The following is a 56,841-nucleotide window of genomic DNA, read 5'->3' on the forward strand; positions in this document are numbered from 1 at the left end:
CCGAGGTGTCGTTGACATCGACGCGCATGTCGAAGCGGGCCATTGGCGCCTTCAGTGCTCTTGTGATCGTTGCGGAGCCGGCCTTCTCGGGCAGCGTGACGGCGATGCGCATGAAGAAGCGGTTGGTCTGGCGATCCCAGAACTGGCTCGATTCGGCGATGTTGGCGCCGATGCTGGCAAGTTCGGTTGTCACTGCGGCGACGATGCCAGGCTGATCGGCGCAGGCGAGGGTAATGACGAAATGCGGTTCTGACATTGAAATCTCCGGAAGGGCGGAATGGATGGCGCTCGCTCAAGCGTAGTCGCAACATTCCGGCAATGGGGTCAAGACTGCGCCGCGAATTCGTCGCAAATCGCGCATTCTGCGTCTCGCCTGCCAGGTGCAGCCGAGTGCCGGTCCGATACGGATCGGCATTCGGCTGCAATCCGCTCGCGGCCCTTGCCGGATGATTCGACACGGCCTATCTGCTCGTGGGTGATTTCCAGAATTCCTTCCGGGCTCCCCATGACAGATGACGCAACTCAGGCCTCCGGCCGGCACGAACACCATGAGCGTCGCTGGGTGGCCATGGCCATCCTGCTGCTGGCGGGTTTCATGAACCTGATCGACGTCACCATCGTCAACGTCGCTTTGCCCAGCATGCAGAGCGGGCTCGCAGCCACCAGCAGCGGCATCGAATGGGTGGTGGCCGCCTATATCTGCGCCTTTGCCATCGGCCTGCTGCCCTTCGGACGCCTTGGCGACATGCTCGGCCGCCGCAATGTGTTTCTGGCCGGCATTGCCTGCTTCTCCATTGCTTCGGCGCTGTGCGGCATGGCGCCGACCATCGAGACACTGGTTCCCGCCCGCGTCCTGCAGGGCGTCTCCGGCGCGATGATGACGCCGCAGACGCTGGCTATCGCCCAGGTGATATTCCCCATCCATGAACGCGCAATGGCGTTTTCGCTCTTTGGCCTCACGGCGGGCCTGGCGTCGGTGGCGGGGCCGCTGGTCGGCGGCCTGCTGATCGAGGCCGACCTCTTCGGGCTCGGCTGGCGCCCGATCTTCCTGGTCAATGTCCCCGTCGGCATCTTCGCCATCATTGCCGGCCTGCGCTTCATCCCGTCGATGGCCGGCAACCGGGCCATCGGAATCGACAGGGTCGGCATCGCCATCGCCGCGGCGACGCTGCTGCTGGTCATCTTCCCGCTCGTCGAGGGCCGCAACTTCGACTGGCCGCTCTGGTGCTTTCTGCTGATGCTGCTGAGCGTGCCCATGGCCTACGGCTTCGTGCGCTGGCAGGGCCGTCAGGCGCGCCGCGGGCGGCCGCAACTGCTGCCGGTGTCGCTTCTGTCCAATCGTCAGTTTCTCGGCGGCACGGTCCTTGTGGCATTGTTCTTTTCGGGCGTCCCCGGCTTTTTCATGGTCCTGGCGGTTTTCCTGCAGTCGGGCTTCGGGCTCGACCCGCTGCATTCCGGGCTGACCACCATGCCGTTTCCGGCGGGCGTGCTGCTGGCCTCGCTGGTCTCGGGCCGGCTGGGCGCACGGTTTCCCCGGCAGCGGATTTTCCTCGGGTCGCTCATGTTGGTGATCGGGTTGCTGTGGCTCAAAGCCCTGGCGGCGACGATCGGAAACGCGTTTCATTCCACCGACTTCCTACCGCCGCTGGCGCTGGCCGGCCTGGGACTGGGAACCGCCGTGTCGCCACTGTTCCAGTCGGTGCTCTCCAGCGTCCAGGGCCGGGATGCCGGCTCGGCGTCCGGCGGGGTACAGTCCTTCCAGCAGGTGGGGGCGGCGCTCGGCGTGGCGGTGATGGGACAGATCTTCTTCAGCCGGCTGCCGCAGGGGGCGGGCGATCCGCATCCGGCCTTCGTCCAGGCCCTGGAGGCGGCGATGATCTACGGGTGCATCACGTTTGCGCTGGTGGGCGTCTTCGGGCTTCTGATCAAGCCTCCCCGCCATTCGGGCGAGCCGTCCGGCGGTCCTGCATTCGAGGCGAGTTAGAGGGTCTTGGCATGCCGTCGATGACCGCCTCGGCTGTTGCACGTTTCGCATCCGTTTGAGGGATGCGGCGCGGTCAGATCCCGGAAGCGCTCAGATTTGGGAAGCTGGCACGCGCTCCAGACACTCGTCCGGAATATAGGGCCAGGTGGCGCGCTTGCAGGAGACGGACTGGCTGGCCGGCATGAGGATGCGGCGGACCGAGGACTGCGGTTGCATCGACGGTGTCGCCGTCGCGGCCGTCTGGATCAGGACCGGGCTTGTGTGGGAATCTGCCGCAGCCACCGCGAAAGCGGCCATTCCGGACAGGGCGAGGATGAGTGTGGCGAGCTTTTTCATGTCCGTATAACCCTCGTGTCGGACAAGGGTTCCGTCGAATGTGGCGGGCCTGATTTAATTTTGCCATGTTTTGGACGTTTGTGCGCGGCTCGCGCAGAATTTGCCGCTTTATGATTTGGCCCACCTGGACTATATGGCAGGCAGGATCCGGTCTCCGACCGATCAATGGCGTGCGCTGATGCCGCCCCACCACGAGTCGCCACGCCGACCAATTCGATTGAAAGACACCGATGACGCTGAACCCCAGCATTGAACCAGCGCTTGCCCAGGCGCTTGAAAAACGCGGTTATGAATCGCTGACGCCTGTTCAGGAGTCCGTGCTCAACCCGGAACTGCGCGATGCGGACCTTCTGGTTTCTGCCCAGACCGGCTCGGGCAAGACCGTCGCTTTCGGCATGGCCATGGCGGCAACGCTGCTCGGCGGGGAGCCGGCCTTCGGCCGCCCCGGCGCCTCGCTGGCGCTGGTCATCGCGCCGACGCGCGAACTGGCCATGCAGGTCGAACGCGAACTGACCTGGCTCTATGGCGAAGCGGGCGCCCGCATCGCAACCTGTGTCGGCGGCATGAACATGATGACCGAGCGGCGCACGCTCGAGCGCGGCGTCCATGTCGTGGTCGGCACGCCCGGCCGTCTGCGCGACCACATCGAGCGCGGCTATCTCGATCTCTCGGCCATCCGCGCCGTGGTGCTCGACGAAGCCGACGAGATGCTCGACCTCGGTTTCCGTGACGACCTCGAATTCATTCTCGACGCCAGCCCCGATGCGCGCCGCACGCTGATGTTCTCGGCCACGGTTCCCTCGGGCATTGCCAACCTCGCCAAGCGCTATCAGCGCGACGCCGTCCGCGTCACCACCGCCGGCGACAGGAAGCAGCATCTCGACATCGAATACCGAGCGCTCTCGGTGGCGCCGAACGATCGCGAGAACGCGGTTATCAATGTTCTGCGCTACTACGACGCCAAGAACGCGCTGGTGTTCTGCGGCACCCGCGCCACGGTCAATCACCTCGTGGCACGTTTTTCGAACCGCGGTTTCTCGGTCGTGGCGCTGTCGGGCGAACTGAGCCAGAACGAGCGCACCCATGCGCTGCAGGCATTGCGCGATGGCCGCGCCCAGGTCTGCGTGGCGACCGACGTGGCGGCCCGCGGCCTCGACCTGCCGGATCTCGAGCTGGTCATCCATGCCGACCTGCCGAAAAATCCCGAGAGCCTGCTGCACCGGTCCGGCCGCACCGGGCGCGCCGGGCGCAAGGGCGTCTCGGCGCTGATCGTGCCCTACGCCGCCCGTCGTCGTACCGAGCGTCTGTTCTCGGACGCCCGCATCGAGGCCACCTGGGCGCGGCCGCCCTCCGCCGAGGAAATCGTCGCGCGCGATGACGAGCGGCTTCTCGCCGACTCGACCTTGACCGAAGCGGTGCACGAGGACGAAGCCCTGATGGTGGCGGCGCTGCTCGAACAGCATGGCGCCGACAAGGTCGCGGCAGCCTTCGTGCGCATGCACCGCGCCAAGCGCACTGCGCCCGAGGAACTCATCGACAACGGACCGGTCGCTGCCCCCGGCGGCACCTATCCCGAGCGCTCGGCGCCGCGCGATCACCAGGCCCTGCAGGACGGTGTCTGGTTCTCGCTGTCGCTCGGCCGCAAGCAGCAGGCCGAGCCGCGCTGGCTGCTGCCGATGCTCTGCCGGGCCGGCCACGTGACCAAGAACGACATCGGCTCGATCCGCATCCACGACACCGAGACCCATGTCGAGATCGCGGGTGCGGCCGTCGCGCGTTTCCTTGCGGCCGTCGGACCGACCAAGAAGATCGAAAAGACGATCACCGTCACCCAGCTTGTCGGCGCGCCCGCGATTCCCGAGCGCGGCTCGAAGGACTCAAGCCCCCGCCCGCTCCGCGCTCCGCGCGCGGCGATGAGCGAGGACGGCAAGATCGACTATGCCAAGAAGCGGCCTTTCACCGGCAAGGCGCGGCGCGACGACGACCGTGCCCCGACCGACGGTCCCTATGCCGACCGCAAGCCCGGCGCCGAGGGTGATGCGCCGAAGGGCAAGGCCGGGGCCTGGCCCTATGACGACGTGCCGCCGGCGCGCGCTGACGCCTACAAGCCCTATCCGAAGACGGACGGCCCGGCCGGCGACAAGAAGCCCTACAAGGCCAAGCCGTTCAAGGGCAAGGGCGACAATGCCGGCAAGCCGCCCTTCAAGGGCAAGGGCGACAAGCCCTATGCCAAGTCAGGCAGCGGCAAGCCCTACGCCGGCTCGAAGAAGCCCTGAGGGCTTTCCTCACGCAATGAATTGAAGGGGGCGCGTCTCGGCCCCCTTCTCGTTCGCTTGCCATGGCCGCAGGACTGCTGCGGTGGTGGGGAGTTCCTCCTCGGTAATCAAGGGACCCTTCACCGGTCCGCCTGAACCGTGCCTTGCCGCCAGCCTGCGCGGCCCCGTCGAGGCATGGCCGGTGATTCTGCCGCTGGCTGTATGCGTGATCCTTCGTCAATCAGCGGCGAGAGATCGGCCTAGACCCGAAATCCGGCCTGGAGGGCTCGCTGCGCAGCTCGGTGCATGAGGTGGAGGCTCAACTCGGGACGGTGAACTCTCCGGCACTCGAGATCAGCATGCTGACTCTCCGCCGTCACGAGAAGGATTTCATTCTTCGCGGCGATCCGAAATATGTCGAGAAGCATGCCGCGGAGATCACGAATTTTGCAAAGCTTCTTGGCGCCGATGCCGGCCTTTCCTCTGCTGACAAGGCGACCCTGGCAACCACCATTGCGAGCTACGACAACGATTTCAAAGGCTATTCGGCTGGGGCCCTCAAGGCGGTTGGATTGGAAACCGAGCTTCAGGCCCTGTGCACCGGCATGGCGCCGCTGGTCGACGAACTCCAGGACTACGCGGTCTCGCTGCGCAAGGCCGCCATCGCCAAGGGCGTGGAAGTCCGGAATTCGACATTCCTGACCGCGCTGGTCGTCGTCGCCGGCTTGAGTGTGCTGGTCGGCGCCATCAGCTGGCTGCTCGGTCGTTCACTCTCCAAGCCTTTGATCGGTATGAAGCAATACATGCAGAACCTGACAAACGGCGATTACTCGCGGGAGGTGCCTTATGCCGAGCGTGGTGACGAAATCGGCGAGATGGCGCGGTCGGTGGCCCACTTCCGCCAGACGGCCATAGAGCGCAATGCGTCGCGCGAGCAGGTCGAACGCGCCCGGGGAGAAAAGGAGCAGATGGATGCAGCGACCGCTGCTGGACGCGCCCGGGACGAAGCGGAGCGCGCCCATGTGATTGAAAATCTCACCATCGGCCTCGAACGGCTGTCGGCCGGCGACCTGACCTACCGCATCCGCGATGCCTTTGCGCCGGAATATGAAAAGCTCCGAACCGAATTCAATTCCTCCATCCACGCGCTCGGCGCCACTCTGGGCGAGATTTCCGCGGGATGACGGTGCAGCTTTCGGCCACGGAGATCGGTTCGGCGTCCCAGGACCTGTCGCGCCGCACGGAGCAGCAGGCGGCTTCGCTCGAGGAGACCGCCGCCGCCCTCGACGAGATCACCTCGACGGTGAAAAGCTCGACGCAGCGCGCCGACGAGGCCAGTGTCATGGTCGCCAATGCCAAGAGCGGCGCCGAGAAGTCCGGCACCGTGGTGCGCAATGCCATCACCGCGATGGAAAAGATCGAGGACTCCTCGCGCAAGATCAGCCAGATTATCTCGGTCATCGATGACATCGCCTTCCAGACCAATCTGCTGGCGCTCAATGCCGGCGTCGAGGCAGCGCGCGCCGGCGAGGCGGGCCGCGGCTTTGCAGTTGTTGCCCAGGAAGTGCGCGAGCTTGCCGGCCGCTCGGCCAATGCCGCCAAGGAGATCAAGGCGCTGATCGAGACCTCGTCGAGCCAGGTCGGCAGCGGCGTGGCGCTGGTCAACGAGACCGGCAAGTCACTGGGCGAAATCGAGGTGGAGGTGAGCCGGATCAACGATCACATCCAGTCGATCGTCACCGCATCGCGCGAACAGTCCAATGCGCTGGCCGAGATCAACTCGGCGGTCAACCAGATGGACCAGATGACCCAGCAGAACGCCGCCATGGTGGAAGAGACCAATGCGGCGACACAGACGCTGACCGGCGAGGCGGTCAACCTCGAGACACTGGTGAGCCGGTTCAGGATCGGTCCGGATTCTGCGTCCGGCGCCGCGAGGCCCGCTCCGGTTCAGCGGCGGCCTGTCCCGGCAGCGCTGACGCGGGCTCCGGCCCCGGCCACTCAGGCTTCCAGGCCTGCGGCATCGCCAGCCCGCGCCCTGGGTCAGAAGATTGCCAACGCCTTCGGCGCCACGCCGGCGGCTGCGCAACAGGGCGGCTGGGACGAGTTCTGAGCCGCGTCTGATCCGCGACCGGCCCCGCGGCATCTTTCCGTTGTCGTCTCGCGGAGGTGGCGTCCCGGCCTGTCCAGATGCGGCAGCCTCAGGCCGATCGGGTGGCGTGGGTGAGCTCGCGATGCAGCCTTTGCTCTTCCTCCACCGACGGTTTGGCGAAGCGGGCGAGCGCCAGATAGACCACGGGGCGGGGAGAGTCTGACCTCCGGTTCGCCCGGATCGCCCTCCCGGATCACGACCAGCCCGCCGGGCGGAATGCATTCGGCCTTCGCCAGATTCGACTCCACTTGGGCGCCCGGCAGGACAGCCGACAATCGACGTCACCGCCGCGAGGACGGCTTCACGTTCTGGGGACAATGACGCCATCTGGTGGGCCTTCTTGCGAAAAGGGTTCCGTGCTATTTTCTTACCAAATCTCGATCGATCAAAGGTGGCCGAGCCCATGTCCGACACAGCAACGCTTTCATCAAAGTTCCAGATTTCGATCCCCAAGGCCGTGCGCACCGAGCAGCACTGGAAGGCTGGCCAGGAATTCGTCTTCATCCCCAAGGGAAAGGGTGTCCTGCTGATGCCAGTGCCGAGCCTCGAAGACCTGAAAGGGCTGGCAAGGGGTGCGGACCCGTCGAATTACAGGGACCGTAAGGACCGCTATTGATGCTGGCCATCGATTCTTCGGCATGGATCGAATGGCTCATTGGCGGTCCGCTGACAGAGGAGCTCGCCCAGAGAATTCCAGTGAGGAGCAAATTGCTGGTGCCGACGATCGTGCAGCACGAGGTCACGAAATGGCTTCTGCGGGAGAAGGGCGAGGAAGCTGCCGACGAGTTTGTCGCTTTCACGGAAAAATGCGTCGTCGCCGTTCTGGATACCGCGACGGCGATCGATGCTGCCCACCTGTCCCGCCAGCACAAGCTGGCAACCGCCGATGCCGTGATCTACGCCACAGCGTTGCGACACGGTGCCGGGCTTCTGACTTGTGACGCGCATTTCGATGGTTTGCCGGGCGTCACATTCCTTGCGAAGATCGACACCTGATCAAGATTGCGGCCAGTGCCGTGCGATCAGCGAGGGCACGCGCGCGGCTTGCCGCCTGGCGGCGCTCTCGACATCGAGGGGTTTTTTCAGGGCGACCTGCGGAACCAGAATGAACACGATGACGCTGGCCTGTCCGGTCCTGCGGCGATTGCCGCCATCAGACGCCGGCTTTGAAGAACAGGCAGCGGAAGTCGATCGCCTTGACCGCGGAGTCGTGCCTGATCTCGAATTCGACGCCATCGACCTCGAGACCGACGCGCTGAGCGGGGAACGGCCCGGTCTGGCCGTCGAGACGGCAGTATTCGATCGTGTCGGTGGTTGGGGGACCGGCCGCCGGCCCTGCAGCGTCCCACACCCGCCGTGTTGAAGAGGCGTGGCTCCTCGATTGCGTCGAAGGCGTTGGCGTAGGGGTTGACCTGAGACGCCCGGTCAGGCGTCGGCTGGGCGAAGATCTTGCGGTCCTGATCACACGCATTCGCGGCGCGCCAGCGCTCGCAAGCTTGCCATCAACAAGCCGCCGGATCATCTCCGGCGGCTTGCTGTTGTCGTCTCGCGGATGTGGCGTCCCCGTCTGTCCGGATGCGGCAGCCTCAGGCCGATCGGGTGGCGTGGGTGAGCTCGCGGTGCAGCCGCTGCTCCTCCTCGACCGATGGCTTGGCGAAGCGGGCCAGCGCCAGATAGGCAACCGGAGTGACGAAGAGGGTCGCCGCGGTGGCCAGACCCAGGCCGCCGACAATCACCCAGCCGAGCGCTGTGCGCGCCTCGGCGCCGGCGCCGAAGGAAAATGCCAGCGGCAGCGCGCCGAGAACGGTCGACACCATGGTCATCATCACCGGCCTGAGCCGGATGATCGATGCCTGCTCGATCGCCTCGCGCACCGACAGGCCCTGATTGCGCAGCTGATTGGCGAACTCGACGATCAGGATGCCGTTCTTCGCCATCACCCCGACCAGCAGCACCAGCCCGATCTGGCTGTAGACATTGAGCGATCCGCCGGTGAACAGGATCGCAAACACCGCGCAGGCCAGGCCGATCGGCACGGTGGCCATGATGATGAAGGCGCTGACAAAGCTCTCGAACTGCGCCGCCAGCACCAGAAGCACCACGATGATGGCGACGCCGAAAATGGTGAGCATGCTGGACGAGGACTGGTCGAGCGTTGCGGCTTCGGCCAGCGGAATGACGCGCGACCCGGTCGGCAGCAGCGGCTCGGCGATCCGCTGCACCTCTGTGAAGGCGTCGCCCAGCGCCAGCGCGGGTGTGAGCCCCGCGGTGATCGACACCGCCCGCAACTGCTGCTCGCGGCTGAGCTGCGGCGCCACGGCCTTTTCTGTCAGCGTCGCGATCGTCGACATCGGCACCATGCGGCCGTCGCTGGTCTTGAGATAGATGCTCTCGAGATCGGTTGGATCGTTGATCGGCGATGTGGTCGAGATCAGTTTGACCGGATAGGAGCGATCGTCGATGAACACCTGAGCCACCTCGCTGCCGTCGAGCAGCGCCTGCATGGCTTGCGACAGGCCGTTGATGTCGATGCCCAGATCGGTTGCCTTGGCTCGGTTGATCTCCACGGAGAGCTGCGGTTGAGTGGCCGAATAGGACAACCGCACCTGGGTGAAACGGTCGTCGGCCTCCAGCAGCGTGACGACCTTCTGGGCCGCGTCGCCGAGTTCGTCGTAGTTGCTGCCCACGAGCGCGAACTGCAATCCGTTGCCGGCGCCTCGGATCCCGAGGCTATTGGGCTGGATGGCGAAGGCGCGCACGCCTGGAATCGTGGCCGCGGCCTTGTTGATGTCCTCGACGATGTCGTTCTGCGAGCGTGTCCTTTCGTCCCAGGGCGCCAGGGTGAGCACCATGAACCCGGAATTGGCGCTGCCGCCGCTGCCGGCGATGGCGAACATATTGGCCACCTCGCCGCTGTCGCGCAACGGCTGAAGGATCTGCTCCAGGTCGCGCATCCGCGCCGACGTGTAGTCGAGGCTCACCCCCTGCGGGGTCGATATCCGCATCAGCGCCAGCGAGCGGTCCTCGCGGGGCGTCAGTTCCTGCGGGATCCGCGGCAGCACCGCGAAGGCCGCCGCGCAGACCATGGCGGCGATCAGGATCACCACGACCGGTGCATCGAGCGATATGTGCAGCAGCTTGCGGTAGGCCACAGTCAGGGCGCCGCCGAAGCGGCGGATGGGGCCGGGATGTGTCTCGGTCTCGGTTTCGGGATTGGGGCGGATGAAGCGCGACGCCAGCATCGGGCACAGCGACAGGGCGACGATGCTCGACAGCAGCACAGAGAAGGCCAGCACGAAGCCGAACTCGCGAAACAGGCTTCCGGCCTGCCCGGGCAGGAACGACAGCGGCACGAACACCGCCGCCAGCGTGGCGGTGGTGGCGATGACGGCGAAGAACACCTCCCGGGTGCCAATGACGGCGGCGGCGCGGATGCCGAGGCCCTCGTTGCGCTTGCGGACGATGTTCTCCAGCACCACGATCGCGTCGTCGACGACCATGCCGGTGGCCAGCACCAGCGCCAGCAGGGTCAGGATGTTGATCGAGAAGCCGAGCAGATAGATGGCCGCGAAGGTGCCGATCAGCGCGACCGGCAGCGTGATGGCCGGAATGATCGTCGCCCGCCAGTCGAGAAGGAAGAGGTAGATGACGCCGATCACCACGGCGGTCGCGATCAGCAGCGAGCGGACGACTTCCTCGATGGCGCCGCGCACAAAGGTCGCGTCGTCGCTGGTGATGCGGATGTCGGCGCCCGGCGGCAGGATGGCGCGGATGGCCTCGGTCGCCTTGGCCACATCGGCGGAAATATCGAGCGTGTTGGAGTTTGCCTGCCGAATGATGCCGATGCCGATGCCGGTCTTGCCATTGGCGCGCAGGGAACTGGCGCCCGGATCTGCGCCCAGCGTCACGGTTGCCACGTCGCGGAACCGCACCCGGTCGTTGATGTAGAGGTTCTCGAAATCCTCGGGCGAACTGACATTCGCGGTGGCGCGGACGACGATGTCCTGCGTGTTCGCGGTGAGCGAGCCGGCGGGCACGTCGAAGGCCACATTGGCCAGCGCTGTGCTGAGATTGCCGACTGTCAGCCCCAGGGCGGCAAGCCGTGCCTGATTGATGTCGATCCGGAAGATCTTGTCGCGGTCGCCATAGACCTGCACATCGGCCACCCCTGGCACGGCCGCGAGGCGGTCGACAATCTCGTCCTCGACCAGGATGGTCATGTCCTGCACCGACAATGTGTCCGACGTCACCGCCAGCCGCATCACCGCGTCGGCGTTGGCGTCGGCCTTGACCACCTGCGGGTCTTCGGCGCCATCGGGCATGTCCCGGGCGACCCGGCCGAGCGCGTCGCGGATATCGGCCGCGGCGCCGGACAGATCGACATTATCACCAAACTCGGCCGTGACTCGGCTTCGCCCGAAGCTGGACGTGGAGGAGATGGAACTCACGCCGGCCACCCGCGCCACCGCGCCCTCGACGATGGCCGTCAATTCGCGGTCGATGGTCTCGGGTGCGGCGCCTGTATAGGTGGTGGTGATCGAGATCACCGGTCGGTCGACGTCGGGAAGCTCGCGCACCTCGCCGCCGAGAATGCCGGCGATGCCTGCCACCATGATCAGCAGGCTGAGCACCAGGGCCAGCACCGGGCGGCGCACATAGAGCGCGCTGGAACTGCCCTGGATCAGCGCCAGGTCCTCGATTTCGTCTGTCTTGCCGTTGTCGATCTCGCTCACGATCCGCTCTTCCGGTTCTGTCCGGTGGCCAGTGGCGCCGCCGCCGCGCCGGTCTGACCTTCGATGGGGGATTCGGCCGCGACATAGGCGCTGCCGGTCTTGCCAACGGCGCTGGTCGCAATGGGCGAGGCCGGCGGCGGGGTTTCGCTCTGGATCTCGACCAGGCCCCCCGAGCGCACGTTCTGCACCCCTTCGGTCACGATCACATCGCCGTTGGCGATATCGCCGTTGACCAGTACCAGATCCGCGTTGCGCTGCACGATGACGATCGGCACGCGCTCCGCCTTGGAATCGACCACCCGCCATACATAGGAGCCCGCGGAATCCCACTGCACGGCCAGGGGGTCGACGGAGGGGAACGATTGGCCGGAAAACCGCATGTCGACTTCGAACGACATGCCCGCGCGCAGCCGGTCCTCGGTGTTTTCGATGCGAGCCTGCACCTTGAGCGTGCGGCTGGCTTCGTCGAGGCGGTTGTCCACCGCGCTGATGGCGCCGATGAAGGTGTCACCGGGTCTGGCCACGGCGCTGGCGGTGATCGGCGAGTCGAGTTGGACCGAGCCCACCAGACGTTCGGGCACATGGAATTCGATCAGGATCTGGTCTCGATCGTCGATGACTGCCAGCACGGTCTGGTTGGTGACGTAATCGCCCAGGGAAACGCCAAGAATGCCGATGGTGCCGGAAATGGGCGCCAGAACCGTGCGTTGCGAGAGATCCAGTTCCGCCTGTCGCAATGCCAGCCGGGCGGTATCGAGATCGCTGCGCGCCTGGTCGGCCTCTACCGAGGAAATGGTGCGCTGGGCCAGCAGATTGTCGGTGCGGCTGACCTTCTGCTCGGCATTTGCGACGGTGATGCGGGCCCGGTCGACGGCAATGTTCTGACTTTCGGAGTCGAGCCGCGCCAGCACGGAGCCTTCATCGACATGGGCTCCCGAGATGATCGGCAGGTCGGCGATCTGGCCCGATACCTGCGGTCGTACCGAGACTGTCCGCACCGGTGCGCCGGTGCCGATGGCCGAAAACCGGTCATTGACGATGCCGGTGGTTGCCCGTTCGACGATCACAAGCGCACTGCGAGCCGCGGCGCGCCCGCCACCTGCGCCCCCGGCCGGTGCGGCGGCTTCGCTGCCGGTCTGTCGCGCGGGCTGGCCCTGGCCGGAGGCGGTGTCGGCCGCCAGCATTCCGGGGACCGGAATGCCCCAACCCTGCAACGTCTTTTCCGCCCCGGGATCAAGCATCACCCAGGACACCGCCGCGGCCCCGACAAGGATGATGGACAAGAGGAGCTGCTTCCAGAATTTCATGAGGTTCCGCCGAGAGTATGTGCTGGTGGTGCAAGCCGCCAGGCGCATTCAGGACACCCCGCGACCGCGCGCAGGCCAGCCTGTCGCGATTGAATTGTCCTTCAGACACCCGAACTTGTCGAGTTTTACCTGTTCATTGCGTCAGGGCAAGCCGTAGGGACGCAATGTGTCCGATTGATGAATATCGCGCGTTTGATGATTGCGCGGGCCGGCGCCAGCCGGATGGGACGGGAGAGCCGCCTCCGGCACCGGTCGAAATCACCGGGTTCATGCCGGCACCCGGTCGGGCGACCGGCCCGCATCGGTGAGAAATGGCAGAAACGCTTCTGCAATTGTTAACCTGTGCAAGTCTTAATGATCAACAAGGGCGGCCCCTATTCAGGGGCTCGCATGACGCGCGCCCGTCTGCTGGTCGGAGCTTTGGCTCGGGCGGCATGTTCAGCAACGGGATCCGCGATCGGTCGAGTGTCCGATCGTCCGCCGGCGCATCAGTCTAAACCACACCAAGGAAGCGGTCTCTCGGGCACTGCGGACCTTGCCACAGATCATCAGGGTGAGAAAATGCAAGATCTCCAGAATTCCGCCAATTCCGCGTCGGCCACCGACCTGGAAATCATCTCGTTCTATCTCGGAGACCAGATTTTCAGCGTCAACATCATGTCGGTTCGCGAAATCCGCGGCTGGGCGCCGGTCACGCCGCTTGCGCATTCACCGAAGCATGTGCTCGGGGTCATCAACCTGCGCGGCACCGTCATTCCGGTGATCGACATGGCGCTGCGCCTGGGCCTCGACGCCATCGTGCCGACCGAACGAAGCGCGATCATCGTCGCCGAGATCCGCGACCAGCTGGTCGGCCTGCTGGTGGAAAACGTCTCCGACATGATCACGGTATCGACCAACCAGATGCAGGCGGTACCGGAGGTCGGTGCCACTGCGGTGCAACTGATGACCACCGCCATCATCGCGCTTGAGAAACAGATGATCTCGCATCTCGATCTTGACATCGTGCTGCACGAGATCACCGATCTGGCTGCCTGACCCTATCTGGGCGCAAAGACCGAAATCATGGCCACGTCCGGCATCCGGGCGTGGCCGTTCACAATCCGGGCTTGTAGTCGTCGATGACCTTGCCTCGGAACAGGGGCAGGACGTTCAGTTCCTGCAGCAGCTGGTCGTCGCTGACGCCGTCCTCCTGCAGCGTTGTCCACACCCGGAAGCCGGTCAACTGGTAGGCGCCGAAGGACGTGATCATTGCCACGTCGGAGGCATCCGTCCCGCGCACCATCAGGATGCGTCCGATCCGCGGCTTGTTGTAGCGGGCGTCGACGGTGTGCCACTGACCGCCGAGATACACCTCGAACCAGGCGCAGAAATCATCAAAGCCGGTGTCGGGCACGCCGATGTCCCCGAGATAGCCGCTGCAGTAGCGGGCAGGGATGTTCATCGCCCGGCACAGGCTGACGCCGAGATGGGCGAAATCCCTGCAAACGCCGGTTTTCTCGCCCAGCACGTCGACGGCGGTCTTGTCGGGCCGACCGAACTTGTAGCCGAAGGTGACGTGGTTGTGGACGAAGGTCGAGATGGCCTGCACCCGGGGCCAGCCTTCAGGAACCTGGGCGAACTGCTGCCAGGCGAAATTCGAAAGACTGTCGGAATCGCAGTAGCGGCTGGCGGTGAGGAAATTCAGCGTCTCAGAGGGCAGGTCCTCGATGCGGTGCTGGACGGCGTAGGTCGCCGGCTGGTCGGGGATGCCGTCCACTTCGGCCACGCAGTCGGACCAGAACGTCGTCGAGCCGTAGGGCGCCACGGTGCGCGTGATGCGGTTGCCGAACTGGTCGTTGTACTCGCTGGTCGGATTGGACGAGGATGAGCGGACGTAATCCGAACCGATGAGGCGCCCGGCAAACGACGGATGCACCGACAGCGCCAGCAGCATCGGCACGGGTTCCGGGCAGTTGACCGTGATTTCGAAACCAAAGCGGATCTTCATTGCAGTTTCCTTTGTCTCGCGGCTTCGGATCGAAATGGTCGGTCGGCCTGGCCTGTGCCGCAGCCGGAGCGTCATTGCGCCGTGGCGCAATCATCCCCAATGTTCTGGTCGGCAACAGGTTCCGTCCGGACTGTCGAATACGCAGGGTATACATGAATTCCACCCTTTGCGCATATTTCCGTTGCCGCGCAAGCCATTCCGCACTCCTCCCGTTCTGGCCGAAGCGCTCGGCCGTACAGAGCGTGCCGATGCGGCGAGATTTGCGGCTTCATGCCCGTTTTTTGGGCGCGGAGCGTCCGATGGCGATCGCCCCGCTGTCCTTGGCACGACAGGAATCTTTTCCGTTTTTCAATTAACTGTCGCTAATCGGACGCATTCAGCGTAACATGCGGTCAACACTTGCCGAAAAGAATCGTAGTCGTTTCTTTGTGGCGTGCTTGCGCGAAACGAATTGACGCAATTCGTCTTTCCGGTGCGAGCGCAATTTAATAGCAAGATTTGATTGCCGCGCCGGCCATGGCGCGGCGTTTCGCTCGCCGTCCCGTGACTGCCGTCATCGGATGGCTTCGATCCATCTGCCTCGTGCCAGAACAGGAAGGCCAGACCATGAACAGTCCGATGAAGCGCCGTGTCGCGCGTATCTTTTCAGCCCGCGTGGAGCCCGTTTGATGTCCAGTGGTATCGCATTTGCCGTCGGCGACATGGTTCGCCTGATCAGCCGCGTGGGGCTCTCTCCCAAGACACCCGACGTGTTCGAGGTTCTCTTCAAGATGCCGCCGCGTGACGGCAAGATCCAGTACCGGATCCGCAACGAGGAGCATGGCCATGAACGCGTTGAAAAACATGACAATCTGGTAGCTCTCGACGACAAGACCGAGCCAGGCACGCCCAACACGAAAACCGACCGGAGATACCACCATGGCTAAAGGCCAGATGCGCAGCAGCAAGGAAACACGCAAGCCCAAGAAGGACAAGGACAAGGCCAAGGCCGGTCCGGCCGCGGGTTCCGCCGTCAAGGAACTGCAGACCAATCCCTTCGCCGCCAAGGGCAAGAAGTAGTCGTACCGGCCTGACGGCCGCCGCATGCGCTTCACCCCATATTCCGCACCGGGCAAGACTGTCCGGTGCGGCAGCATTCCGAATTTGACGGAGACAGCCCATGCCAGACAGCCAGCAGACACAGACAGCGGCTGAATTCGCTCCGTTGGTCTCCGCCGAGCCCCGGTCGCCCGCGACGGGCTGCTCCATGTCCAATCGTCCCGCTGCGATGGGCTGGGCCATCTGATGGGTCTTCAGTTTCCCAACCGCTCGCGCAGTCTGGACAACGATGGTCTGGCAATCCGGTTTTCGGGCTATGACGGCATGTTCGAGATCCGCTTCTCGATGGATCTCGTCACGCTCGAAAGACTGACCGGCGCGCCGGCCGCGGCGGACGATGCCAGCCTCACCGCCTTTGACGGCATCCGTACCAAGGTGGAAACAGTGGCCATCAAGACCTACCAGCGCAGCCGCAAGTCATCCTACCGGCTGGCGGCCTCGGATTTCGGCTACTGAAGCCGGGTCGGCGCTGCGGCCCAGCCGCGGCGCGACTCAGGCCCTCAGGGCGGCGGCGCTCACCGGTCTTGCGGGTGTCATCCGCGCGATTCGGTCGACCAACAGTTCCGGCATCAGCGTGACGAACTGGAGCCGCAGGGTGTAATTGCCCTGCTCCTTGATGACGGCGCCGATCGTGGTGCCGGTCCAGGGCAGGAAGATCTGCACATGTTCAGCGATGCGGGGGAAGCCCGCGGGCGCGTCGCTGCCGGCATCGAGCACGTCGTCACGCCAGGGAAATGCGCCCGAGGTGATCAGGCAACCCTGTTCCGAAATATTGACGACGAGACCGCCTGCCGAAAATTGTCCCTGGGTGTCCCGGGTGGACATGGCGACAACCGCGGGGCAATTGGCGTCGCGCCGGAAATAATGCCGACGGTCTTCCTGGCGGCCGATCCGGGTGAGGTTATGCAGCTTCTTGTGTTGCACTGCTGTGCTCCGGTTGCTGGTCCTGCCCCGAGTGTCGCGGCCCCGCCCTAAGGAAGGGTTGCCGTCGCGTGCCGGGTAATCGCCCCCGAATGGCAGTTTCCCCTAACCCGCGCTGAAGAACTCGCTATAGTGGGACTGCAATGTGGACAGCGCCGTTTGCACCATGCATCCTGCAGTGCACAGATATTCCTCGGGCAAGTCCGGAAACATTCATGTCAATTCTCGCCAGCATCCACCACCTGACCCATTACAAATATGATCGTCCGGTGTCGCTCGGACCGCAGGTCATACGGCTGCGGCCGGCGCCGCACAGCCGCACCCGGGTGGTGTCGCATTCTTTGAAGGTCACGCCGGACAACCATTTCGTCAACTACCAGCAGGATCCCTACGGCAACTGGCTGGCGCGCTATGTCTTTCCCGACCCGGTGACCGAGTTCAAGATCGAGGTGGATCTGGTCGCCGACATGACGGTCTACAATCCGTTCGACTTCTTCGTCGAGGATGCGGCGGAGTTCTGGCCGTTCGACTATGACGCAGACATCAGCCCGGACCTGGTGATCTACCGCACGCCGGAGCCGGCCGGCCCGAGGCTGCAGGCGTTTCTCGACACGATTCCGCGCGACCGGACGCGCAGCGTCGACTTCGCCGTCGGCCTCAACACGCGGCTTGCCAACGAGATCGGCTACGTCATCCGCATGGAGCCCGGCGTGCAGACGCCGGAGGAAACCTTTGACACCGGCTGCGGCTCCTGCCGCGACACCAGCTGGCTGCTGGTGCAGGTGCTGCGCCATCTCGGCTTCGCCGCGCGCTTCGTCTCCGGTTATCTGATCCAGCTCAAGCCCGATCTCGTCGCCATCGACGGCCCGCCCGGCACCGACCACGATTTCACCGATCTGCATGCCTGGACCGAGGTCTACATCCCCGGCGCCGGCTGGATCGGCCTTGACCCGACCTCCGGCCTTCTCACCGGCGAAAGCCACATCCCGCTGGCGGCGACGCCGCATTACCGCACCGCCGCGCCGATTTCCGGCCTGGCGAGCTTTGCCGAGGTCGAATTCGGCTTCGAGATGAATGTCACCCGCGTCGCCGAACATCCCCGCATCACCAAACCGTTCAGCGACGAATCCTGGAGTGCGCTCGATGCGTTGGGGCAGGCGGTCGACAAGCGCCTCGCCGAGGGCGACGTGCGGCTGACCATGGGCGGCGAGCCGACCTTCGTCTCCATCGACGATTTCGAAAGCGAGGAATGGAACACCGCCGCCGTCGGCCCGCAGAAGCGCATTCTCGCCGATCAGCTGATTCGCCGGCTCCGGGATCGCTTCGCGCCGGGCGGCTTCCTGCACTACGGCCAGGGTAAATGGTATCCGGGCGAGACGCTGCCGCGCTGGACCTTTTCGCTCTACTGGCGCCGCGACCAGAAGCCGATCTGGCAGGACGTGAGCCTGATTGCCCACGAGGGCATGGACACCGGCAAGGCCACGCCGGAAACGGCCGAGGCACTGTTGTCGGCCATTGCCGGCCAATTGGGGGTCGAGACCGAAAACGTGCTGCCTGCTTTCGAGGATCCGGGCGAGTGGCTGCTCAAGGAAGGCAATCTGCCAGACAATGTGACGCCGGAGAATTCCAAGCTCACCGATCCGGAGGAACGCCACCGCATCGCCACGGTGTTTGCCCGCGGCCTGACCAAACCATCGGGCTTCGTCCTGCCGGTTCAGCGCTGGCAGTCGAAAGCCTCCGGCCACGGCTGGCGGTCGGAGAAGTGGAAGACGCGGCGCGGCCATGTCTTCCTGGTGCCCGGAGACAGCCCGGTCGGCTACCGGCTGCCGCTCGGCGCGCTGCCCTATGTGCCGCCTGCGCAGTATCCCTACACTCACCCCGCCGATCCGACCTCGCTGCCGCGCGACTTCGCCGACGCGCCCGCAACAGAAGCCGCGGCCGGGAAGATGCCGGTCGAGGATGTCGCGCACGATCAGACGGTGGCGCATTTCACAGCGTCGGAGCCGGTCCAGGATCGGGTCGAACAGACATTGGGCGAGCTCGGCGGTGCCGTGCGCACGGCGATCTCTGTCGAGCCCCGCGACGGCCGGCTCTGCGTGTTCATGCCGCCGGTCGAGCGCATCGAGGATTATCTGGAACTGATCGCCGCCGCCGAGAAATCCGCGGCCGGGCTCGGCCTGCAGGTGCATATCGAGGGCTACGCTCCGCCGCATGATCCGCGCATGAACGTCATCCGCGTCGCGCCGGATCCGGGGGTCATCGAGGTCAATGTGCATCCCGCCGCCGGCTGGGCGGACTGCGTCGCCATCACCCAGGGGGTCTATGAGGAGGCGCGCCAGTGCCGTCTTGGCGCCGAGAAGTTTATGATCGACGGCCGCCACACCGGCACCGGCGGCGGCAACCATGTCGTGGTCGGAGGCGCCACGCCGATGGACAGCCCGTTCCTGCGCCGGCCTGACCTGCTGGCGAGCCTCATCCTGCACTGGCAGCGCCATCCGAGCCTGTCCTACCTGTTCTCCGGGCTGTTCATCGGCCCGACCAGCCAGGCTCCGCGCGTCGATGAAGGCCGCCATGACAGCCTCTACGAACTCGAGATGGCACTGGCGCAGATCCCGGCCCCGGACGCCGGCACGCCGCCGCTGCCGTGGCTGGTCGATCGGCTCCTGCGCAACCTGCTCGTGGATGTCACCGGCAACACGCATCGGGCGGAGATCTGCATCGACAAGCTCTACTCGCCCGACGGCCCCACCGGCCGGCTTGGCCTGGTCGAGTTCCGCAGCTTCGAGATGCCGCCGGATTCGCGCATGAGCCTCGCCCAGCAACTGCTCATCCGCGCCATCATTGCCCGCATGTGGGAGAGGCCGCTCAAGGGTCGCTTCACGCGCTGGGGCACGACGCTCAACGACCGCTTCATGATGCCGCATTTCATCTGGGAGGATTTCCTCACAGTGCTCGACGACCTGTCCGAGCACGGTTTCCCGATGCGCCCGGAATGGTTCGAGGCGCAGGCCGAGTTCCGCTTTCCGTTCTGCGGCGAGGTCGAGTACGAGGGCGTCAAGCTGGAACTGCGGCAGGCGCTGGAGCCCTGGCACGTGCTGGGCGAGACCGGTGCCATCGGCGGCACGGTGCGCTACACGGACTCCTCGGTCGAAAGGCTTCAGGTCAAGCTGTCGGGGGCCGATGCGACGCGCTACATCGTCACCTGCAACGGTCGGCGCATGCCGATGATCGCCACATCGACCAGCGGCGTTTCGGTTTCCGGTGTGCGCTACAAGGCCTGGCAGCCGGCCATGGCCCTGCATCCGGTGCTGCCGGTTGACGCGCCTTTGACCTTCGACATCTACGACACATGGTCGAACCGCTCGCTTGGCGGCTGCGTCTATCATGTCGCCCATCCCGGCGGCCGCAGCTACGATACCTTCCCGATCAACGGCAACGAAGCCGAGGCCCGCCGTCTGGCGCGGTTCGAGGCTCGCGGCCACACGCCGGGGAGCTTCGTGCCGCCGCCGGAACAGCCGCACCCGGAGTTCCCGATGACCCTCGACCTGCGCCGCGCGCCGGGCATCTGACAATGCCCGGCAAAGCCAATCGCAAGCGGGCCGGATCGCATGCCTTTCTCCAGGGATACGTCCCGAGCGAAGGCGTGCCCGACGAGCTGTTTGACTTTGGCGGCGAGATGCGGCCCGGCTGGTCCGGGCTGATCGAACATCTCGCCTCGCAAAAGGCCGACCAGCTCGAACGGAGCTTTGCCCGCGGACGCCAGTATCTGCGCGACGCGGGCGTCTTCTTCCGCCAGTACGGCGCCGGCGATCAGGGCGTGCGTGACTGGCCGCTCAGTCCGGTGCCGGTGGTTCTGACGGACATGGAATGGGCCGAAATCTCCGCCGGGCTGATCCAGCGCGCCGATCTCCTGGAGGCGGTCGCCGCCGATATCTACGGCGACAACAGTTTGGTCGCCCAGGGCCGGATCCCTGCCGGCCTGGTGGCCGGAAACCCGGAATGGCTGCGCCCGATGGTCGGCGTCAGGCCCGCATCGGGCCATTTCCTGCATTTTGTGGCCTTTGAGATCGGGCGGCGTCCGGATGGCCGATGGTGGGTGCTGGGCGACCGGACGCAGGCCCCGTCGGGAGCCGGCTATGCGCTCGAAAACCGCGTGGCCTCCATGCGCAGCTTTTCGGGATATTATCGCAACGCCAATGTCGTGCGGCTGGCCAGCTTCTTTCGCGCCTTCCGCGACGGGCTCAACGCGCTCAAGCAGGATCCCTCCGGCCGGGTCGGCATCCTTTCGCCGGGTCCGATGACCGACACCTATTACGAGCATGCCTATATCGCACGCTATCTCGGCATGATGCTTCTCGAGGGGGAAGACCTCACGGTGGAAAGCGGCAGGCTGATGGTCCGCACGGTGTCCGGTCTCCAGCCGGTGAGCGTGCTGTGGCGGCGGCTGGATTCGGTGTGGGTCGACCCGCTGGAACTGGATGAGAGTTCGCGCCTGGGCACGCCGGGCCTGCTGACGGCGGTCCGCAACGGCAATGTCACCATGATCAATGCACTTGGCACCGGGGTGCTGGAAAGCCGCGCCTTCCTCGCCTTCCTGCCGCGGCTGAGTGAAGTGCTGCTGGGCGCTCCGCTCAGGATGCCCAATGTTGCGACCTGGTGGTGCGGTGGCGCCGATGAGCGCGCCCATGTGGCCGGGCACGCCGACCGGATGATGATCGGTCCGGCCAATTCGATCCGCCTGCCGCTCGAGCCCGGCGAAGACACCGCGCTGGGCGGCGCGGCGGCGCAGCGCAAGGGACGCGATGTCGCCGCCTGGCTGGAGGCCGAGGGCGACAGGCTCATCGGCCAGGACCAGGTGACGCTGTCGACCACGCCGGCCTGGTTCGAGGGCCGGCTGGTGCCGCGCCCCATGAGCATCCGCGTGTTCCTGGCGCGCACGGAAGACGGCTGGCAGGTGATGCCCGGCGGCTACGCCCGGCTTGCCGCCGAACAGGACCCGTCGGCAGTGTCGATCCGCCAGGGCGGGTCGGTTGCCGATGTCTGGGTGGTCTCCGACAAGCCGGTGGCGGCCGACACCATGCTGCATCACAGCACCGAGACCTTCGTGCGCAGCCTTCCCGGCATCCTGCCGAGCCGCGCGGCTGACAACCTGTTCTGGCTTGGCCGTTATGTCGAGCGCGCCGAGGGTACCATGCGCCTGGTGCGGGCCTACAATGGCCGCATCGATGAAACCCCGGCTGGCGGCTCGCCGCTGATGGACAGTCTCAAGGAATTCCTCGAGGACCGCGACGTCGATGTGGAGGAGGGGCTGCCGCGGCATCTCGTCCGCACCCTGTCCTCCGCCGTCAACAGCGCCAGCCACATCCGCGATCGCTTCTCCGTCGATGCCTGGGCGTCGCTCACCGACCTGCAGCGCACGCTCGCCAAGATGTCGCCGAAAGTGGTGCCCGGCGATGACGCCGCCGCCGCCATGGGCGTGCTCTTGCGCAAGATCACCGGCTTCTCCGGACTGGTCAACGACAACATGTATCGCTTCACCGGGTGGCGGTTCCTGACGCTTGGCCGCTCGATCGAACGGGCGCTGGCCATGGCCAGCCTGCTCAGCGTGTTCGCCGACCGCGACGCCAGGGAAGGCGGTTTCGATCTCTGCGTCGAGGTGGGCGACAGCGTCATGAGCCATCGTCGCCGCTATTCGGTGACCACCAGCCGCGAGACGGTCATCGATCTGCTGGCCCTCGATCATCTCAATCCGCGTTCGATCGCCTACCATGTCGACGAGATCCGCAACCAGATCAGCCTGCTGCCGGGCGCCGAGGTCAACGGACAACTCTCCGGCCTGTCGCGCTCGGCGCTCAAGCTCTACAGCGACTTGACGCTGCACACGCCGCAAACGCTCGATGGCGAGGCGCTGGGCCGGATCCTCCAGGACATCTACACCCTGACCGGCGATGTGGCCGGGACCTATCTGAGCTGAGGCCATGCGCTACGACATCACGCTCACCATGACCTACAGCTATGATTCACCCGCCGCCGGCGTGCGCCAGTTGGCGCATCTGCTGCCGCTCGATCTCCTCGACTTCGACGGGGCCGGCGGCTCCGGCCAGCCGGTTCCGCGCCAGCGTCTGATTGCCGGACGCCTGGATTTCGACCCGGAGCCGGCGGTCCGCGAGGACCGATTCGACTTCTTCGGCAACGCCATCAGCGAAGTGGCCTTCCACGAGGCGCTCGACGAGATCGTCATCCGGCTGCAGGCCCGGGTCGAGGTCAACAAGGTGTCCGCCCCGATCCCGGCGACGATACCGCTCGATGGCCTCGTCGCCGCTGTCGCCGCATGCTGGGACCTCGGCCCACGCTCGCCGGTGCATTTCATCTATCCGTCGCCCCGGGTGCCCTTCGATCCGGCGATCGCCGACTATGCGCGGGGCTGCAGTCAGCCCGGCGCATCGGTGGCCGGCGTCGTCGAGGCGTTGGGCCGGCGGCTCAACGTGGACATGAAATTCGATGCCGAGGCCACGACGGCCAGCACGCCGATCAGCGAATCCTTCGCCCAGCGTCATGGCGTTTGCCAGGACTTCTCCCAGATCATGATTTCTGCCCTGCGCAGCCTCGGCATTCCGGCGGGCTATGTCTCCGGCTTCCTGCGAACCCTGCCGCCACCGGGCAAGCCGCGCCTTGAGGGCGCAGACGCCATGCATGCCTGGGTCTGCGCCTGGTGCGGGCCGGACACCGGCTGGGTCGAATACGATCCGACCAATGCGACATTTGCCGGCACCGACCATGTGGTCGTTGCCTATGGGCGGGACTATGCCGACGTGGCACCGGTTCGCGGCGCGATGCGGATTGCAGGCAGTCATACGAGCGACCAGGCGGTCGACGTCATTCCGCTGACGGACTGACGCCGACCGGGAGGCGTCAGCCTTTACCGGAAAGGCAATCGCTGAGCGATTTGGCCAGGCCGCGGATCAGCTCGAAATAGAGATCCGGTCCGTCTGTCAGGGTTGCGCCGAGCGGGTCGAGCACGCCCGATTTGGCGACCGAGCCCTCCAGGACCACCGAGACCAGCTTCGGCTCGAATTGCGGCTCGGAGAACACGCATGTGGCGCCCAGCGAATCGATCTTGGCGCGGATCTCGTCGACCCGCCTGGCGCCGGGCAACAGCTCCGGATTGACGGTGATGGAGCCAGAAGCCTGCATGCCGAAGCGTTTTTCGAAGTACTGATAGGCGTCGTGAAAGGCGATGAAGCCCCTGTCCTTGACCGGATCCACCGTCGCCTGCACTTCGGTGATCAGATTGTCGAGCTTGGCCAACTCCGCCTCGGCATTGGTCTTGTAAATGGCGGCATTTGCCGGATCGGCTTCCGAGAGTGACGCTTCGATCGCCTGCACCATCACTTTCGCGTTGACCGGATCGAGCCAGAAATGCGGATCGACCTCCTCGTCATGATGGTGCTCTTCCGCGGCGGCCCCGTCGGCAGGCTGGGTGTCGTCGGCGTGGTCATCATGATCGTGCGGTTCGAAGGTTCCGCCTTCGCGCGGCGCGAGCTTGATCAGGCCCGGCAGGTCCTCGAGTTCAACCGCCTTGGCGTCGGCTGCGATGGTGGTGATCGGTTTGGTGAGAAACGCTTCCATGTCGTGGCCGATCCAGACCACCACGCGGGCATTTTGCAGAGCCTCGGCCTGTGAGGGCTTCAGGCTGTATGTATGCGGTGAGGCGGCGCCCTCGACGATCAGTTCCGGGGAACCTACGCCGGCCATGACGGCTGCGACCAGCGAATGGATCGGCTTGATCGAGGCCAGCACCAGCGGCTCCGCATGCAGCCCGGTTGTGCTCGCGGCAAGCGCGGAGGCGCCAAGCAGCAAATTGCGCAGATAGGTCATGAATTTCTCCGTTGGTAATGTTATATGATTACACAATTGCGTAATGGTATAACGTGTGGCATAGAGTGACGCAAGACGTTCCGGACATTTTTTGGACATTTCATGTTGCAACCAACCGATCCCCTCGTGCAGTTGACTTCCGCAGGCATCGAGCGATCCGGCCGCTGGCTGGTGCGCGGCGTCGACCTGTCCGTCCGCTCCGGCGAGATCGTCACCCTGATCGGGCCGAACGGCTCGGGAAAATCCACCACTGCCAAGATGGCGCTCGGCGTGCTCAAGCCCAGCGAGGGCTCCGCCGTGCGGCGCGAGGGCCTCAGGGTCGGCTATGTGCCGCAGAAGATCAGCGTCGACTGGACGCTGCCGCTGACCGTCGCCCGGTTCATGAGCCTGACCGGCAAGGTCGCGCCCGCCGATGCCGTCCGCGCCATGGAAGCGACCGGCATAATGCATCACCAGCACGCCGAGGTGCGCAACCTGTCTGGCGGCGAGTTCCAGCGCGCCATGCTTGCCCGTGCCATCGCGCGCAAGCCCGACCTGATGGTGCTCGACGAGCCGGTGCAGGGGGTCGATTTCAGCGGCGAGATCTCGCTTTATGACCTGATCAAGCGCATCCGCGACGAGATCGGCTGTGGTGTTCTGCTGATTTCCCATGATCTGCATGTGGTCATGGCCGCCACCGACAAGGTCATCTGCCTCAACGGCCATGTCTGCTGCCAGGGCACTCCCACGGCCGTTGCCGAGAGCGCCGCATACAAGCAGCTCTTCGGACCACGTGCCTCCGCGACGCTGGCCGTCTACGAACACGACCACGACCACACCCATCTCGCCGATGGACGAGTCCGCCACGCCGATGGCTCGATCACCGAGCATTGTCATCCCGATGACGGCCACCACCACGATCATGCCGGTCACGATCACTCAGGGCATGATCATTCAGGTCATGACCGCTCCCATTCACATGGCCATGCGTCCGGCAACACAGGCGGAGGCGTCTCCAATGCTTGATGATTATTTCACCCGCGCCATTCTCGCCGGCATCGGCATGGCCGTTGTCGCGGGTCCCCTCGGCTGCTTCATCGTCTGGCGCCGGCTGGCCTATTTCGGCGACACGCTCTCGCATGCGGCGCTGCTCGGCGTCGCCATGGCCTTCCTGTTCCAGATCAATGTCACGCTGGCCGTCTTCGTGGTCTCCGCAGCGGTCTCCGTGGCGCTGGTGCTTTTGCAGCGCCGGGCGACGCTGTCCTCGGATGCGCTGCTCGGCCTGCTGTCACATTCCTCGCTGGCGCTCGGCCTTGTGGTGCTGTCGTCCATGACTTGGCTGCGCATCGACCTGATGGGGTTTCTCTTCGGCGACATCCTGTCGGTCTCCAGGCTCGACATCGGCATCATCTGGGGCGGGGGGCTGGCGGTGCTGGCGGTGCTAGTGCTGATCTGGCGACCGCTGTTCGCCGCCACCGTCAACCAGGAACTGGCGGAAGCAGAAGGCATGAACCCTGACCGGGCCAATTTCATCTTCATGCTGCTGATGGCCACCGTCATAGCCATTTCGATGAAGATAGTCGGCGTCCTGCTGATCACCGCGATGCTGATCATTCCCGCGGCCGCCGCCCGCCGCTTTGCCTGCGGGCCCGAGCAGATGGCGATCATCGCGATCCTCATGGGCGCCACCTCGGTCGGGCTTGGTCTCGGCGCCTCGCGCGAATGGGACACCCAGTCGGGTCCGGCCATCGTGGTCGCTGCCCTGGGGTTGTTCCTCATCAGCCTTACACCGCTGGCGGCATGGCTGGCAAACATCAGGATTTCCAAGGCGGCTGCGCCGGCAGCCAGGGAGTAGCCATGAGCGACCATCACCACGATCACCATCACGACACCGCCGCACTGACCAAGAACCAGTCGCTGGTCATGGGGCAATTGTCGAGTGCCAACGGGCCGCTGAGCGCATATACGATCCTCGACCGGCTGCGCGAGCACGGCTTTCGCGCGCCTCTGCAGGTCTACCGCGCCCTCGACAAGCTGGTCGAATTCGGCATGGTGCACCGCCTCGAGAGCCTCAATGCCTTCGTCGCCTGCCGCCAGCCCGGCTGCGACACCCACGAAACCATCGCCTTCACCATCTGCGAGACCTGCGGCCAGGTGGCCGAACTCTCCGACCCTGAACTGGCCGATCACCTCAAGGCGCTGGCGGCCGCCACCGGCTTTGTGCTGAAGAAGTCGACGGTGGAGCTGCGCGGACTCTGCCGCGCCTGCGGTCGCGCCTGAGCGCAATTCTCTCCCGATCCCCTTGCACGCCCGCCGGGGGCTCGGTTGTGCGGGCCTATCCGCACCGGAGTTGCCGCCCGGCTCCCCGGTCTGGATTTAAATCAAACGATTGATTAATTCATTGGTTGTGCTAGTCTGCACGGGTCTCAATCGGAAGGGAGCGGCCCGTGCCAGCAAGATCCACCGGCCAGCCGGCAGGCGCCGGCGAGCAGACGCGGATGGCGCTGGTGGCGGCCGCCATCGGCCTTTTCGGCGCCAAGGGGTTCGAGGCGACATCCACGCGCGAGATCGCCGCGAAGGCCGGTGCCAACATAGCCTCCATCGCCTATCACTTCGGCGGCAAGGACGGACTTCGCCTCGCCTGCGCCGAGATGGTGGTGGCGCGCATCCGCGGCGTGGTCGGCGAGGTCATCCTCTCCAGCGATCCCGGCGACGATCCCAGGGTTGCGGCCGCGATGATCGAGGCCGCCGCCATGGGCATGGCCGATTTTCTGCTGGCGCGCTCCGAGGCGCGCGACATCGCCGCTTTCATGGTGCGCGAGGTGTCGGCTCCCGGCGTGGTCCTTGACCGCATCTATGCCGACCTTATCTATCCGGTGCATTCGAAGCTGTGCCAGCTTCTGGGCCTCGCCACAGGCCAGGATCCGGAGGGCGATCTGATCCGCCTTGGCGCCTTCAGCATCGCGGGTCAGATCGTCTATTTCCGCATCGGCCACGCGCTCGTTGCAAAGCGCATGCAGTGGCAGAGCGTCGGCTCCGACGAGATCGGCCGGATCAAGGCCGTCATCCTCTCCAACATCCGCACCTTCATCGCTGCCAATGCGAGGGTTATGCCATGACCGGTTTCGTTTGCGCCATTCCCCTGATCGCCTCGATATTCGGCGGCTGCGCCGCCCCCGCGGCGTTCGCCGTCGGCTATGTCGAAGGCGAGTACGTCCTTGTCGCGCCCATCGAGATTGCCGAAATTTCCGCGATTTCGGCGGCACGCGGCGACCGCGTCGCTGCGGGGGAGGTGTTGGTGCAACTGGAAAGGAGCGACACGGAGATCGCCGTTGCCCAGGCCACCGCATCGCTGGCGCAGGCCGAGAGCCAGCTCGCCGACCTGAGGCAGGGCAAGCGCCCCCAGGAGATCGCGGTGCTGGAGGCGACGCTCAATTCCGCCAGGGCGCAGGCCGTCGATGCCGACCTCACCTACAGTCGACAGAACGACCTCCTCAAACGAGGCATTGCCGCCCAGTCGGCGTTCGACGATGCCTCAACCGCCCGTGATGTCGCCCGGGCCAATGTCGCCCAGGCAGAGGCCAATCTGGCCGTGGCCCGGTTACCCGCCCGGGTCGACCAGATCGCCGCCGCCGAAGCGGCCGTCGCGCAGGCCCGTGCGGTGCTGGAAAACGCGCGGTGGCGGCTATCCAAGCGCAGCCTGTCGATCCCGCAGGCGGGCGTGGTCTTCGACATCATCCGCAACACCGGCGAGGTGGCAGGCCCGCAGGCACCGGTGCTCTCGGTGCTGCCGGACGGCGCGGTCAAACTCAGACTGTACGTTCCCGAGTCCGCGCTTTCGGCGGTCGCCGTCGGAAGTCGTCTCACCGTCCATTGCGACGGTTGCGGCACCGGAATGACCGCATCCGTCACCTATGTCGCCACCGATCCTGAGTTCACCCCGCCGGTGATCTATTCGCTCGATAGCCGCCAGAAGCTGGTCTATCTGGTCGAAGCCCGGCCCGATCCTGGCGCCAATGCGCTCAAGCCCGGCCAGATCGTCGATGTCGATCTCGACCTGGCGGCGGCAGGGCGATGAATGCGATCGAGGTCCATGACCTGGTCAAGCGCTTCGGCACCAAGACCGTTGTCGATCATGTCTCGATGACCGTCGCCAGGGGCGAGATCTCCGGCTTTCTCGGGCCCAACGGCTCCGGCAAGACCACCACGATCCGCGTCATGTGCGGACTTCTGACGCCGGACGAAGGGGAGGGCACTGTACTGGGTTACGACATCCGCACCCAGAGCCCCAGCATCAAGCGCGAGGTCGGCTACATGACGCAGCGCTTTTCCTTCTACGAGGACCTGTCGATCGAGGAGAACCTCACCTTCGTCGCCCGGCTCTACGAACTCGATCCGGTGGCAGGCATCGTCCGCGACACGCTTGAGGATCTGGGCCTGTCGTCTCGCCGCAACCAGCTCGCCGGCACCTTGTCGGGCGGCTGGAAGCAGCGGCTGGCGTTGGCCGCCTGCATCATGCACAAGCCGAAGCTGCTGCTGCTCGACGAGCCCACCGCCGGCGTCGATCCCAAGGCGCGGCGCGAGTTCTGGGACGAGATCCACCACCGCGCCAGCGACGGCCTGACCGTGCTGGTTTCCACCCACTACATGGACGAGGCCGAGCGCTGCCACCGCATCCACTATATTTCCTATGGCAAGCTGCTCGCGTCCGGTACGGTCGCCGATGTGGTGAGCGACGCAGGACTGACGACGATGGTGCTGACCGGCGGCGACATCACGGCGGCGGCCCGGAAACTGGCCAAAGCCGACGGCGTCGATCAGGTCGCGCCCTTCGGGCTCAAGCTGCACATTGTCGGTCGCGACCGGGAAAAGCTGGAGGCCGCGGTCAAGGCGGTCGCCGCCGAGACCGGCTCGGAATGGCACCAGGACCAGACCAGTCTCGAGGATGTCTTCATCCAGTTCATGGGCCAATCGACGGACAACATGGCATGAGCGGCCTGTTCTCCCTTCGCCGGCTGATGGCGGTCATCATCAAGGAAGCCATCCAGATGCGGCGCGACCGCATCACCTTCGCCATGATGCTGGGCGTGCCGCTGGTGCAGCTGCTGCTGTTCGGCTATGCCATCAACCTCGACCCGAAGGGCCTGCCGGCGGCGCTGGTGACCACCAGCCAGGACCATTACACCCGCGCCATGGTCTCGGCGATGGAGAACACCGGCTATTACCGCTTTGACCATGTCGTCTCCAGCGCCAGCGAGGCCGAACGGCTTCTGCAGGCGGGCACCGTCTCCTTCGTCGTCACCATTCCCTCGGATTTTGCCCGAAGGGTGCAGCGCGGCGATCATCCGCAGATCCTCATCGAGGCCGACGCCACCGACCCGGCGGTGGCATCCGGCGCGATTTCCACGCTCGGCACCGTGGCCGCCGAGGCGCTGCTGCGCGAGCAGGGGGCGGAGGCGCAGGCAGCCCAGCAATCGGCTGGCGCTCTCAAGGTCATCGTCCACCGGCTCTACAATCCGGAGGGCGTCACCCAGTACAACATCGTGCCCGGCCTGCTCGGCGTCATCCTGCAACTGACCATGGTGATGATGACATCGATGGCGCTGACCCGCGAATCCGAGCGCGGCACCATGGAGAACCTGCTTGCCATGCCGGTGAGCCCGATGGAAATCATGCTCGGCAAGGTGCTGCCCTACCTCGCCGTCGGAGCGGTGCAGGTCATTGTGGTGCTGTCGGCAGCCCGGTTCCTGTTCTCCGTGCCGTTCATCGGTTCGCTTGGCCTGCTGCTGACGAGCATTCTCATCTTCGTGCTGGCGCTGGTGCTGCTTGGCTACACCTTCTCGACGCTGGCGCGCACCCAGATGCAGGCCATGCAACTGACCTTCTTCTTTTTCCTGCCCTCGCTCATGCTCTCGGGCTTCATGTTTCCATTCCAGGGCATGCCGCAATGGGCGCAATGGCTGGGCGAGATCTTCCCGCTCACGCATTTTCTCCGTGTCGTCCGGTCGGTGATGCTTAAGGGCGCGGACCTGCAGGGCATCGCCGGCGAAATGGGCGCGCTCATCCTCTTTGTTCTGCTGTTTTCGGGCCTGGCGCTGCTGCGCTTCCGCCGCACGCTGGACTGAGCTGGACGCGGACACGACCCGCAGATGCTAACCCCTCGAAATTAAGGGTCTGTCAGCGGTTTGCTGGGATCTTTGGTGCAATGTCCGCGGGGATGATGCCTCACTTGATCCTTGCGGGCGAGGTCCGGAAGCCGCGTTTCGTGTAGCCCGCAAGGAAAACCACATTGCCCCAGTCAGCGCCATCGCAAGGACGAAGACGCCGCCGGTCCATTGCCATCACCGCTGCGGTGTTCATTGGCGTGGCCACCGCGTTGGCGGGGCTGGTCGGGACTTCGATCCGCGAGATCACCGACAACGCCGATGCGCTTGACGACAAGCGCGCCAGCCACGCGGCCTCCGGCGCGGTGCAGGCGATGCTGCGGCAGCAGCGCGCCACGCTGCGCGACAACGCCTATTGGGACGAGGCCGTCAATCACACCGCCGGCCCCGATGCGGAAGCCTGGACCATCGAGACCTGGGGCGTTTCCAGCCTCGACTACCCTCTCTACGACACAGCTTTCGTGATCGACATCACCGGTCGCAACATTCTTGCCTATCGCAATGGTGAGGCGATGGCCGTGCCGGCCAGGCGCTTCCTTGGCGCCGGGCTCGACACGTTGATTGCCGCGGCTCGGCGCTCGGCCGCCGCCGGGACCGACGTGCCGGTCCATTTCCTGCGCTCGAGCGAAGGCGTGGCAATGGTCGGCGCGGCGGTCATCCAGTCCGCCGAGACCAGTCCCGCCGTTCCCGTCGCCACCAATCCCGTGTTGGTGCTCGCCAAGCACATGACCGCCGACACGCTGGCCGAGCTCTCCGCGGATTTCAACATCATCGGCCTCACGCTTGATGATGCTCCTCTTCCCGGCCTGTTGCATGCCGTGTTGCGCGGCGTCGATGGCAGCCCGACCGCCTATTTCAACTGGCCGCGGATCCTCCCGGGCACCCGCAGCTTTATCGGGGTGAAGGACGAACTGCGGATTGCCGCCTCGGTGCTGTGCGTCTTCCTGCTGGGCATCGGCCTGTCGGGCGGCTGGACCATCCGCAGCCTCAAACGCAGCGAAGCGCACGCGCGCCACCGCGCGACCCACGATTCGCTCACCGGCCTGTGGAACCGCGCGGGACTGCTTGAAAATCTGGAGCAGGATCTGCTCGACGGCCGCATCGCACGGACCGACGTCCGCCTCTTCCTCATCGATCTCGACGGCTTCAAGGCGGTCAACGACGCGTGGGGTCACGCCGTCGGCGACGACTTGATTGCCGCCGTTGCAGACCGCCTGCTGGCGGAACTACCCGAAGAAACCCTGGTGGCGCGGCTTGGTGGCGACGAGTTCGCCGTGGTCACCTCGGCGCCCGCCGGGCAGCCGGCGACCGAATTCGAAGCCGCCATCCAGTCCGCCCTGCAGCGTGTCTTCTACATTGCCGAACGCACGGTGGAAATTGGCGGCAGCGTCGGCATCTCCGTCTCCATCGCCGGCGACCTTGGCGCGGGCGAACTCATGCGCCGTGCCGACATCGCGCTCTACCGCGCCAAGGACATGGGCCGCGGCGTCAGCGTCAGCTACGAGGATGCCTTCGACGCCGAAAAGCGGCAGGAAGCTATGCTGGAGGCCGAATTGCGTGCGCAGCTGGAAGGTGACGGGATCGGCGTCGCCTTCCAGCCATTGATCAACGCCGCCACCGGCCGGATCTGCGGCGTCGAGGCCTTGGCCCGATGGCCGCGGTCGGGCGGCGCGGCCATCCTGCCCGATGTCTTCATCGCGCTCGCCGAGCGCGGAGGCCTCATCGACACGCTCGGCATGCAGGTTCTCACCAAGGCGCTGGCGGCGGCGCGCGCCTGGCCCGGCATTGGCCTGTCGGTCAACATTTCGCCGCTGCAGCTCAAGAACCCGTCTTTCGTTGCCCAGGTGACGAGCATCACCGGCGCGGCCGGCTTCGATCCGCATCTGCTGACCCTCGAGGTCACCGAGGGCGTGCTGATTGCGCATCCGGAGCAGGCGCGGCGCGCGCTCGACGGGCTGAAGAGCGCAGGGATCAAGGTCTCGCTCGATGATTTCGGCTGCGGTTATGCCAGCATCGGCGCGTTGCGTCAGTTCGGCTTCGACCGCATGAAGGTGGATCGGTCGCTGATCCAGGCGGTCGATCGGGACGAGAACGGCGGCGCCGTGCTGCAGGCAACCATCGCGCTCGCCAATGCACTGCGCATCCCGGTCACGGCCGAGGGCATCGAGACCGAGGAACAGGCCATGCTGCTCAGGCTCTCGGGCTGCGATGAGCTGCAGGGCTATTTGTACGGCCGGCCTGTCGATGCAGCGACGCTGGGAGGGCAGTTTTTTCCAGCCTCTGCGCCGCGCAAGGTGGTACGGGCCTGAACGGACCTGCCGGGGAACGCAGCGTCCGCGGCCGCCGCAGCCTCTCAGTTCACCCCCGCGGGTTGCGATGGGACCGGGGCGGCAAGTAAAATCCGCCCGGGCGTAAAAAAAGGGAGGCGGTCGCCCGCCTCCCTCGATCTGCAAGTCAGAGACTTCCGGTCAGACCGGAGGACCTTACTGCCAGCTCTTGACCAGTTCGTCGTAGTTGATGGTCATCGGCTGCTCTTTTTCGTTCTCGATCTTGAGCTGCGGCGCGAGGTTGCCCTTTGCGACGGCATCCGCATTCCACTCCTCGAGCGTCTTGACTTCGGCCATCTTCGGACCGATGTCGCCCTGCACGCCTGCGCGTTCGAGGCGTTCCATCACCTTTTCCTGCTCTTCGCAGAGCGAGTCCATGGCTTCCTGGGCAGTCTTGGCGCCGGAAGAAGCGTCACCGATCGCCTGCCACCACAGCTGCGCCAGCTTCGGATAGTCAGGAACGTTGGTGCCGGTCGGCGACCACTGGACGCGGGCCGGCGAGCGGTAGAACTCGATCAGGCCGCCGAGCTGCGGAGCCCGTTCGGTGAACGAGTCGTGCTGGATCGAGCTCTCGCGGATCAGCGTCAGGCCGACGTGGCTCTTCTTGACGTCGACCGTCTTGGAGACCACGAACTGCGCATAGAGCCATGCGGCCTTGGCGCGGTCGTCGGGGGTGGACTTGAGCAGTGTCCAGGAACCCACGTCCTGATAGCCGAGCTTCATGCCGTCCTTCCAGTAGACGCCATGCGGGCTGGGGGCGAAACGCCACTTCGGCGTGCCGTCCTCGTTCATCACCGGCAGGCCGGGCTTGACCATGTCGGCGGTGAAGGCCGTGTACATGAACATCTGCTGGGCAATCTCGCCCTGCGCCGGCACGGGGCCGGATTCGCCGAAGGTCATGCCCTGCGCCGCGGCCGGAGCATAGGCGTTGAGCCAGTCCAGATACTTCTGGATCGAGTAGACGGCGGCGGGGCCGTTGGTGTCGCCACCGCGGGCGACGCAGGAGCCGACCGGACGCGAGTTCTCGTCCACCTTGATGCCCCATTCATCGACCGGAAGGCCGTTCGGCAGGCCCTTGTCGCCATTGCCGGCCATCGACAGCCAGGCATCGGTGAAGCGCCAGCCGAGCGACGGGTCCTTCTTGCCGTAGTCCATGTGGCCATAGACCTTCTTGCCGTCGATTTCGCGACCGGTGAAGAATTCGGCGATGTCCTCATAGGCCGACCAGTTCACCGGCACGCCGAGATCGTAGCCGTACTTGGCCTTGAAATCGGCCTTGTTCTTTTCGTCGTTGAACCAGTCGTACCGGAACCAGTAGAGATTGGCGAACTGCTGGTCGGGAAGCTGGTAGAGCTTGCCGTCGGGCGCCGTGGTGAATTTGAGACCGATGAAGTCCTCAAGGTCGAGACCGGGATTGGTGACGTCCTTGCCTTCGTTGGCCATCCAGTCGGTCAGCGAGCGCGCCTGCTGGTAGCGCCAGTGGGTGCCGATCAGGTCGGAGTCGTTGACATAGGCGTCATAGATGTTCTCGCCCGACTGCATCTGGGTCTGCAGCTTTTCGACCACATCGCCTTCGCCGATCAGGTCGTGGGTGATCTTGATGCCGGTGATGGCGGTGAAGGCCGGCGCCAGCACCTTGGACTCGTATTCATGCGTGGTGATGGTCTCCGAGACGACCTTGATGTCCATGCCGGCAAATGGCTTGGCGGCGTCGACGAACCACTGCATTTCGGCTTCCTGCCCGGCGCGGTCGAGCGCCGACATGTCGCCGATCTCGGAATCGAGGAAGCTCTTGGCTTCGTCCATTCCTGCCTGCGCTGCCCCCGCGCTGAACACCAGCGCCAGTGCGACTGTTGAAAGTAGAACATGTTTCCGCATTGCAGTTTCCTCCCGACTTGCGAAAACGGAGCCGGCGGAATTGCCGCCTCCGGTATTCCAGGCCCTAGACATAGCGGAACACGCCGATGGCGTAGACCACACACAGGGCAAGAGCCCACCACAGGTTCGGACCGACAAGTCCGAGCCAGGCGAGATTGATGAACGCCGAACCGAGCAACGAGACGAACAGACGATCGCCGCGGGTGGTTTCAAAGCGCAGAATTCCGACCCGCGGCGAACCGCCGGGCACATAGTATTCCCAGACCCCCATGCCGGCGAGCAGCAGGAAGATGACGAGAAAGAAGATCGCCGTCGGCATCGTCCAGGCCATCCATGACAGATCCATAGCGGTGCCTCCTCAGACGCGGCCCAGGGCAAAGCCCTTGGCGATGTAGTTGCGGACGAACCAGATCACCAGCGCGCCGGGGATGATGGTGAGCACGCCGGCGGCGGCGAGAACGCCCCAGTCGAGCCCGGATGCCGAGACGGTGCGGGTCATGGTGGCGGCGATCGGCTTGGCGACGGTCACCGTCAGTGTGCGGGCGATCAGCAGCTCGACCCAGGAGAACATGAAGCAGAAGAACGCCGCCACGCCGATGCCCGATGCGATCAGCGGCACGAAGATCTTGACGAAGAATTTCGGGAACGAGTAGCCGTCGATATAGGCGGTCTCGTCGATTTCCTTGGGTACGCCGGACATGAAGCCTTCGAGGATCCAGACGGCCAGCGGCACGTTGAACAGGCAGTGGGCGATGGCCACCGCGATATGGGTGTCGATCAGCCCGAAAGCCGAGTAGAGCTGGAAAAAGGGCAGGGCGAACACCGCCGGCGGCGCCATGCGGTTGGTGAGCAGCCAGAAGAACAGGTGCTTGTCGCCCAGGAAGCGGTAGCGCGAGAACGCGTAGGCCGCCGGAAGCGCCACCGTCACCGCGATCACCATGTTCATGACCACGTAGATGATCGAATTGATGTAGCCGTTGTACCAGGCCGGGTCGGTGAAGATGACCATGTAGTTGGCGATGGTCGGGTCGCGCGGCCAGAGGGAGAAGGCGCCGAGAATCTCGGAATTGGTCTTGAAGCTCATGTTCATGAGCCAGTAGATCGGCAGCATCAGCAGGAAGATGTAGATCACCGGCACCAGGAAGGAGAAGCGCGCGATCGCGTTCGATCGCCGCGTCCGCCGCGCCATGGCGGCGGTTGCAGCGTCCGTGGTCTGCGTGGCTGCGGTGGCGTTGCCGCTGACTGTCATGTCGCTCCCCTCAGCCCTTGGCGTCGTTGGTGACCATCACGGTGTAGAAGACCCATGACAGCAGCAGGATGATGAGGAAGTAGATGAGCGACATCGCCGCCGCCGGTCCGACATCGAACTGGCCGATGGCGGTCTTGACCAGATCGATCGACAGGAAGGTGGTGGCATTGCCGGGGCCGCCGCCGGTGACGACGAAGGGCTCGGTGTAGATCATGAACGAGTCCATGAATCTCAGCAGCACGGCGATCAGCAGCACCCGGTTCATCTTCGGCAGCTGGATGTAGCGGAACACCGACCAGCGCGAGGCGCCGTCGATCTTCGCCGCCTGGTAATAGGCGTCGGGAATCGACACGAGGCCTGCATAGCACAAAAGCACCACCAGGCTTGTCCAGTGCCAGACGTCCATGACGATCACCGTCACCCAGGCGTCGAACGGATCGTTGACGTAGTTGTAGTCGAAGCCGAGCGCGTTGAGCGTGTAGCCGAGCAGGCCGATGTCGATGCGGCCGAACACCTGCCAGATGGTGCCGACCACGTTCCACGGAATGAGCAGCGGCAGCGACATGAACACCAGGCAGAACGGCACACCCAGACCCTTGCGCGGCATGTTGAGCGCGATGAAGATTCCGAGCGGCACCTCGATGAGCAGGATGATGCCGGAGAACAGCAGGTTGCGCATGAGCGCGTCATGAAAGCGCGGCGACGACAGCACGTCGGAGAACCAGTCGGTCCCGGCCCAGAAGAACTGGTTGTTGCCGAACGTGTCCTGCACCGAATAATTGACCACAGTCATCAGCGGGATGACGGCCGAGAACGCCACCAGCAAGAGCATCGGCAGCACCATGAACCAGGCCTTGTTGTTCCAGGTCTTGTCCATCTCAGCCTCCCAGCTTCATGCGCCAGTCGTCGGCGTAGATGTTGATTCCGGCGGGATCGAAGGTGACATGCGGATCGGCGGGCACGGACGAATCCTCATCCAGCACGATCGCCAGTTCATGGCCCTCGATCGCGGCGCGGACAATCTTCTGCCGTCCGACATCCTCGATCTTGTCGATGGTGACGGGCATGCCCTCGCGTCCGAGGTGAACAAACTCCGGGCGGATGCCCAGTTCGGTGCGCTTGCCAATGGTCGGACCGGCGGCGCCCGGCAGAACAATCGAATGCTGGCCCAACCGGGCATTGGCGCCTTCAAGCGTGACCGGCAGCACATTCATGCCGGGCGAGCCGATGAAATAGCCGACGAAGGTGTGGCTCGGCCGCTCGAACAGTTCCTGCGGCGTTCCGATCTGGACGATCTCGCCGCCATACATCACCACCACCTTGTCGGCGAAGGTCAGCGCCTCGGTCTGGTCGTGGGTGACATAGACCATGGTGTGGCCGAAGCGGCGGTGCAGGAGCTTGAGCTGCGAGCGCAGCTGCCATTTCATGTGCGGATCGATCACCGTCAACGGCTCGTCGAACAGGATGGCGTTGACGTCGGCGCGCACCAGGCCGCGACCCAGCGAGATCTTCTGCTTGAGGTCCGCCGTCAGGCCGCGCGCCTTGCGGTGGGCGATGTCGCCGAGATCGATCATCTCCAGCACTTCGGCGACACGCTTCTTCACCTCGGCTTCCGCCATGCCGCGATTCCTGAGCGGAAAGGCCAGATTGTCGGAAACCGTCATGGTGTCGTAGACAACGGGGAACTGGAACACCTGGGCGATGTTGCGCTCTTCCGGCTGCAGCCCGGTGACGTCGCGGCCGTCGAACAGGATCTTGCCTTCCGATGGCGTCAGCAGCCCGGAAATGATGTTGAGCAGCGTGGTCTTGCCGCAGCCCGAGGGCCCAAGCAGCGCATAGGCGCCGCCATCGTCCCAGGAGTGATGCACCTCGCGCAGCGCATAGTCCTCGTCGCGCGCCGGGTTCGGCATGTAGGCGTGGCGGATATGGTCGAGATCAATGCGGGCCATGGTTGTTCCTCATGCCCCCGCCGGGCGGGCGCGAACCGTGCGTCCGTCACGGTCGAATACCAGCAGGTGCCGCGTGTCGAGATGCACTTCCAGCATCTTGCCGGCATCGATGTCGTGGATGCCCTTGGTCAGCATCACCCATCTCTGATCGTCATGGGTGAGATGAACATAGCTTTCCGAACCGGTGATCTCGGTCACCATCACCTTGGCCGACAGCGGCGTCGTTCCCGGGCCTGCGGCGAGCGACAGATTGTGCGGACGGAAGCCCAGAGTGCAGGGGCCTTCGGCAAGATGGCTGAGCTCGACCGGAACCGTGATGTCGCGCACGCCCGGCTTGACGAATTTGCCCTGATGCTTCTCCATCGCCAGCAGGTTCATCGGCGGGTCGGAAAAGGTCTGCGCGGTGACCAGGTCGACCGGGTCACGGAATACGTCGACGGTCGGGCCGAACTGGGTGATGCGGCCTTGGCTCAGTGTCGCCGTGTTGCCACCGAGCAGCAACGCTTCCGACGGTTCGGTGGTGGCGTAAACGAAGATGGCGCCCGATTCCGAGAAGATCTTCGGCAGTTCGGCGCGCAGTTCCTCGCGCAGCTTGTAATCGAGATTGGCAAGAGGTTCGTCAAGCAGCACCAGTCCCGCCTTCTTGACGATGGCGCGCGCCAGCGCCGTGCGCTGTTGCTGGCCGCCAGACAGGTTGAGCGGCGTGCGCTGCAGATAGGGTCCGAGCCTCAGAAGGTCGGATGCGCGGCCCACTTCGCGTTCGATCGTCGCCTTGTCGGCGCCGGCAATGCGTAGCGGCGAAGCGATGTTCTCATACACCGTCATGGCCGGGTAATTGATGAACTGCTGGTAGACCATGGCGACATTGCGCTTCTGCACCGGGTGGCCGGTCACATCGCGACCATCGACGAGGACGCGTCCGCGGGTCGGGCGGTCGAGCCCCGCCATGATGCGCATCAGGCTGGTCTTGCCCGACAATGTCGGGCCCAGAAGTACGTTCAGCGTGCCGCTTTCCAGACGCAGCGAAACGTCGCTGATGTGAGCTTCCCCGTTGGAAACCTTGGAGACTTTGTCCAGTTCCAGCATGTAGAAGAAGCCCTCCCAAGCCTCGCCTCCGTATTCCGGATCGGTCGCGCGGGAAATGCCGCTGCCGATACTCGCCGCAGGGCCTTAGCTCCCCACACTCCCGATTTCGGTTAGGATAAAAGGAACCCTAACCGAATGTCAAACGAAAATAAGCGAAACCAGCCGCCCGATGTTTCACAACCGCACCAAAGCGGCTGCCGCTGCCGGCCCATCCAATGGCACCGGCGTGACGGCTCCTGTTTCCACCTCAGCATGCTTTATCGGATTGTGCGGTGCAAGTCCGGCCGCGAGCCGCATGGAGGTGATTGAGGCCGTGAGATAAATCTCCTTCTTGTTGCCCGCCGCATGCTTGACGTGATGGCGCAGCGCAGGCTCTATGGCGTCCGGCATGATGGAGTGCGGCCTGGCCCGAAGATGGGTCGGCGATCGTATCCGCTGCGGCTGTACTCCGGCAAATACCAATCGACACGGGATGTCAAAGTGATGTTGAAAACGACGAGACTTTCGCTGATCGCAACCACAGTCTTTGTTCTCGCCACACTTGCTGGGCCGATGGCGCATGCGGAAAACGTCGATGCCGTCGCCATGTTCAATCAGGCGAAGGCCGAGCGTCACACCGGCTTCGCGCGTAAGACCAGGCCGGTCGATGCGCGTCCCTCCGTGCCGGGCGAGGTGGTCGTGACCACCATCAAGGGCGAAGGTGTCGAAACCCTCAGCAAGCCGGCGGAAGCGGGTGACATGGTCGTCCGCAATCGCTGCCCCGAAACCGGAGACGAGGAGTATCTGGTCAAGGCGGCCAAGTTCCCGGCGCGCTACGCAACTTCGGACAAGCCTGCCGGTTCCGATGGCTGGCAGGAGTTTCTGCCGCAGGGCAAGGAAATGAATTTCTACATCATCCCCGAGAGCCAGCAGGCGTTCGAATTCGAGGCGCCATGGGGCGAGCAGATGGTCGCCAGGCCCGGCGATGCGCTGCTGCAGACTCCCGGTGACGAAAAGGACACCTATCGTGTCGCGGCGGCCTCGTTTGCCTGCACCTATGACATCGTAAAGGCGCCCTAATCGCGGCTGACACCCGACGCATCCTGCTGCGTCGGGTGAGCCTACCGTCCGAGCAGATCCATGACGGCTGCCTGGGCGCCGAGACGCGTGAGCTTCTCGTAGGCAGCAGTCAGCGGTGCTGCCAGTTGATCGGCGAGGGCCGCAGGAAAGATCTCGCGCAGGCCAAGCAGGGCTGCGACTTTCGCCGATCCTTCGGCACTGTCCGAGAGCGCGCGCAGCCGTGCCGACATCGGGTCCTTGACCTCGATCGGCTGGCCCTTTTCGTCGATGCCGCCGACATAGCGCATCCATGCGGCCACCGCGAGCATCAGCCCCGGCGATGCGCGTCCGGCGGTGAGATTGTCGCCAAGCGTTCCCAGAATGCGCTGCGGAAGCTTCTGGCTGCCGTCCATGGCGATCTGCCATGTGCGGTGACGGATCGCCGGGTTCCTGTAGCGCGCCATCAGCGCATCGGCGTAATCGCCCAGATCCTCGCCCGGCGGCGGCGTCAGTGCCGGGATGATCTCTTCGCGCCAAAGCCGCTCGACGAAGCGGGCGAAGTCGGGATCGGCGACCGTCTCGGATATGGTCTCGTATCCCGCCAGGTAGCCGAGATAGGCGAGCGACGAATGGGTGCCGTTGAGCATCCTGAGCTTCATGTGCTCGAATGGCGTCACATCGCCGACCAGTTGCACGCCGACAGCGCCGAGATCGGGACGCTGGCCGTCGACGAAGGTGTCTTCGACCACCCACTGCCGGAACGGCTCGTGCATCACCGGCGACGCGTCGTGGCGCCCGCTTTTCTGTTCCAGCCGGGCAATGTCCTCGGTCTTGGTGGCCGGCACGATGCGGTCGACCATGGTCGATGGAAACCGGCCTTCGAGTTCGATCCAGGCAGCAAGATCCGGATCGATCAGGCCTGCCAGCTCCAGCACCACGGCGCGAACCACGCGGCCGTTTTCCGGCAGGTTGTCGCAGGTCATCACCGTGAAAGGCTTAAGGCCTGCCGCGCGGCGCCGCTGCAACCCGCGCACGAGGAAGCCCGGGGCGGAAACCGGCAGCTCGTTTTCCAGATCGTGAACGATATCGGGATGAGCGCGGTTGAGCCGGCCGGTCGAGGGTTCGTGGCAATAGCCCTTTTCGGTCACTGTCAGCGAGACGATGCGTACATTCGGTTGCGCCATCTGCTCGAGCACCGCACCCGGGTTCTCGCGTGCCACCAGCACATTCTGCACCACGTCGATGATCCGCGCGGTCTCGCCGTCCGGACCCTGTTCCACCGCGGTATAGGCAAAACCCTGCGGCTCAAGCGCGTCGCGCTGGGTGGTCGATTGCAGCGATACGCCGACAATGCCCCAGTCGCCGCCCGATGCGCGCATTGCCTCGGCAATGTAGATGGCGCCATGGGCACGGAAGAAGGCGCCGAGTCCGAGATGGACGATGCCAATTCCCGGACGCGGTCCGCTTTGAGCCGTGATCCTCGTGTTATCGGGCAAGCCAGCCTCCATCGACGCTGAGCACGGCTCCGTGGATGTATTTCGCCGCCGGCGAGGCAAGGAAGACGGCGGCGTCGCCGATGTCGTTGGCTTCGCCCCAGCGGCCGGCCGGAATGCGCTCGAGGATCGCCTGGTTGCGCACCGGGTCGGCACGCAGCGCCTCGGTGTTGTTGGTCTCGATGTAGCCCGGCGCGATGGCGTTGACATTGATGCCCTTGGCCGCCCACTCATTGCACAGAAGCCGGGTCAGCCCGGCCACGCCGTGCTTGGCCGCGGTGTACGAGGCGACGCGGATGCCGCCCTGGAACGACAGCAGCGAGGCGATGTTGACGATCGCTCCCGTGCCGCCGCGCGCGAGCACCGCCTTGGCGAAGGCCTGGGCGGTGAAGAACACCGCCTTCAGGTTGACATCCATCACCTCGTCCCAGTCGGCTTCGCTGAACTCGACGGCGTCGGAGCGGCGGATGATGCCGGCATTGTTGACGAGGATGTCGATGGGCTCCGATGCGAAGACGTCGCGGGCGGCCATCGGATCGCCGAAGTCGAGCCTGAGTTCGCGCCCCTTCTCGATCATCGCCACGGTTTCGGCCGACGGGGAGCGGCCGGCGCAGATCACCTCCGCGCCCGCCTTGCCCATGGCAACCGCGATCGCCTGCCCGATTCCCGTATTAGCGCCGGTTACCAGGGCGCGCTTGCCTTCGAGCGAAAACGAATTCAACGCAACTGCTCCATGCCCACCATTTCGACGTCGCGATAATCGACATTGTCGCCGGCCATCGCCCAGATGAAGGTGTAGCTGCCGGTGCCGGCGCCGCAGTGGATCGACCAGGGCGGCGAGACGATCGCCTCTTCGTTCTTGACGACGATGTGGCGCGTCTCGTCGGGCTCGCCCATCATGTGGAAGACGCGGGCGTCCGGCGCCAGGTCGAAATAGAGATAGGCTTCCATCCGGCGGTCGTGCACATGCGCCGGCATGGTGTTCCACACCGAACCGGGGGCGAACTGTGTGTAGCCGACGACCAGCTGGCAGGACTGCATCACATCGGGATGGACGAACTGGTTGATGGTGCGCTCGTTCGATGTTTCCGCCGAGCCAAGCTTGACTTTCTTGGCGTCGCCGATGCGGATCAGGCGCGCCGGATAGGCGTGGTGGGCCGGGGCGGAGAGAATGTAGAAGCGGCCGGCGCCATCGAAGGTCACGGGACCCGCGCCCATCGGCAGATAGAGAACGTCACCCTTTTCGAGGCCGTAGCTCTCGCCGCCGGCGGCAACCGTGCCGCTGTCGCCGATGTTGACGACCGCCATCTCGCGCCGGTCTAGAATGCTTGCCGTGCCGCACTGCCTGACCTCGTCGAGCACCAGCGCCGAACCGTGCGGCACCGCGCCGCCGACGATCATGCGGTCGTAATGGGTGTAGCAGAGACGGATTTCACCATCGCGGAACAGGTCGCCCATGTGGAAATTGGCCCGCAGCGCGTCGGTGTCGAAGCCCTTTGCGGTCCTGGGATCGATGGCGTGGCGGGTTTCAACGGTGAGCATGCATAGTCCTTTCAGAGAAAATCGTCACGGCGCGGCGTGAACGTGTCGATGAGCCGGCCCGGTTCGAGGCAGCGGCAGCCGTGCACCGCATTGGAGGGAATGACGAAGCTGTCACCCGGTGCGACTTCAAGATCTTCACCGGAGACGGAGAAAACGAAACGTCCCGATTGCACATAGGTCGATTGCACGTGGCTGTGCGAATGCAGCTTGCCCTCGGCGCCTTTGGCAAACTCGAAGCTGACCATCATCAGTTCCGGGCTGTCGGAGAGAACCTGGCGGATGACGCCGGGATCGGTGGGCACTGCGGGAAAGCGCTTGAGCATCATGACCTCAATGGAACTGGGCGGGGAGCCACAGCGACAGCTGCGGGATATAGGTAACCAGCATCAGCGTGACAAACGCCGCGCCGTAGAACGGCCAGATGGTGCGCATCGCCTGCCAGATCGGGATCTTGCCGACGGCGCAGCCGACGAACAGCACCGCCCCGACCGGCGGCGTGCAGAGGCCGATGCCGAGATTGAGAATGAGAATCACCCCGAAATGCACCGGGTCGACGCCGAAGGCGACGGCGACGGGCAGGAAGATCGGCGTGGTGATGACGATCAGCGGCGACATGTCCATGAAGGTGCCGAGGATCAGCAGCACCACGTTCATCAGCAGAAGGATGACGATCGGGTTGTCGGAGATGCCCTTGAGCATCATCACCATCGAGGTCGGTACGCGCGTGTAGGCGAGCAGCCAGCCGAAGGCGGCGGCGCAGCCGATCACCATCAGCACCATCGCGGTGGTGCGCACGGCGGCCATGGTGGCGGCGACGAAGTCGGTCCATGTGAGCGAGCGGTAGACGAAGAAGGTAACGAACATCGCGTAGACGACGGCGATGTTGGAGGATTCCGACGCCGTGAAGATGCCCGAGCGCACGCCGCCGAAGATGATGGCGATCAGGATCAGGCCGGGGACGGCATTGCCGAACAGGGAGAGCAGGGCGCGGCCACCGGGGAACGGTTCTGTGGGATAGCCGCGACGCCGGGCGACAAACCAGGCGGCGACCATCAGCGACAGCGCCAGCACGGCGCCGGGTATGATGCCGGCGGTGAACAGGTCGGCGATCGAGATCTTGCCGCCCGCCGATATCGAATAGATGATCATGTTGTGAGAGGGCGGGATCATCAGCGCGATGATCGAGCCCACCACGGTGATGTTGACGGCGTAGTCGACATCGTAGCCGCGTGCCTTCATCTGCGGCACCATCAGGCCGCCGACGGCGCTGGCGTCGGCCGCAGCCGAGCCGGAAACACCGCCGAACATGACGCTCGCCAGGATATTGACCTGGCCCAGGCCGCCGCGCAGGTGCCCGACCATGGCGCCGGCGAGTGCCACCAGTCGCCGGGCGATGTCGCCGCGCACCATCAGGTCGCCGGCGAAGATGAAGAACGGGATCGCCATCAGGGCGAACACCGAGACCCCGGAGTTCATTCGCTGGAACACCACCACCGGCGGCAGGCCGAGATAGGCGATGGTGGCAAAGCTCGACACGCCAAGGCAGAAGGCGACGGGCGTGCCGATAAGCAGCAGCACGACGAAGGTGCCGAAAAGGACCCAGAGTTCCATCGTCTCAATCCTCCAGCTCGGTTTCGCCGAAACGCGCCGTCGGCAGGCCGGCCAGGCGCCGCGCGATCCGTTCGATCGAGAATAGCACGACGAGCACGCCACCGGCCACGATGGGCATGAAATCAAATGCGCCGGATATTCCGAGGCTGGGCAAAATGTTGGGCGCGGCGTTGACCGCCAGCTGCGTGCCGTAGATCGCCATGCCGGCGCCGAAGGCGATCACCACGACGTCGGAGACGGTGTGCAGCCACAGCTTCACCCGGTCCGGCACCACATAGAGCATGACATCGAAGGACAGGTGGTAGCCCTCGCGGATGCCGACGGCGGCGCCGAGGAAGATGAACCAGCCCATGATCATCACCGAAGCGGGCTCGGTCCACGAAATGGAGTCATTAAGGACGTATCGCCAGAACACCTGGCAGGCGATCAGCGCCGTCATCGCCACCAGACCGATCCCCGATAGCCAAAGCGCCAGCCGCGCCACCACGCTGGTCGCCAGCGCGACGCTTGTCATCCGATCCTGCACGTCCACCCCTCCATTGAGAAAACGGCCCGCGGGAAGCCCCGCGGGCCGGTCGTCAGACTATTTGGTTGCCTGGATCGCGGCGACCATTTCCTTGAGCTTGTCGGACTTGACGTATTTCTCGTAGACCGGCTTCATCGCATCGATGAAGGGCTGCTTGTCGATATCGGTGATGATCTCGTTGCCGGCCGCCCGGATCTTGTCCTGCGAGATCTTTTCCTGTGCTTCCCAGAGTTCGCGCATCACCGGAACCGAAGCCTTGGCCGCGGAACGGACAGCTTGCTGATCCTCCGGGCTCAGCTTGTCCCAGGACTTCTTCGACATCACCAGCACTTCCGGCACGATCAGGTGCTGGTCGAGCGTGTAGTATTTGGCCACTTCGTAGTGGCCGGAGGTGTCGTAGGAGGGCCAGTTGTTTTCGGCTCCGTCGATGACGCCGGTCTGGATCGACGAGTAGACTTCGCCATAGGGAAGCGGCGTGGCGTTGGCGCCCAGCGCGCTGACCATGTCGACGAACATATCGGACTGCATGACGCGGAACTTCATGCCCTTCATGTCTTCCATCGACTTGATCGGCTTTTCCTTGTTGTAGAAGCTGCGCGAGCCGCCGTCATAGAAAGCCAGCCCGATCAGATCGTGGGCCGCGAACGCGTCGAGGATCTGCTGGCCGATCGGACCATCCATCACGGTGTGCATGTGCGCGACCGAACGGAAAATGTAGGGCAGCGACGGGATCTGTGTTTCCTCGATGATGTTGTTGAACGGTCCGAGGCTGACGCGGTTGAGATCGATGGCGCCGAACTGGGTCTGCTCGATGGTGTCCTTTTCCTCGCCCAGCTGGGCCGAGTGGTAGACTTCGATGCACAGCTTGCCGCCGGTGCTTTCCTCCAGCGTCTTCCCCATGGCCTTGACCGCCTCGACGGTCGGATAGCCATCCGGATGCGTGTCGGATGATTTGAGCGTGGTGTCGCAGGCGCTCGCCGTCATCACCATGGCCGCGGTCGCCAGCAGCATGCCGGTCAGGGTTTTCATCAGTGTCATGGTCATTCTCCTCCCAGAAATGGCTCTCAGAGCCGATAGGCCTGCTTGGCAAGCCGGTAAGCGAGGTCGTGGGCGACCTCGAAAGCCTCGTCCTCCGCCAGACGTCCGCTGGCCACCAGCGTGGCCAGATAGCCGCAGTCGACCCGCCTGGCGACATCATGCCGGGCGGGGATCGAGCAGAAGGCGCGGGTGTCGTCGTTGAAGCCGACAGTGTTGTAGAAGCCCGCGGTTTCCGTCGTCATCTCGCGGTAGCGGCGCATGCCCTCCGGGCTGTCGAAGTACCACCATGCGGGGCCGAGCTTGAGCGACGGATAGACGCCGGCCAGAGGCGCGAGTTCGCGCGAATAGGCGGACTCGTCGAGGCCGAAGAGGATGATCGAGAGCCGCGGATCGGTGCCGAAGGCGTCGAGAAGCGGCTTGAGCGCGCGGACATAGTCGGTGCGGGTGGGGATGTCGAAGCCCTTGTCGCGGCCGAATGTCGCCAGCATGGGCGCCGAATGGTTGCGGAACGAGCCGGGATGGATCTGCATCACCAGGCCGTCGTCGAGGCTCATGCGTGCCATTTCGGTCAGCATCTGGCCGCGGAAAGCGTCGGCCTCCTCGGCCGAACAGGTGCCGGCCAGTGCCTTTTCGAACAGGATCGCCGCCTGGTCCTGGCTCATGTCCTCGGTTCGCGCGGTGGCGTGGCCATGGTCGGACGAGGTGGCGCCGCGGGCGATGAAATAGGCCCGCCGGTTGCGGTGGGCGGCGAGATAGCCGGTCCAGGAACGGGTGTCCTCGCCGGTGATCTCTCCGAGGCTCTCGACATTGCCGGCAAAGCCCGCGAACTCCGGATCGATCACCGGGTCGGGCCGGTAGGCGGTGATGACCCGTCCGCTCCAGCCCGAGGCCTTGATCTTGTCGTGCCAGGCCAGCGGATCGAGCGGGCTCTCGGTGGTGGCGATGACCTCGATGTTGAAGCGCTCGAACAGCGCGCGCGGCCGGAACTCGGGCTTCGCCAGGCAGTCGGAGATGCGGTCGTAATACATGTCGGCGGTCTTGGCCGACAGCCGCTCGTCGATGCCGAACAGCTCCTCGAAGACGTGGTCCAGCCACATCTGCGAGGGCGTGCCCCGGAACAGGAAATAGTTCTGGGCGAGCACCCGCCAGATCTTGCGGCCGTCGGCCTCCGTGGGACCGCCGTCGGCGCGCGGCACGCCGAGTGCTTCGAGCGGGATGCCCTGGGAGAACAGCATGCGGAAGACATAGTGGTCCGGCGTGACAAGCAGCTGTGCCGGATCGGGGAAGGCCTCGTTCTCCGCATACCAGCGCGGATCGGTATGACCATGCGGACTGACGATGGGCAGGCCCTTGACCTGATCGTAGAGGGCGCGCGCAATGCCGCGGCTTCGGTCCTCGAGCGGAAACAGGCGATCCTTGTCCAGAAGGGCCATTGTCAGTCTCTCTCCCTTGCCAAGTCCAACAGTTTTATTATGGTGTTGGTTGTTGTAATAGACTAATATGCCAGTATGGCGGGGCTGTCAATCAGCCGGGAGGTTCGCACATGGTCGATATATTCCAGCTGCCGGCGATCGAGCCGATGGCCAGGCCATCGGTTGCCGACCAGGTGTTTGAGGAACTGCACCGCCAGGTGCTGTCGCTGGAACTGCCGCCAGGCGCCAAGCTGTCCGAAATCGACGTTGCCCGGCAGATGGGCGTCTCGCGCCAGCCGGTGCGCGACGCCTTCTACCGGCTGTCGAAGCTCGGATTCCTGCAGATCCGGCCTCAGCGCGCCACCACCGTCAGCCAGATCTCGGCCACCGACGTGCTCAACGCCCGCTTCGTGCGCACGTCGCTCGAGATCGAGATCATCCGCATCGCATGCGCGGCGCTGACGGAGGCGGATTTCGCTGCCCTCGACGCCCTGATCATCGCCCAGGACGCCGCGGTCCAGGGTGGCGACAAGGGCCGGTTTCATCGCCTCGACGATCTTTTCCACAAGGAAATCTGCGACCGCTCGGGAATGGGCTTTGCCTGGGAGATCATCCGCGAAAACAAGGCCCATATGGACAGGGTGCGGTTCCTGTCGCTTGCCTTCGCCTCGCAGCGCGCGCTAGACGATCACAAGATCATCCTCGATGCGCTCAAGGCCAGGGATGTGGAAGCCGCCGCCGCTGCCATGCGCGAACATCTTTCGCGCATCCAGGGCATCATCGATCGCATAAGGTCCGAGCACCACGCCTGGTTCGAGGACGAGGAGTGACAGTGCAACGTTTTGTCTCGATCGGCGAATGCATGGTGGAAATGGCGCCTGCGGGGCCGGAAGGCCAGTTCCGCCTCGGCTATGCCGGCGACACGCTCAACACCGCCTGGTATGTGCGCCGCCTGCTGCCGTCCGGGTGGCAGGTCGAGTATCTGACCGCTGTCGGCACCGACCCGATCTCGGACCGGATGCTGGAGTTCATCGCCGCTGCCGGCATCGACACCGGCAATATCGCGCGTTTGCCAGACCGCACCGTCGGGCTCTATCTCATCGAGCTCAGCAACGGCGAACGCAGCTTCGCCTACTGGCGTTCGCAGAGCGCGGCGCGCAAGCTTGCCGACGATCCCGAGCGGCTGGGATCGGCCATTCATGGCGCCGCGGTGATCTACCTCTCGGGCATCACGCTCGCCATTCTCGATGGTGACGGTCGCGACCTGCTGATCGCGGCGCTGGCCGGCGCCCGCGCCGCCGGCGCGATCGTCGTCTTCGATCCGAATCTCCGCCCGCGGCTCTGGTCCGGCGTCGGGGCGATGCGCAAGGCCGTCATGCAGGCGGCCGGCCAGGCCGATATCGTGCTGCCCTCGCATGACGACGAGGCGAGCTTCTTCGGCGACGCCGACATCGAGGCCACGGCCCGCCGCTATGCTGCGGCGGGAGCCGGTCTCGTCGTGGTCAAGAACGGCGCCGGCCGGATCGCCACGCTCGACGCCGGCGAACTGGCCTTCCACGACCCTCTCTCCGTGTCCGAGGTGGTCGATTCGACGGCCGCCGGGGACAGCTTCAACGCCGGCTTCCTCGCCGCCCATCTGGCCGGCGCCAGCCGTGCCGAGGCCGTTGCCGCCGGCTGCGACATCGCCGCCCGGGTCATCGGCGCCCGCGGCGCGCTCGTCGAAGTCTGATCAGCGCGACAGCAGGTTGCCGCGCCGCACCGCCTGCGCCTGCGCCTGCAGTGCCAGCCGGCTCACCGTGAATGTGTGGCTCTGGCTGACAGCAGTCTCCGTGCGGTTGACCACGTCGCCAGCGAGCTGACCGAAATACGGAAGCGACGCATCGCTGCAGTCAATGTGCTCGCAGCGGCTGCCATTGACCAGGAACAGGTGGTCGGTTCCCGGCCGGCCGGCGACATCGACATATTTTCTCAGTTCGATGCTGCCTTCGCTGCCGAGGATGAACAGCCGTCCGTCGCCCCAGTTGGGCAGCGCATCGGCCGTATACCAGTCGACGCGGATATATCCCTGCGAGCGGCCCGATGCGAGGTTGAGTTCGCCGAAATCCTCGAAGTCGGGACGCTCGGGATTGGCGAAGTTGCCGATCGCGGCATGCACGATCTCGGCGGTCTCGAGGCCCGTGAAGTGCAGGAACTGGTCGATCTGGTGGCAGGCGATGTCGGTGAGAATGCCGCCGTAGCGGCCGGCGTCGAAGAACCAGTCGGGCCTGAGATGCGCGTTGAGCCGGTGGGGTCCCATGCCGATGGTCTGGATCACTTCGCCGATGGCGCCCGCCCGCACCAGCTCGGTGGCCCGGGTCACCGCGCGGACCTCGAAGCGCTCCGAGAAATTGACCGACCAGATGCGGCCGGTCCGGGCGACGACGGTCTCGATCTGCGCGAGTTCGGAGAGCGTGATGCAGCCCGGCTTGTCGGTCATCACGTCCTTGCCGTGCTGCATGGCGGAAATGGCATGGGCGGCGCGGTGCTCGGGCGCCGAGGCGACCAGCATCAGCCTGATCTCGGGATCCTCCAGCAGCGTGCGGACATCGGCGGCGCGCGGCACGCCGGGGAAGCGTTTTTCGAAGCCCTCGAGCGGCAGCGGCGATCCATCGGTCCAGTAGCCGGCGAATGTGCCGCCCGCGGCGATCATGCCTTCCGCCATGCCGTAGATGTGGCGATGGTCGAGTCCCATGGCAGCGAATTTGAACGGCGGCGTATCCATCTAGAAGTCCATCCGCTCGACGGCGGCGGCTGCGCCGTCGCGCGAGGACGTCACCATGGCGTCGATCAGCGCATGGACGTTGAGCGCCGCGCGGCCGGTGACGAGAGGCGGGCGGCCGGTCCGGATCGCATCGGCGAAATCTGCGATCAGGTCGCGGTGCCAGTCGCAGGGAAACGCCATCGGATCGGCGCCGCCGCCGGTGCCCGAGAGTTCGCCCTGCTCCTCGCTGCGGCCGTCGCGCCAGGTCACGCTGAGATGTCCGCCCTTCAGGACGGCGGTGCCGCGCGTTCCGTCGATGACCATGCTTTCCGCGCCGCCCGGATAGGTGGCGGTGGTGGCGACGATGGACCCGACTGCGCCGGAGGCGTAGCGGACGCCCGCGGCGGCGAAGTCCTCCGATTCCATCTCATGGGTTTTCGTCGTGGCGCAGAAGGCCTGCACGTTGTCCGCCGGACCGGTCAGGCTCAGCATCAGGTCGAGCACGTGGATCGCCTGGCTGATCAGCACGCCGCCGCCGTCACGCTCGTAGCTGCCGCGTCCCGGCACGTCGTAATAGCTCTGCGGCCGCCACCAGGGAATGTCGGCGCGCACCAAACACAGTTCGCCCAGTTCGCCTGCCGCGACCAGCTCGGCAAGCCTGCGGGCGCCGGCGCGCATCCGGTGCTGGAAGACGACACCGAGCTGCACCCTTGCACGCTCGCAGGTCTCGACGATCTCGCGGGCGGCGGCCGTGCTGCGCTCCACCGGCTTTTCCGTCAGCACATGCTTGCCGGCTGCGGCAAGCAGACGGATGATGTCGGTACGCTGGTGCGGCGGGGTGATGACGATGACGCCGTCGGTGGCCGGATCGAGGGCGATTTCCTCGATGCTGTCGAAGACGCGGCAGCCGATCGAGGCGGCGGCATGCACGGACTTGTCGCGCCCGCGGTTGAACACGCCGGTGACCTCGATGCTTCCCGCGAGCTCCGCCAGCGCCTCCAGATGCGGTTTGGAAGCCATGCCGAGTCCGATGACCGCAAGGCCGGTTTTCCGTTCACTCACTGTCTCTCTCCTGCTCTCGCGCACCGGCTGCCTCAGCGGTCGGCGGTGAGCGCGGCGATGATGCCGCGCAGTTCGGCCAGGCCGCGCAGGCGACCGACCGCGGGGTAACCGGGGCTGCCGGCCTCGTGGAGGTCGCCGAGCATGCGCTGGCCATGATCGGGGCGGAAGATGATGGATGTTTCGGGCGAACGTTTGGCGTCTTCCGCGAGCAGTTCGTGGATCACCGCCACCATGTCGACATCGCCCTCGAGATGCGCCGATTCGTGGAACGACAGCGGGTTCTCCTCGCGCTTGGTGGCGCGCAGATGGGCGAAGTGGATGCGCGCTGCGAACTGCCGGGCGATCGCCGGCAGGTCGTTGCCGGCGCGCACGCCCAGGCTGCCGGTGCAGAAGCACATGCCGTTGGCGGGCGAGGGGACTGCATCAAAGAGAGCGGCGTAGTCCTCCGCCGTCGAGGCGATGCGCGGCAGGCCGAACAGCGAGCGCGGCGGGTCGTCCGGATGCAGCGTCAGCTTGACGCCGCAGGCCTCGGCCGCGGGCGTCACCGCCTCGAGGAAGCCGACGAGATGCGCGCGCATCTGCCGGGCATCGATGCTGGCATAGGCCGCGAGCTTGTCGCGAAACTGCGGAATCGTCAGCGGCTCGGTGGTCGAGCCGGGCAGGGCGCTGGTGATGTTGTTGGTCACATAGGCAACTTCCGCCTCGTCCATCGCCTCGAAGGTTGCTCTCGCCCGGGCCCTGGCCTCCGCCGAATACTCGGCTTGCGCGCCACTCCGCTCAAGCACGAACAGGTCGAAGGCGGCGAACTTGTCCTGGTCGAAGCGCATCGCCGTCGAACCGGTGGGCGTGACGAAGTCGAGGTCGGTGCGGGTCCAGTCGACGACCGGCATGAAATTGTAGCAGACGATGCCGATGCCGTTGGCCGCGACCGCCTCCATGCTGGCGATCCAGGCCTCGATCTCCGCCTTGGCGGCCGCGCCGGTGCGCTTGACCGCATCGGGGATCGGGATGCTCTCGACCACCGACCATCTGAGCTGAGTCCGCCCTGGTGGCGTGGTTTCGATGAGCGCCTTGCGCTCGGAGACAGCCTCCCTGGTCCACGCGGCGCCGATCGGCACCTGGTGCAGGGCGGAAACCACGTCCGTCGCGCCCGCCTGCCTGATCGTGTCGAGCGGCACGCCCGCATCGGGTCCGTACCACCGCCATCCCTGTCGCATTTCACAGTCTCCGCATTTGTGAGCCGACGCCTAGCCAATCCACCCTCAAAGGGCAATTGGCAGGAGTGGCTATTGGTTGGGCGCGAGCCCGGTCTCAGGGTCCGAACCAGCGGATCGGCAGCAGTGTCAGTTGCGGCACGTAGGTGACGAGCACCAGCACCACGAGCAGCGCGCAGATGAACGGCATGATCGCCTTGAACACGGCCGTCACGTCCGCCTTGCCGACCCGCGCCGTGGTGAAGACGAGCATTCCGAGCGGCGGCGTCAGGGCGCCGATCACCAGGTTGATGATCAGCACGATGCCGAAATGCAGGGGATCGACCCCGGCGGCGACCACCACTGGCACCAGGATCGGCACCAGGATCACCATCGCGGCGATCATTTCCATGAACAGGCCGACGAAGATCAGGAACAGGTTGATCAGCAGCAGCAGCACATAGCGGTTGTCGGAAACGGCGCTGAGCCCGGCGGCGATCTTCTGCGGCATCTGCTCGAAGGCCAGCACCCAGGCGAACGGCGCGGCGGCGGCGATGATGATGGCCACGGCCACCGTGTCGGCGGTCGATTCGCGCAGCGCCTCGGTGAAATTGTCGAGTGTGAGCACCCGGTAGATGAAGGCGCCGCAGAGAATGGCGAACAGAAAGGCCATGGCGCCGGCCTCGGTCGCTGTGAAGATGCCGAAGCGGACGCCGCCGACGATCAGCACCGGCAAAAGCAGCGCCGGCAGCGCGTACCACAGCGAGGTCAGCCGTTCGCGCCCGGTGGAGCGCTCGCGGTCGCCACCATAGCCGCGGGCGCGGGAGACCAGGTAGACCACGGCGGACAGCGCCACCGCCGCCAGCAGGCCGGGCACGATCGTGCCGACGAACAGCGCGCCCACAGACACCGAGGCCAGTGCCGCGTAGATGATCAGGCCGAGGCCGGGCGGAATGAGGTTTGCCAGCGTCGACGAGGCCGAGGTCAGCGCGCAGGCGAAGGCGCGGTCGTAGCCGCGGCGCTCCATCTCCGGCACGATCAGCTTGGCGATTGCCGAGGCATCGGCCGTCGACGACCCGGAAACGCCGGCAAGCATGACGTTGGTGACCACATTGGCCTGGCCCAGGCCGCCGCGGAAATGGCCGACGAGATGGGTTGCGAGATCGACCAGCCGCGTGGTGATGCCGCCGGCATTCATCACCGCCGCCGCCATGATGAAGAACGGAATGGCAAGCAGGGTGAAGGAGTTGAGCGAGGACGACATGTTCTGGGTGACGATCACCAGCATCATGTTGCCGAGCGGGGCGAAGGCGGCGAAGGCGCCGAAGGCCAGCGCATAGGCGATGGGGACCTCGAGGAAGATCAGCGCCAGGGCCACGATCATCAGCACGATGGCGCTGCCGCCCTCGCCGTAGAGATTGTGGGCGCCGAAGCGGATGGCGAGATAGAGCGCGATGCCGGCCGCCATGGCCGCCAGCGGCAGCACGAAGCCGCCCTTTCGCGAAACCCCTTCCGTCGCCGGAACCGGTCTGAGCAGATAGACGAGATTGAGAACTCCGCCCACTGGGACCGCCAGGAACAGGTATTTGAGCGGCCACTGCATGGCCGGCGAAACCTGCATGGCGCGGTTCATGAAGTCGATGCCGTGCACCACCAGCATGACGCTGGCCGAGACCATCATGGTGCGGATGAAGAACAGATGCGCCGGGCGCATGGAGCGCGGAATGAACCGGTGCAGGAAGCCGATGGCGATGTGGCCGTCGCGGCCGGTGAGCACCGCCATGCCGACGAAGACGGCCCAGCTGAACAGCCATTGCGCCACTTCCTCCGGCCAGGCCAGCGAGGCATTGAGCACGTAGCGGCAGAACACCTGCAGGGCAGCGACCATGGCGGCCACGACGATCAGGCCGATCGACACCGTTTCCAGCGTCAGGTCGAGCCGGTGGTAGGCCCGGGCCAGCGGCCCTGAGGGCAGGCGGGAAGAATTGGCCCGATCGTCGGGGACAGCACTCATCTGCGGCATTCCATTCATGGCTGGGGCGAACCGGGTGCGGCCCGCAAGGCGTCGGCGCGGCGGACCTGGTGGTCCGCCGCGCCGTCTTTGATCAGGCGAGCGCCCGGATCTTGGCGATCATTTCCGCCGTCTTCGGGCTCTTGGAGCCGAACTCGTCGAACAGCGGCGCGGTCAGGTCGGCCCACTTGGCGCGCTCCGCCTCGTCGATTGCGTGCACCTCGACGCCGACGGCCTTGAGCTCGTCGAGGGCCTTGTCCGCCTTGGCGCGGTTCTCCGTGCGCTGCGCCAGGAATTCTTCCTTGGCGGTGTCGCGGACGATGGCCTGCAGGTCGGCGGGCAGGCTGTCGAGCCAGGCCGCGTTGACGCGAACGGCCTTGGGCAGGAACCAGTGATAGGTCGGCGTGACATGCTTGGCCTGTTCGTGCCACTTGAAGCCGAGCACCGAGAAGTAGTCCGACTCCAGCCCGTCGATGATGCCGGTCGACAGTGCCGCGTACTGCTCCGAATATGGCAGCGGCGTCGGATTGGCGCCGAGCTTCTTCCAGAAATCGACCCAGACGCGCAGTTCCGGCACCCGGATCTTGAGGCCCGACAGCGAGGCGAGATCGGTGACGGGGGTCTTGGCCAGCACATGGCGGAAGCCGCTTTCGCCATAGGCGACGAATTCGACGCCGGTCTTCTCGCGGGCGATCTGCGAGACTTCCGCGCCGAGGTCTCCCTGCAGCACCCGGTCGACATGGGCCTCGTCCTTGTAGATGAAGCCGGGCGCGCCGCCGAAGGCAGCGATCTCGGGCGCGATCGCCTCTTCGCTGTCGGGACCGGCGGTGGTGGCCTGGATGGTGCCGATCCGGCTGCCTTCGAGCAGTTGCGCCAGGCCGCCGAGCTGGCTGGCCGGGAAATGCTGCGCATCGATGCGGCCCTCGCTCTTCTCGTTCATCGACTTGGCCCAGCGCTCGAAGGCGTTGGTCAGCGGCGAGCCGATGGCTTCCGAATGGGCGATGCGGCAGGTGAACGTGTCGGCCGCGCTGGCGCGCGAGATGTAGGCCGGCAGGGCCAGGGTCGCGACTCCCGCCTGCACGAAGGCACGGCGGCTGATCGCAAGACTTGCGTTGAACGTCGATGTCATGAATGTCCCCTCCCCAGGGCGCTGAGAGTCAGGTCGCCAGGCGCCGGTCATTGTTCTATAACCGGTCACGAGTTTGCACTAGCCACCATACCGGTATGGTACTAAGTTGACATGTGAAAGCAACAGGAATCTTCATGGACAAGGCATTTCGAGACATGGACCTGATCGCGCCGCAGCTGTTCGAGCAGTTGCGGTCGGCCATCGTTGAAATGCGGCTTGCTCCCGGCAGCGCCCTGTCCGAGAAGGAAGTCTCCGAGCGCTACGGCGTCAGCCGCCAGCCGGTCCGCGAGGCCTTCATCAAGCTGTCCGAGGCAGGCCTGGTCGAGGTCCGCCCAAGCCGCGGGACCTTCGTGCGCAAAATCTCCGTGCGGGAGGTCGCCGATGCGCGTTTCGTCCGCGAGGCGGTGGAATGCAGCCTGGTGCGCTACGCCTGCCGGTTCATCACCGATGCCGACTGCGACAGCCTGCGGGGCCTGGTCGACAACCAGAAGCGGGCGGCGCTCGCCAATGATTTTGCCAGCTTCAACGCCAATGACGAGGATTTTCACCGCTGTATCGGCAACATCGTCCAATGCGATTACGCGCTGCGCACTGTGGTGGGGGCGCGCAACCAGATCGACCGTGTCCGGTTTCTCAGCCTCGGCGACGCCACGCCAATGCAGACCCTGATCAGCCAGCATGGCGACATCGTTGCCGCACTGGCGGCGCGCGACGCCGACGCAGCCGAGCGCGCCATGCGCCGGCATCTGCGCGAGGTCCT

Annotated in this window: 53 protein-coding genes (2 of these 53 cut by a window edge); 25 read left to right on the plus strand and 28 right to left on the minus strand. The window is 65.1% G+C overall.

The window, feature by feature from the left end:
* Window positions 1–256: the 5' end (the start) of a formyltetrahydrofolate deformylase gene (purU, locus tag DFR52_RS08045; protein WP_110031433.1), read on the minus strand. Its footprint begins 599 nt before the window's first position; the window shows 256 of its 855 coding nt (coding positions 1–256); it begins with the start codon at window positions 254–256; its stop codon lies beyond the left edge, outside the window.
* Window positions 257–505: 249 nt separating this feature from the next.
* Here purU and DFR52_RS08050 point away from each other — a divergent pair, with 249 nt between their 5' ends.
* A complete protein-coding gene (locus DFR52_RS08050) occupies window positions 506–1,984 on the plus strand; it encodes an MFS transporter (protein WP_245415258.1) in 1,479 nt (492 codons plus the stop codon).
* 90 nt (window positions 1,985–2,074) lie between these two features.
* On the opposite strand, the gene DFR52_RS24190 is transcribed toward DFR52_RS08050, so the two are convergent.
* On the minus strand, window positions 2,075–2,320 hold the full coding sequence (locus DFR52_RS24190) for a hypothetical protein (protein ID WP_146215557.1): 246 nt from the start codon (window positions 2,318–2,320) through the stop codon (window positions 2,075–2,077).
* A 230-nt stretch (window positions 2,321–2,550) separates the two neighbouring features.
* On the opposite strand from DFR52_RS24190, the gene DFR52_RS08060 reads away from it, so the two are divergent.
* The 5 genes from DFR52_RS08060 (at window position 2,551) to DFR52_RS08075 (ending at window position 7,723) form a co-directional block, all read left to right on the plus strand.
* On the plus strand, window positions 2,551–4,596 hold the full coding sequence (locus DFR52_RS08060; RefSeq protein ID WP_110031436.1) for a DEAD/DEAH box helicase: 2,046 nt from the start codon (window positions 2,551–2,553) through the stop codon (window positions 4,594–4,596).
* Between the two features lie 281 nt (window positions 4,597–4,877).
* Window positions 4,878–5,759, plus strand: coding sequence for a HAMP domain-containing protein (locus DFR52_RS24685; protein ID WP_210205802.1), 882 nt, complete (start codon window positions 4,878–4,880; stop codon window positions 5,757–5,759).
* On the plus strand, window positions 5,756–6,688 hold the full coding sequence (locus DFR52_RS24690; protein WP_146215559.1) for a methyl-accepting chemotaxis protein: 933 nt from the start codon (window positions 5,756–5,758) through the stop codon (window positions 6,686–6,688). The genes DFR52_RS24685 and DFR52_RS24690 overlap by 4 nt, the downstream gene beginning before the upstream one ends.
* A 442-nt stretch (window positions 6,689–7,130) precedes the next feature.
* The gene (locus DFR52_RS08070; protein WP_110031437.1) at window positions 7,131–7,343 is read left to right on the plus strand and encodes an AbrB/MazE/SpoVT family DNA-binding domain-containing protein; all 213 of its coding nucleotides are present in this window, start codon (window positions 7,131–7,133) and stop codon (window positions 7,341–7,343) included.
* Window positions 7,343–7,723 (plus strand): type II toxin-antitoxin system VapC family toxin, encoded by a 381-nt coding sequence (locus DFR52_RS08075; protein WP_110031438.1) that lies wholly within the window; start codon window positions 7,343–7,345, stop codon window positions 7,721–7,723. Before DFR52_RS08070 ends, DFR52_RS08075 begins: the two co-directional genes overlap by 1 nt.
* Here DFR52_RS08075 and DFR52_RS24825 read toward each other — a convergent pair whose 3' ends face one another.
* The 3 genes from DFR52_RS24825 to DFR52_RS08090 form a co-directional block, all read right to left on the minus strand.
* Window positions 7,724–7,963, minus strand: a complete 240-nt coding sequence (locus DFR52_RS24825; protein WP_110031439.1) for a DUF6441 family protein — start codon at window positions 7,961–7,963, stop codon at window positions 7,724–7,726.
* A 350-nt stretch (window positions 7,964–8,313) separates the two neighbouring features.
* A complete protein-coding gene (locus DFR52_RS08085) occupies window positions 8,314–11,451 on the minus strand; it encodes an efflux RND transporter permease subunit (protein ID WP_245415294.1) in 3,138 nt (1,045 codons plus the stop codon).
* Between the two features lie 5 nt (window positions 11,452–11,456).
* Window positions 11,457–12,767 (minus strand): efflux RND transporter periplasmic adaptor subunit, encoded by a 1,311-nt coding sequence (locus DFR52_RS08090; RefSeq protein WP_110031440.1) that lies wholly within the window; start codon window positions 12,765–12,767, stop codon window positions 11,457–11,459.
* A gap of 561 nt (window positions 12,768–13,328) precedes the next feature.
* On the opposite strand from DFR52_RS08090, the gene DFR52_RS08095 reads away from it, so the two are divergent.
* Window positions 13,329–13,805, plus strand: coding sequence for a chemotaxis protein CheW (locus DFR52_RS08095; protein WP_110031441.1), 477 nt, complete (start codon window positions 13,329–13,331; stop codon window positions 13,803–13,805).
* 58 nt (window positions 13,806–13,863) lie between these two features.
* On the opposite strand, the gene DFR52_RS08100 is transcribed toward DFR52_RS08095, so the two are convergent.
* On the minus strand, window positions 13,864–14,757 hold the full coding sequence (locus DFR52_RS08100) for a transglutaminase-like domain-containing protein (protein WP_110031442.1): 894 nt from the start codon (window positions 14,755–14,757) through the stop codon (window positions 13,864–13,866).
* A 668-nt stretch (window positions 14,758–15,425) separates the two neighbouring features.
* Here DFR52_RS08100 and DFR52_RS08105 point away from each other — a divergent pair.
* The 3 genes from DFR52_RS08105 (at window position 15,426) to DFR52_RS08110 (ending at window position 16,311) form a co-directional block, all read left to right on the plus strand.
* Window positions 15,426–15,683: a hypothetical protein gene (locus DFR52_RS08105; protein WP_110031443.1), complete on the plus strand. Its 258-nt coding sequence runs from the start codon at window positions 15,426–15,428 to the stop codon at window positions 15,681–15,683.
* Window positions 15,676–15,816 carry a hypothetical protein gene (locus DFR52_RS24590; RefSeq protein ID WP_170132237.1) on the plus strand — a complete coding sequence of 47 codons (141 nt, stop codon included), beginning with the start codon at window positions 15,676–15,678 and terminating at the stop codon, window positions 15,814–15,816. Before DFR52_RS08105 ends, DFR52_RS24590 begins: the two co-directional genes overlap by 8 nt.
* A 225-nt stretch (window positions 15,817–16,041) precedes the next feature.
* The gene (locus tag DFR52_RS08110; protein WP_110031444.1) at window positions 16,042–16,311 is read left to right on the plus strand and encodes a DUF1488 family protein; all 270 of its coding nucleotides are present in this window, start codon (window positions 16,042–16,044) and stop codon (window positions 16,309–16,311) included.
* Between the two features lie 36 nt (window positions 16,312–16,347).
* On the opposite strand, the gene DFR52_RS08115 is transcribed toward DFR52_RS08110, so the two are convergent.
* A complete protein-coding gene (locus tag DFR52_RS08115; protein WP_110031445.1) occupies window positions 16,348–16,779 on the minus strand; it encodes a hypothetical protein in 432 nt (143 codons plus the stop codon).
* 212 nt (window positions 16,780–16,991) lie between these two features.
* On the opposite strand from DFR52_RS08115, the gene DFR52_RS08120 reads away from it, so the two are divergent.
* The 3 genes from DFR52_RS08120 to DFR52_RS08130 are packed head-to-tail and all read left to right on the plus strand — an operon-like array spanning window position 16,992 to window position 23,672.
* Window positions 16,992–20,345, plus strand: coding sequence for a transglutaminase family protein (locus DFR52_RS08120; RefSeq protein ID WP_110031446.1), 3,354 nt, complete (start codon window positions 16,992–16,994; stop codon window positions 20,343–20,345).
* Between the two features lie 2 nt (window positions 20,346–20,347).
* Window positions 20,348–22,750, plus strand: a complete 2,403-nt coding sequence (locus DFR52_RS08125) for a circularly permuted type 2 ATP-grasp protein (protein ID WP_110031447.1) — start codon at window positions 20,348–20,350, stop codon at window positions 22,748–22,750.
* 4 nt (window positions 22,751–22,754) lie between these two features.
* Window positions 22,755–23,672, plus strand: coding sequence for a transglutaminase family protein (locus tag DFR52_RS08130; RefSeq protein ID WP_110031448.1), 918 nt, complete (start codon window positions 22,755–22,757; stop codon window positions 23,670–23,672).
* A gap of 16 nt (window positions 23,673–23,688) precedes the next feature.
* On the opposite strand, the gene DFR52_RS08135 is transcribed toward DFR52_RS08130, so the two are convergent.
* Window positions 23,689–24,654 (minus strand): zinc ABC transporter substrate-binding protein, encoded by a 966-nt coding sequence (locus DFR52_RS08135; protein ID WP_110031449.1) that lies wholly within the window; start codon window positions 24,652–24,654, stop codon window positions 23,689–23,691.
* 102 nt (window positions 24,655–24,756) lie between these two features.
* Here DFR52_RS08135 and DFR52_RS08140 point away from each other — a divergent pair, with 102 nt between their 5' ends.
* The 8 genes from DFR52_RS08140 (at window position 24,757) to DFR52_RS08175 (ending at window position 33,106) form a co-directional block, all read left to right on the plus strand.
* Window positions 24,757–25,659 (plus strand): ATP-binding cassette domain-containing protein, encoded by a 903-nt coding sequence (locus DFR52_RS08140; RefSeq protein WP_110031450.1) that lies wholly within the window; start codon window positions 24,757–24,759, stop codon window positions 25,657–25,659.
* Window positions 25,652–26,488 (plus strand): metal ABC transporter permease, encoded by an 837-nt coding sequence (locus tag DFR52_RS08145; protein ID WP_110031451.1) that lies wholly within the window; start codon window positions 25,652–25,654, stop codon window positions 26,486–26,488. The genes DFR52_RS08140 and DFR52_RS08145 overlap by 8 nt, the downstream gene beginning before the upstream one ends.
* A 2-nt stretch (window positions 26,489–26,490) precedes the next feature.
* Window positions 26,491–26,913 carry a Fur family transcriptional regulator gene (locus DFR52_RS08150; RefSeq protein ID WP_110031452.1) on the plus strand — a complete coding sequence of 141 codons (423 nt, stop codon included), beginning with the start codon at window positions 26,491–26,493 and terminating at the stop codon, window positions 26,911–26,913.
* Between the two features lie 167 nt (window positions 26,914–27,080).
* Window positions 27,081–27,752: a CerR family C-terminal domain-containing protein gene (locus DFR52_RS08155; protein WP_146215560.1), complete on the plus strand. Its 672-nt coding sequence runs from the start codon at window positions 27,081–27,083 to the stop codon at window positions 27,750–27,752.
* Entirely contained in the window at window positions 27,749–28,711 is a 963-nt protein-coding gene (locus tag DFR52_RS08160) for an HlyD family secretion protein (protein ID WP_110031454.1), read from the plus strand. The genes DFR52_RS08155 and DFR52_RS08160 overlap by 4 nt, the downstream gene beginning before the upstream one ends.
* The gene (locus DFR52_RS08165) at window positions 28,708–29,625 is read left to right on the plus strand and encodes an ABC transporter ATP-binding protein (RefSeq protein WP_110031455.1); all 918 of its coding nucleotides are present in this window, start codon (window positions 28,708–28,710) and stop codon (window positions 29,623–29,625) included. The genes DFR52_RS08160 and DFR52_RS08165 overlap by 4 nt, the downstream gene beginning before the upstream one ends.
* Window positions 29,622–30,758 carry an ABC transporter permease gene (locus DFR52_RS08170; protein ID WP_110031456.1) on the plus strand — a complete coding sequence of 379 codons (1,137 nt, stop codon included), beginning with the start codon at window positions 29,622–29,624 and terminating at the stop codon, window positions 30,756–30,758. The genes DFR52_RS08165 and DFR52_RS08170 overlap by 4 nt, the downstream gene beginning before the upstream one ends.
* A 239-nt stretch (window positions 30,759–30,997) precedes the next feature.
* Window positions 30,998–33,106 (plus strand): putative bifunctional diguanylate cyclase/phosphodiesterase, encoded by a 2,109-nt coding sequence (locus DFR52_RS08175; RefSeq protein ID WP_146215561.1) that lies wholly within the window; start codon window positions 30,998–31,000, stop codon window positions 33,104–33,106.
* A gap of 174 nt (window positions 33,107–33,280) precedes the next feature.
* On the opposite strand, the gene DFR52_RS08180 is transcribed toward DFR52_RS08175, so the two are convergent.
* The 7 genes from DFR52_RS08180 to DFR52_RS24205 all read right to left on the minus strand — a co-directional run bounded on the left by DFR52_RS08180 (window position 33,281) and on the right by DFR52_RS24205 (window position 39,676).
* Complete coding sequence (locus DFR52_RS08180) at window positions 33,281–35,002, minus strand: ABC transporter substrate-binding protein (RefSeq protein ID WP_110031458.1); 1,722 nt, start codon at window positions 35,000–35,002, stop codon at window positions 33,281–33,283.
* 64 nt (window positions 35,003–35,066) lie between these two features.
* Window positions 35,067–35,348 carry a DUF2160 domain-containing protein gene (locus DFR52_RS08185; protein ID WP_110031459.1) on the minus strand — a complete coding sequence of 94 codons (282 nt, stop codon included), beginning with the start codon at window positions 35,346–35,348 and terminating at the stop codon, window positions 35,067–35,069.
* Between the two features lie 12 nt (window positions 35,349–35,360).
* Window positions 35,361–36,191, minus strand: a complete 831-nt coding sequence (locus DFR52_RS08190; protein ID WP_110032021.1) for a carbohydrate ABC transporter permease — start codon at window positions 36,189–36,191, stop codon at window positions 35,361–35,363.
* 70 nt (window positions 36,192–36,261) lie between these two features.
* Window positions 36,262–37,128, minus strand: coding sequence for a carbohydrate ABC transporter permease (locus DFR52_RS08195; protein ID WP_110031460.1), 867 nt, complete (start codon window positions 37,126–37,128; stop codon window positions 36,262–36,264).
* A 1-nt stretch (window position 37,129) separates the two neighbouring features.
* A complete protein-coding gene (locus tag DFR52_RS08200) occupies window positions 37,130–38,200 on the minus strand; it encodes an ABC transporter ATP-binding protein (protein ID WP_110031461.1) in 1,071 nt (356 codons plus the stop codon).
* Window positions 38,201–38,209: 9 nt separating this feature from the next.
* A complete protein-coding gene (locus tag DFR52_RS08205) occupies window positions 38,210–39,286 on the minus strand; it encodes an ABC transporter ATP-binding protein (RefSeq protein WP_110031462.1) in 1,077 nt (358 codons plus the stop codon).
* Between the two features lie 174 nt (window positions 39,287–39,460).
* A complete protein-coding gene (locus DFR52_RS24205; RefSeq protein WP_146215562.1) occupies window positions 39,461–39,676 on the minus strand; it encodes a hypothetical protein in 216 nt (71 codons plus the stop codon).
* Window positions 39,677–39,769: 93 nt separating this feature from the next.
* Between DFR52_RS24205 and DFR52_RS08210 the strand changes: the two genes are divergently transcribed.
* Complete coding sequence (locus DFR52_RS08210) at window positions 39,770–40,345, plus strand: hypothetical protein (RefSeq protein WP_146215563.1); 576 nt, start codon at window positions 39,770–39,772, stop codon at window positions 40,343–40,345.
* Window positions 40,346–40,386: 41 nt separating this feature from the next.
* Here DFR52_RS08210 and DFR52_RS08215 read toward each other — a convergent pair whose 3' ends face one another.
* The 8 genes from DFR52_RS08215 to uxaC all read right to left on the minus strand — a co-directional run bounded on the left by DFR52_RS08215 (window position 40,387) and on the right by uxaC (window position 47,967).
* The gene (locus DFR52_RS08215; protein WP_110031464.1) at window positions 40,387–41,832 is read right to left on the minus strand and encodes a mannitol dehydrogenase family protein; all 1,446 of its coding nucleotides are present in this window, start codon (window positions 41,830–41,832) and stop codon (window positions 40,387–40,389) included.
* Complete coding sequence (kduD, locus tag DFR52_RS08220) at window positions 41,810–42,538, minus strand: 2-dehydro-3-deoxy-D-gluconate 5-dehydrogenase KduD (RefSeq protein ID WP_110031465.1); 729 nt, start codon at window positions 42,536–42,538, stop codon at window positions 41,810–41,812. Before kduD ends, DFR52_RS08215 begins: the two co-directional genes overlap by 23 nt.
* Window positions 42,535–43,359 carry a 5-dehydro-4-deoxy-D-glucuronate isomerase gene (gene kduI / locus DFR52_RS08225; protein WP_110031466.1) on the minus strand — a complete coding sequence of 275 codons (825 nt, stop codon included), beginning with the start codon at window positions 43,357–43,359 and terminating at the stop codon, window positions 42,535–42,537. The genes kduD and kduI overlap by 4 nt, the downstream gene beginning before the upstream one ends.
* 11 nt (window positions 43,360–43,370) lie before the next feature.
* Window positions 43,371–43,685 (minus strand): cupin domain-containing protein, encoded by a 315-nt coding sequence (locus DFR52_RS08230; RefSeq protein ID WP_210205803.1) that lies wholly within the window; start codon window positions 43,683–43,685, stop codon window positions 43,371–43,373.
* 4 nt (window positions 43,686–43,689) lie between these two features.
* Entirely contained in the window at window positions 43,690–44,970 is a 1,281-nt protein-coding gene (locus DFR52_RS08235) for a TRAP transporter large permease (RefSeq protein ID WP_110031467.1), read from the minus strand.
* Window positions 44,971–44,974: 4 nt separating this feature from the next.
* Complete coding sequence (locus tag DFR52_RS08240; protein WP_110031468.1) at window positions 44,975–45,484, minus strand: TRAP transporter small permease; 510 nt, start codon at window positions 45,482–45,484, stop codon at window positions 44,975–44,977.
* 69 nt (window positions 45,485–45,553) lie between these two features.
* Complete coding sequence (locus DFR52_RS08245; protein ID WP_110031469.1) at window positions 45,554–46,534, minus strand: TRAP transporter substrate-binding protein; 981 nt, start codon at window positions 46,532–46,534, stop codon at window positions 45,554–45,556.
* Window positions 46,535–46,560: 26 nt separating this feature from the next.
* Entirely contained in the window at window positions 46,561–47,967 is a 1,407-nt protein-coding gene (uxaC, locus tag DFR52_RS08250; RefSeq protein ID WP_110031470.1) for a glucuronate isomerase, read from the minus strand.
* Window positions 47,968–48,077: 110 nt separating this feature from the next.
* On the opposite strand from uxaC, the gene DFR52_RS08255 reads away from it, so the two are divergent.
* Together DFR52_RS08255 and DFR52_RS08260 are read left to right on the plus strand one after the other, a co-directional pair.
* The gene (locus tag DFR52_RS08255) at window positions 48,078–48,776 is read left to right on the plus strand and encodes a GntR family transcriptional regulator (RefSeq protein ID WP_110031471.1); all 699 of its coding nucleotides are present in this window, start codon (window positions 48,078–48,080) and stop codon (window positions 48,774–48,776) included.
* Window positions 48,777–48,778: 2 nt separating this feature from the next.
* Window positions 48,779–49,675 carry a sugar kinase gene (locus DFR52_RS08260; protein ID WP_110031472.1) on the plus strand — a complete coding sequence of 299 codons (897 nt, stop codon included), beginning with the start codon at window positions 48,779–48,781 and terminating at the stop codon, window positions 49,673–49,675.
* Here DFR52_RS08260 and DFR52_RS08265 read toward each other — a convergent pair whose 3' ends face one another.
* The 5 genes from DFR52_RS08265 to DFR52_RS08285 all read right to left on the minus strand — a co-directional run bounded on the left by DFR52_RS08265 (window position 49,676) and on the right by DFR52_RS08285 (window position 56,081).
* The gene (locus tag DFR52_RS08265) at window positions 49,676–50,707 is read right to left on the minus strand and encodes a Gfo/Idh/MocA family protein (RefSeq protein ID WP_110031473.1); all 1,032 of its coding nucleotides are present in this window, start codon (window positions 50,705–50,707) and stop codon (window positions 49,676–49,678) included.
* Window positions 50,708–51,748 carry a Gfo/Idh/MocA family protein gene (locus DFR52_RS08270; RefSeq protein WP_280954185.1) on the minus strand — a complete coding sequence of 347 codons (1,041 nt, stop codon included), beginning with the start codon at window positions 51,746–51,748 and terminating at the stop codon, window positions 50,708–50,710.
* Between the two features lie 32 nt (window positions 51,749–51,780).
* Entirely contained in the window at window positions 51,781–52,965 is a 1,185-nt protein-coding gene (gene uxuA, locus DFR52_RS08275; protein WP_110031474.1) for a mannonate dehydratase, read from the minus strand.
* 94 nt (window positions 52,966–53,059) lie between these two features.
* Window positions 53,060–54,955, minus strand: a complete 1,896-nt coding sequence (locus DFR52_RS08280; RefSeq protein ID WP_110032024.1) for a TRAP transporter large permease — start codon at window positions 54,953–54,955, stop codon at window positions 53,060–53,062.
* 91 nt (window positions 54,956–55,046) lie between these two features.
* Window positions 55,047–56,081: a TRAP transporter substrate-binding protein gene (locus tag DFR52_RS08285; RefSeq protein WP_110031475.1), complete on the minus strand. Its 1,035-nt coding sequence runs from the start codon at window positions 56,079–56,081 to the stop codon at window positions 55,047–55,049.
* 134 nt (window positions 56,082–56,215) lie between these two features.
* Here DFR52_RS08285 and DFR52_RS08290 point away from each other — a divergent pair, with 134 nt between their 5' ends.
* Window positions 56,216–56,841 carry the 5' portion of a GntR family transcriptional regulator gene (locus DFR52_RS08290; RefSeq protein ID WP_110031476.1) on the plus strand. It continues 133 nt past the right edge of the window, so the window shows 626 of its 759 coding nt (coding positions 1–626); it begins with the start codon at window positions 56,216–56,218; the stop codon falls past the right edge of the window.

It is taken from the genome of Hoeflea marina, from assembly GCF_003182275.1.
GTDB lineage: Bacteria > Pseudomonadota > Alphaproteobacteria > Rhizobiales > Rhizobiaceae > Hoeflea > Hoeflea marina.

Coding starts and splice junctions, on each gene's coding strand:
- DFR52_RS08050 (WP_245415258.1), top strand. CDS start 506: ATGACAGATGACGCAACTCAGGCCTCCGGCCGGCACGAACACCATGAG.
- DFR52_RS24190 (WP_146215557.1), bottom strand. CDS start 2,320: ATGAAAAAGCTCGCCACACTCATCCTCGCCCTGTCCGGAATGGCCGCT.
- DFR52_RS08060 (WP_110031436.1), top strand. CDS start 2,551: ATGACGCTGAACCCCAGCATTGAACCAGCGCTTGCCCAGGCGCTTGAA.
- DFR52_RS24690 (WP_146215559.1), top strand. CDS start 5,756: ATGACGGTGCAGCTTTCGGCCACGGAGATCGGTTCGGCGTCCCAGGAC.
- DFR52_RS08070 (WP_110031437.1), top strand. CDS start 7,131: ATGTCCGACACAGCAACGCTTTCATCAAAGTTCCAGATTTCGATCCCC.
- DFR52_RS08075 (WP_110031438.1), top strand. CDS start 7,343: ATGCTGGCCATCGATTCTTCGGCATGGATCGAATGGCTCATTGGCGGT.
- DFR52_RS24825 (WP_110031439.1), bottom strand. CDS start 7,963: ATGGCGTCGAATTCGAGATCAGGCACGACTCCGCGGTCAAGGCGATCG.
- DFR52_RS08090 (WP_110031440.1), bottom strand. CDS start 12,767: ATGAAATTCTGGAAGCAGCTCCTCTTGTCCATCATCCTTGTCGGGGCC.
- DFR52_RS08095 (WP_110031441.1), top strand. CDS start 13,329: ATGCAAGATCTCCAGAATTCCGCCAATTCCGCGTCGGCCACCGACCTG.
- DFR52_RS08100 (WP_110031442.1), bottom strand. CDS start 14,757: ATGAAGATCCGCTTTGGTTTCGAAATCACGGTCAACTGCCCGGAACCC.
- DFR52_RS08105 (WP_110031443.1), top strand. CDS start 15,426: ATGTCCAGTGGTATCGCATTTGCCGTCGGCGACATGGTTCGCCTGATC.
- DFR52_RS24590 (WP_170132237.1), top strand. CDS start 15,676: ATGGCTAAAGGCCAGATGCGCAGCAGCAAGGAAACACGCAAGCCCAAG.
- DFR52_RS08110 (WP_110031444.1), top strand. CDS start 16,042: ATGGGTCTTCAGTTTCCCAACCGCTCGCGCAGTCTGGACAACGATGGT.
- DFR52_RS08120 (WP_110031446.1), top strand. CDS start 16,992: ATGTCAATTCTCGCCAGCATCCACCACCTGACCCATTACAAATATGAT.
- DFR52_RS08125 (WP_110031447.1), top strand. CDS start 20,348: ATGCCCGGCAAAGCCAATCGCAAGCGGGCCGGATCGCATGCCTTTCTC.
- DFR52_RS08130 (WP_110031448.1), top strand. CDS start 22,755: ATGCGCTACGACATCACGCTCACCATGACCTACAGCTATGATTCACCC.
- DFR52_RS08135 (WP_110031449.1), bottom strand. CDS start 24,654: ATGACCTATCTGCGCAATTTGCTGCTTGGCGCCTCCGCGCTTGCCGCG.
- DFR52_RS08140 (WP_110031450.1), top strand. CDS start 24,757: ATGTTGCAACCAACCGATCCCCTCGTGCAGTTGACTTCCGCAGGCATC.
- DFR52_RS08145 (WP_110031451.1), top strand. CDS start 25,652: ATGCTTGATGATTATTTCACCCGCGCCATTCTCGCCGGCATCGGCATG.
- DFR52_RS08150 (WP_110031452.1), top strand. CDS start 26,491: ATGAGCGACCATCACCACGATCACCATCACGACACCGCCGCACTGACC.
- DFR52_RS08160 (WP_110031454.1), top strand. CDS start 27,749: ATGACCGGTTTCGTTTGCGCCATTCCCCTGATCGCCTCGATATTCGGC.
- DFR52_RS08165 (WP_110031455.1), top strand. CDS start 28,708: ATGAATGCGATCGAGGTCCATGACCTGGTCAAGCGCTTCGGCACCAAG.
- DFR52_RS08170 (WP_110031456.1), top strand. CDS start 29,622: ATGAGCGGCCTGTTCTCCCTTCGCCGGCTGATGGCGGTCATCATCAAG.
- DFR52_RS08180 (WP_110031458.1), bottom strand. CDS start 35,002: ATGCGGAAACATGTTCTACTTTCAACAGTCGCACTGGCGCTGGTGTTC.
- DFR52_RS08185 (WP_110031459.1), bottom strand. CDS start 35,348: ATGGATCTGTCATGGATGGCCTGGACGATGCCGACGGCGATCTTCTTT.
- DFR52_RS08190 (WP_110032021.1), bottom strand. CDS start 36,191: ATGGCGCGGCGGACGCGGCGATCGAACGCGATCGCGCGCTTCTCCTTC.
- DFR52_RS08195 (WP_110031460.1), bottom strand. CDS start 37,128: ATGGACAAGACCTGGAACAACAAGGCCTGGTTCATGGTGCTGCCGATG.
- DFR52_RS08200 (WP_110031461.1), bottom strand. CDS start 38,200: ATGGCCCGCATTGATCTCGACCATATCCGCCACGCCTACATGCCGAAC.
- DFR52_RS08205 (WP_110031462.1), bottom strand. CDS start 39,286: ATGCTGGAACTGGACAAAGTCTCCAAGGTTTCCAACGGGGAAGCTCAC.
- DFR52_RS24205 (WP_146215562.1), bottom strand. CDS start 39,676: ATGCCGGACGCCATAGAGCCTGCGCTGCGCCATCACGTCAAGCATGCG.
- DFR52_RS08210 (WP_146215563.1), top strand. CDS start 39,770: ATGTTGAAAACGACGAGACTTTCGCTGATCGCAACCACAGTCTTTGTT.
- DFR52_RS08215 (WP_110031464.1), bottom strand. CDS start 41,832: ATGGAGGCTGGCTTGCCCGATAACACGAGGATCACGGCTCAAAGCGGA.
- kduI (WP_110031466.1), bottom strand. CDS start 43,359: ATGCTCACCGTTGAAACCCGCCACGCCATCGATCCCAGGACCGCAAAG.
- DFR52_RS08230 (WP_210205803.1), bottom strand. CDS start 43,685: ATGATGCTCAAGCGCTTTCCCGCAGTGCCCACCGATCCCGGCGTCATC.
- DFR52_RS08235 (WP_110031467.1), bottom strand. CDS start 44,970: ATGGAACTCTGGGTCCTTTTCGGCACCTTCGTCGTGCTGCTGCTTATC.
- DFR52_RS08240 (WP_110031468.1), bottom strand. CDS start 45,484: ATGACAAGCGTCGCGCTGGCGACCAGCGTGGTGGCGCGGCTGGCGCTT.
- DFR52_RS08245 (WP_110031469.1), bottom strand. CDS start 46,534: ATGACACTGATGAAAACCCTGACCGGCATGCTGCTGGCGACCGCGGCC.
- uxaC (WP_110031470.1), bottom strand. CDS start 47,967: ATGGCCCTTCTGGACAAGGATCGCCTGTTTCCGCTCGAGGACCGAAGC.
- DFR52_RS08255 (WP_110031471.1), top strand. CDS start 48,078: ATGGTCGATATATTCCAGCTGCCGGCGATCGAGCCGATGGCCAGGCCA.
- DFR52_RS08265 (WP_110031473.1), bottom strand. CDS start 50,707: ATGGATACGCCGCCGTTCAAATTCGCTGCCATGGGACTCGACCATCGC.
- uxuA (WP_110031474.1), bottom strand. CDS start 52,965: ATGCGACAGGGATGGCGGTGGTACGGACCCGATGCGGGCGTGCCGCTC.
- DFR52_RS08280 (WP_110032024.1), bottom strand. CDS start 54,955: ATGAGTGCTGTCCCCGACGATCGGGCCAATTCTTCCCGCCTGCCCTCA.
- DFR52_RS08285 (WP_110031475.1), bottom strand. CDS start 56,081: ATGACATCGACGTTCAACGCAAGTCTTGCGATCAGCCGCCGTGCCTTC.